The following is a 57,671-nucleotide window of genomic DNA, read 5'->3' as shown; positions in this document are numbered from 1 at the left end:
GATGGAGGAACCGGTTATTGATCTCGACACCATCAGTGCGCAATCACTGCGACTGGTGCGGTCGCTGTTAACACTGGTGGCACTAGTATCACTGATCCTGCTGTGGTCTGAATTACACTCTGCTTTCGCTTTTTTAGAGAATATACCTCTATGGGATGCCTCCTCTGGTCCTGGCGCGGAGAGTATTCAACCGGTCACCCTAGGCGCGGTGCTGATCGCTATTCTGGTACTGGTGATCACGCTGCAACTGGTACGCAATATGCCGGCACTGCTGGAACTGGCTATTTTGCAACATCTTAGCCTGACCCCTGGCACCGGCTATGCAATCATAACCCTAACCAAATACCTGCTAATGATTATCGGTGGCATGACCGGTTTTTCGATGCTCGGTATCGATTGGGCAAAACTGCAATGGCTGGTTGCTGCATTGGGTGTCGGGCTGGGCTTCGGCTTACAGGAAATTTTCGCTAACTTTATTTCCGGCCTGATCATTCTGTTTGAAAAACCGATCCGTATCGGCGATACCGTGACGATCCGCGAATTAACGGGGACGATTTCCAAAATTAATACCCGAGCCACCACCATTACAGACTGGGATCGTAAAGAGATTATCGTGCCGAATAAGGCCTTTATTACCGAACAGTTTGTTAACTGGTCGCTGTCTGATGCAGTAACGCGTGTGGTATTAACCATTCCAGCACCAGCACAGACCAGTAGTGAACTGGTTACCCACGTGTTGAAACATGCCGCTGACTGTTGCAGTTATGTCCTGAAAACGCCGCCACCGGAGGCCTTTCTGGTCGATTTACAGCAAGGGATCCAGCTATTTGAACTGCGTATTTACGCTGCGGAAATGGGACATCGGATGCCACTACGTCATGAACTTCATCAGCTGATCTTGCAGGGCTTTCAACAGAATAATATTGAGATGCCCTTCCCACCTTTCCAGGTGCGAATGGAAAAAGTCAGCAATACCCTGCCAGCAGCACAGGGCACCCCTGCAGCGAAAGTGTATAAATCTGGCGGCTTATAACCGCCGATAGCGCCCTGTCTGACAGGGCGGCAATCCTCAGCAACGATCGACTGGAAAGGCAATGACCTCGCTGAGAGCGTCGGCATTTAACGCCAACATCACCAGACGATCTACGCCCAGAGCTACCCCTGAGCAGTCGGGTAAACCATGTTCCAAAGCTGCCAACAGCAGATGATCGATAGGTTGTTCCGCTAAGCCTTTTTCGAGACGACGACGGTTATCCTGTTCAAAACGCTGACGCTGTTCACGGGCATCAGTCAATTCACGAAAGCCATTTGCCAGTTCAATGCCTTTGTAATATACCTCAAACCGCTCCGCGACCCGATGGTCTTCGGTACTGATTTCAGCCAGCGACGCCTGCGATGCCGGAAAGTGATAAACAAATGTCGGGCGATCTTGGCCGATTTTAGGCTCAACACCGAGCATAAACAGCAGTTGCAGCAGCGTATCACGGTCATCTTCTGCAGCGGCAAGATCACCCACGCCCAGCGTGGTTGCCACTGCCACCAGTGCCTCTTTATCCGCAGATAAGGGATCGATATTCAGACAACGGAGAAATGCCTGCTGATAGGAGATTGATTCCGACGCATCGCATTCAAGGATCTGCTGCAGCAGATCATCCACTTCATTGATCAGCCGGTACATATCATAATGGGGACGGTACCACTCCAGCATTGTAAATTCTGGGTTATGGTGGCGGCCGGCTTCCTCGTTACGGAAGCTGCGGTTCATCTGATAAATCGGCCCACTCCCCGCTGCCAGCAAACGTTTCATATGATATTCAGGGCTAGTCATCAGCCAAAGATCCAGTCCTTGAGACGCCCCCGGCCCGACAAATCGCGTTTTAAACGGTACCAGATGAATATCAGTGACCGTCGCCTGACTCATCGCCGGAGTGTCAACTTCCAGAACACCACGATCAGTAAAGAAGCGCCGAATTTCAGCGATGATCGCCGCACGCTTTAACAGATTGGCAACAGGCGCAGCAGGCTGCCATTGTGGACTTTCGTTCATTGTGTTGAGACTCCTGGGCTGACAAAAGTGAAGCAGTCTACATGCAACGCAGGCCGCGTACAATCATGGCAGGCTTAAGGCCGCGAGCGGAACGAGCAACGTCGCCATCAGGCGGTAAGGGCTACTGCAGCAAGAGTCTGTCATCCTGCAGGAAACAGGATAGAGAGGCGGAGAGACGGACCAGTGCTCGTCTCCCCAAGTCGATAAGCCATTACTCTGCCGTACGCTGAATCGCTTTCCCCCCAGCTTCAACATCCTGCCCCACTCCACGAGTGGTATTACAGGCAGTCAGGGCTGAGGAGATGATCACAACGGAAATAATGGCTAATACACTTTTAATCAGCATAAAAATGTCCTCATCAATGAAGAGAAACGTGAGTAGTACTGATTAAGCGTAGACGGTATTTTAAGCGCTAACGATAGCAAGAAGTGAGCGAAATCACAGTTCAGCAGTTTAGCTGGCAACCCGTGAAATAGCATTACCGAGATGAGAAACATCTTCCCCAAAGCCACGGAAAGTATTGCATCCGCTTAGGGTAAAGGTGATCAGGCACAACAGTGTCAGGGGGATCAGACGTTTTTTCATAATGATCATCGAGGTAAAAGACAGGCGTGCCCCAAGGGCACGCCTTACAGACTTATTTTACGCGTGAAACGTATTCGCCTGAACGGGTATCAACGCGGATCACTTCACCGATCTGTACGAAAAGCGGTACTTTAACCACTGCGCCGGTGCTCAGGGTCGCAGGTTTACCACCGGTACCGGCAGTATCACCTTTCAGACCTGGGTCAGTTTCGGTGATTTCTGCTTCGATAAAGTTTGGTGGAGTGATCAGAATCGGGTTACCGTTCCACAGCGTCACGATACACTCGGCCTGATCTTGCAGCCATTTGGCGTTCTCACCGACTGCTTTTTCATCCGCAGCCAGCTGTTCGAAGGTGTTGTTGTTCATGAAGTGCCAGAACTCACCGTCGTTGTACAGGTAGGTCAGAGTCACATCAACAACGTCAGCACCTTCAGCAGAATCCGTTGACTTAAAAGTCTTCTCAATCAGTTTACCGGTCAGCAGACGACGCATTTTTACGCGTGCAAATGCCTGTCCTTTACCTGGTTTAACAAACTCACTGGCTTCGATGGCATACGGCTCGCCATCAATGATAATTTTAAGACCGTTACGAAAATCGTTGCTAGAATATGTTGCCATGAAGGCCCTCGACAAATATGGATACTGGACAAAGCCAAAAAAATGGCAAACATTGTAACCCTAAATACCCCTTCCAGAGAAGATTGGTTGTATCAACTTAGTGATGTTGTTACCGAACCCAATGAATTACTGACACTTTTAGATCTGGAACATCTACCGGAACTGCAGGCCGGAGCCCCCGCACGTCGCTTATTTGCCTTACGGGTGCCACGTGCCTTTATCGCTCGGATGAAGAAAGGGGATCCCCGCGACCCGCTTTTATTACAGGTGCTAACCCAGCAGCAGGAATTGACTGTCACGCCAGGTTACAGCACTGACCCCTTAGACGAACAACAGAGTGCTGTCCCTGGGCTGCTGCATAAATACCGTAACCGGGCCTTGTTACTGGTAAAAGGTGGCTGTGCCGTTAACTGCCGCTACTGTTTCCGCCGCCACTTTCCTTATCAGGATAACCAAGGGAATAAACGTAACTGGCAGGTGGCGCTGGACTATATTCGTCGGCATCCGGAGCTGGATGAGATCATTTTCTCCGGCGGCGATCCGCTGATGGCAAAAGATCATGAAATTGACTATTTGGTCAGTGAACTAGAGACCATCCCGCATCTGCGCCGCTTGAGGATCCATAGCCGCTTACCGGTAGTGATCCCTGACAGGATAACCCCTGCTCTCTGTGAACGTTTGGGTTCCACGCGGCTGCAGGTGATCATGGTTACCCATATCAACCATGCTAGCGAGGTGGATAATACGCTGAGTGCGGCGATGGGTCGTCTGAAGCGTGCTGGGATTACCCTGTTAAATCAGGCCGTATTACTCAAGGGGATTAACGACAATGCCGCGGCTCAGGCTGAGTTAAGCCATGCCCTGTTTGAGGCTGGGATCCTGCCTTACTACCTGCATGTATTGGATAAAGTCCAAGGGGCGGCCCACTTTTATGTCTCTGATGACCAGGCTCGGAAGATCATGCGCGAGTTGCTGAGCCTCACCTCCGGTTATTTGGTGCCGAGACTGGCCCGTGAAATCGGCGGGGAGCCCAGTAAAACGCCGCTTGATTTACAGCTCAGACAAGACTGAAAAGTAAGGATTTCTGATCTTCCTCAGGCTTTTTTGTTGGTATTCACGCTACTCTACCTTTCTGTTTTTCTGCCGGTACGTTCACAGACGACTGCTGCCGGCAGAAGTATGCAGTTTATCTCTCGATACACTGCCTAATTTGCCTAAGACAAAGGATGATGTATGAAAAAAGTGTTTACTGCGCTGGGTCTGACGTTGTGTGTCAGCGGGATGGCAAGCAGTGCGCTGGCAGCAGAAAGTTGTGCCGATAAACGCCACGCGATCGAAAAAGAAATCAGCTACGCAAAGCAACACAATAATACGGGTAAGCTGGTCGGTCTGGAAAAAGCATTGCGTGAAGTGAACCGCTATTGTACGCCAGAAAGTATCCGCGAGGATGCTCGTAAGAAAGTAGTAAAGTCAGAGAAAAAGTTGGCGGAAAAGCGTGATGATATTAGCAAAACCAAAGCTGAACTGAACAAAGCAATGGCCCGTGGTAAGCAGGATAAAATCAGTAAATATCAGGAAAAAATTGCTGATAAGAAACGTGAAGAACAAAAAATCATCCGCCAGTTAGCTCAGGAAAAAAGTGAGTTATCGGGCCGCTAACGGCCATAACAAAACAGGCAGAGCAATCCTCTGCCTGTCGGGAGGTCGTGGTTTCTAACAGCCAATTATGGGCAGTGGTAAACCTGACCAGACATCTTAGTGGCAACAGGGACAAAGTTCGAGATCACGGACAGTCCCGGTGTACTGGCACCATAAATGACGTTTCCGCCCATTGCAGCCGCCTTGTTACGCAGGTCATTTGCCGCACCGCGCATAGAGCTACCACCTTCCAGGCTTTGTCCGGACAGCCAGTTGCTCTGCTCACCGGTAAGGTTAGCGATAAACCGGCACTGAGAAGAAGGTTGCTCATCAACAAAACGGACATTCTGGCCACCAGAGGTTAACTGGTTACCGCCGGAACTGCATCCGGTCAGCATTGCCGCAGCGAAAAATGCTGCCGCAGAGAGTTTTAAGCGCATTGGTTTTCCTCATTATTTTAATCCGGCCAGTAGGCGACACACTGGCAACTATCCCACAGGACAGAGGTGAAAATATCATCTTCTCCGCCACTTTACACCAGTGTGTACGCTAAAATACAACACCGCAGATGCTATACAGCTTCACAAGAAGAGGTTTCTTCCTTGTGTCGAGAAATGACATCTTGTGAAGAGGACAAGTTGGCTAAAGATAAAGCAGTGAGAATGTTGCCTTAACACATCACTGAAATCAGCTAAAGGCCATTCGCTGCGCTTCGGATATTCCCGCTAATAGCGGTAGATCTAAAATAATGCATTAACCTGCTGTCTTATTACTTCGTATCAGGAGGACTTTACTACACATTTTTTATTGAGGCTCAACGCTGCATAATATTACTTTGACAACATCGCTGACTTATCCGGTATTTGCGGGTATTGGCTAGCCCCGTGACTGACGACTCTCCGGCGTGTCCTCTGCAGACATAACGCGAAATTAGTTTACATACTTCACACCACCAGAATAACTCACCGGTGGCAGACTTCAGCTTAGGCAGAACAGGTGTAAATTTCAGGATCCGGCAGCCTCTGAAACAGTGGCATCAAAACCTTCATTGACACCATGAAGTTCCAAGTTGCTACTGCGCCGAATTTGCGCTAATGCCGATATCACCGCCTGAGAGTATGATTTTTCTTGCCGGTCAAAGCTGATAAAGACCTGGTTTCCTTTGGATACCACAGTGCAATCTTCCGCCCCAGCACCGAACAGCGCCTCGGCAATATCACAGATTACATCACCATTAATATCCTGCGGGCTATGTGCCACCACAGTGAAGTCATATTCTTTCATAGTTGTTCCCTCTCCTTTTTAGACGCGTTACCGTCACGTCACGGGCCACCCATCGATAGCTGATCACTAGCAGAAAAGACTGTTCATTCCTCTTTGGATCTTTTTCGCATGATTGGCGGGATTTTTGGGGGTTCCAAACACCGGAATAAGACATATTTCTCGTTGATGGCAACCGACTGTTTTCAACGTACAGGCTAGATACCCAACAGTATGATTATTCCCTTTTTCGACCCACTTCCAGCCACGTTTAAGTGCCATGGCTAGGGCATAGCAGACCTCTTTTTTCGAATGTAAAACACCCATAATTCCTCCCTGAGACTGATATCCTCACACTACTGATGGTGGTTTCCCGGAACGCGTTAAGACCCCACTAGTCATTACCACTCATTTGACGCGATTCTGCAGGTAAATAATGCCTGTTCTCGTCGCAAGTCCTACTGAGTCATGATACTGGCTAAAACTGTACGTGATGGCTTTAACAATAATGTGAAGAGAACGTTAACCCCCTTTGGCAGCTTAGGGTAGGGTTATTTGCTTACAAAAAGCAGAATATCGGCCTATATCCCATTTCTATCAAAGCGTTTGTTTCATCAGACATAAAAAAAGACCCAGCTTCACAGAAACTGGGTCTTTCTTACTGTTGAGGGACTTTAGGCATGACTGCCTAGAGGCCGGTGGCACTGAACAATAACGTCAGTGCCGGGGAGCATTACATCATGCCGCCCATACCGCCCATACCGCCCATTCCACCAGCACCGCCTAAGTCAGGCTTATCCTCTTTTGGCAGATCAGTCACCATACATTCGGTGGTGATCATCAGGCCAGCAACAGAGGCTGCGTACTGCAGGGCAGAACGAGTCACTTTGGTCGGATCCAGGATACCGAAGTCAATCATGTTACCGTATTCTTCAGTCGCGGCGTTGTAACCGAAGTTACCTTCACCGTGTTTGACTTTATCCGCAACCACTGATGGCTCTTCACCGGCGTTAGACACGATCTGACGCAGTGGAGCTTCCATCGCGCGCAGCGCAACACGGATACCGACAGTTTGGTCTTCATTCTGACCGGTCAGTCCAGCGATCTGTGCCGCAACACGTACCAGGGCAACACCACCACCGGCAACCACACCTTCTTCAACCGCTGCACGGGTCGCGTGCAGAGCATCTTCGACGCGTGCTTTCTTCTCTTTCATTTCAACTTCAGTGGCTGCGCCAACTTTCAGTACGGCTACGCCGCCTGCCAGTTTAGCAACACGCTCCTGCAGTTTTTCTTTATCGTAGTCAGAGGTCGCATCTTCGATCTGCTGACGGATCTGAGTAACACGGCCGTTGATCGCTGTTTCTTCACCCACACCATCGATGATAGTGGTCGTGTCTTTGCTGATCACAACACGTTTCGCCTGACCCATATCTTCCAGGACCGCTTTTTCCAGTTCCATACCGATCTCTTCAGAGATAACAGTACCACCGGTCAGGATTGCGATATCCTGCAGCATAGCTTTACGACGGTCACCGAAGCCAGGGGCTTTCACTGCAGCCACTTTGACGATACCACGCATGGTGTTCACGACCAGAGTCGCTAGGGCTTCGCCTTCGACATCTTCAGCAATGATCAGCAGTGGTTTACCGGCTTTCGCAACGGCTTCCAGCACTGGCAGCAGCTCACGGATGTTAGAGATTTTCTTATCGGCTAACAGGATGAACGGGCTTTCCAGCTCAACAGAACCGGTTTCCGGCTTGTTGATGAAGTAAGGAGACAGGTAACCACGGTCGAACTGCATACCTTCAACCACGTCCAGTTCGTCCTGCAGACCGGTACCTTCTTCAACAGTGATAACGCCTTCTTTACCCACTTTTTCCATCGCTTGCGCGATCAGGGTACCGACGCTTTCATCGGAGTTTGCAGAGATAGTACCAACCTGAGCCACAGCTTTGGAATCAGAGCAAGGAACAGACAGTGCTTTCAGTTTCTCAACCGCAGCCACAACAGCTTTATCGATACCACGCTTCAGGTCCATTGGGTTCATGCCTGCCGCAACAGCTTTCAGACCTTCGTTGACGATAGACTGTGCCAGTACGGTGGCAGTAGTTGTACCGTCACCGGCAGCATCGTTTGCCTTGGAAGCAACTTCTTTGACCATCTGCGCACCCATGTTTTCGAACTTGTCTTCCAGCTCGATTTCACGGGCAACAGAAACACCATCTTTAGTGATAGTCGGTGCACCAAAAGATTTATCCAGAACCACGTTACGGCCTTTCGGGCCCAGGGTAACTTTTACTGCATCTGCCAGTACGTTAACACCGCGCAACATTTTTACGCGCGCGTCATTACCAAATTTTACGTCTTTAGCTGCCATTTGAAATTTCCCTTAAATTAATTCAGTCAGTGAAATGGGGTGTCAGATTACTCAGTAACCACTGCCAGGATGTCGTTCTCTGAAATGATCAGCACTTCCTGGTTATCAATTTTCTCTGCTTTGGCACCGTAGCCTTCGTTGAAAATGACAACATCACCTACTTTCACATCTAATGGTTTAACTTCACCGCTTTCAAGGATGCGGCCATTGCCTACAGCCAGCACTTCACCACGGGTAGATTTTCCCGCAGCAGAGCCGGTCAGAACGATGCCGCCAGCAGATTTAGCTTCTACTTCTTTACGCTTGACGATAACGCGATCGTGCAATGGACGAATAGTCATTTGATAGCTCTCCTTCGAAATGCTTAGACACTGGTTGTTTAGGGTTGAATGCCGACGCGATGGCATCGGCTTCGTGCAATCAGAGATAGGGCCTGTAGGAAGCACTTTCAAGTGTTTAAAAAAATTTTTTTTTATTCCGCGAACCGTTTCTCTTAAATACAAGCTTTACAGCATAAATTGCTGTTTTCTGTGCCTAAAGTTACATATGTGACCGAACGACTGCCCACATTCAGCATCTTGTTTAAAGATACAAAACACGATAATCAGTGGTGGCGTGGTTCGTCATCATGATGTTCAATAACCTTCTGTTCACGGCGCTCAAATTCGCCTTCAACGGTCACTCCAGAGCCGTGTCCAGTACTACCGCCCATGGTACGGATAGTCAGATAAGGCATCAGTTTCAATGTAAGGTGCTTCTGCACCGGAGGGAGTAGCAATAACAGACCGATAAAGTCGGTGAAAAAACCAGGCAAGATCAGTAAAAAGCCGGCGATAAACAGTGAAACACTTTTGGTCATTTCCGCGGCTGGATTTTCCTGACGGGCCAGTTTTTCTTGAAGCAGACGGAAGTTTTTTATCCCTTGGTTTTTAACCAGAGAGATACCTATTACTGAAGTAAAAATTACCAGTAGCAACGTCATAAAGACACCAACCACGTGGGCAACCTGAACAAACAATGAAATCTCGATCCAGGCCAGTAAAAAAAGAGTGAGGAACGGTAACCAGCGCACGGCGGTCTCCTGTCGGTACTGTCGCCCCGCTGTATGCCGGGCAACGAAAATAAGAGTCACCTCATAAGAGGTATATTGAAAGATGGGTATAACAAAAAGTGATTTCAACCGCGCCATAAAAATTCGTTATAAATGACGGCAATATTTTCAGCGATACGTCTATCGCTGACCGTTGCGGTTATAATAGTGCCGCAGCGTCATTTATGTAAAAAATAAGTGATCTATGTTACGTATTTTTTACATAAGCAGAGTATAATCGCGAAGTGTTGTTGATATACAGAGTAAATATCGGCCACTGACGCAGACTGCACTATGTTCAGTACTTTCAACACACATCATCCTGATAAGACAGTCACTAAAGAAGGTTATCATGGTTAACAACATACGTATCGAAGAAGACCTGCTTGGCATGCGCGAAGTTCCTGCGGATGCGTATTATGGGATTCATACGTTACGGGCAATTGAAAATTTTTACATCAGCAACAGCAAAATCAGTGATATTCCTGAGTTTGTCCGCGGCATGGTGATGGTAAAAAAAGCAGCCGCTATGGCTAACCGGGAGTTGCAGACCATCCCTGCGACTCTGGCTGATACCATCATCCGTGCCTGCGATGAGGTACTGAACAACGGTACCTGTATGGATCAATTCCCGGTCGATGTGTACCAAGGCGGGGCGGGGACCTCCGTGAATATGAATACCAACGAAGTACTGGCCAATATTGGTTTGGAGTTAATGGGACATAATAAAGGCGATTATCAGTACCTAAACCCCAATGACCACGTCAATATGTGCCAGTCGACTAACGATGCTTATCCAACAGGATTCCGCATTGCCGTCTATAACTCGCTGCTGAAACTGGTAGAGGCTATTCATGCGTTAGCAGAAGGTTTTCAACGTAAGGCTGCCGAGTTCAAAAATATTCTGAAGATGGGCCGTACCCAGCTGCAAGATGCCGTGCCGATGACCCTCGGCCAGGAATTCAATGCGTTCAGTGTGCTATTAAAAGAAGAGACTCGTAGTATTCTGCGCACCGCGGAACTGCTGCTGGAAGTTAACCTCGGAGCCACCGCCATCGGTACCCGTCTAAATACGCCGGAAGGCTATCAGCAACTGGCCGTCAGCTATCTGGCCGAAGTCACTCACCTGCCGGTCGTCCCCGCAGAAGACTTGATTGAAGCCACTTCGGATTGTGGTGCATACGTCATGGTGCATTCTTCATTGAAGCGTCTGGCCGTTAAACTGTCGAAAATCTGTAATGATCTTCGTCTGCTTTCCTCTGGCCCCCGGGCAGGCTTGAATGAAATCAACCTGCCGCAGCTTCAGGCCGGGTCATCGATTATGCCAGCCAAAGTAAATCCAGTGGTTCCGGAAGTGGTGAACCAGGTCTGCTTTAAGGTCATCGGTAACGATACAACCGTGACCATGGCGGCAGAAGCTGGGCAGTTGCAACTGAACGTAATGGAGCCGGTGATCGGTCAGGCACTGTTTGAGTCAGTCTCTATTCTCAGCAATGCCTGCTTTAATCTGCTGGAGAAGTGCGTGACCGGCATCACGGCTAACCAGCAGATTTGTGAATCCTATGTGTTTAACTCTATCGGTATCGTCACCTACCTCAATCCTTATATCGGCCATCATAACGGTGATATTGTCGGGAAAATTTGTGCCGAAACCGGTAAGAGTGTACGCGAAGTGGTACTGGAGCGTGCTCTGCTCACAGAAGCACAGCTTGACGATATTTTCTCTGTCGCCAATCTGATGCATCCGGCCTATAAGGCCAAACGCTTTATCGAAGACAAAGAGTAAGATTCCAGGGGCCGAAGACGGCCCCTGATGCTATCTCGGATTGCCGTATCGTTCTGTTACCGACGAAATAGTTTGCCGCTTAAAATAAGTGCTATGATGAGCCGCCTTGTCGCAGATCACTGTAGTGCTCTGCCAGCTGAGGTATTGTCATCAGCCCCATCAGCACTGTGAATATCGGACTGACCGGTCTCGGTGGTGATGAGACTGCCGTACCAGGAAGGTACAGCGCCTGACCCTTAGGCTGACAGGGAACAGTGATGGCTCATACCCCACATGCTTCACTGTCACAGTTTACTGGGTATGCCGGTGAAGATATCTGAGTGACCGGTGACACCCGTTTAATACGGAGATAATCAAGACTAATCATGGCTGCTCGTATCATTCGTTTACTGTTTTTGGCAGTGACTTTATTCAGCCTGCAAGCTCAGGCTTCTCTGTTCAGTAATCTGAATTCAACCCCGAAATTTGTGACGGCCGATCAAGCTTTTGGCTTTGATTTTAACCAGAACGGCAGTTCACTGGTCCTAAAATGGACAATCAAACCCGGTTATTACCTCTACCGCCAAAAAATTGCCGTAACACCTGACAATGTCGCTCTCGGGCCGATAACCATGCCCGTAGGCAAAGATCATCAGGATGAATTCTTTGGGAAAAGTCAGATCTACACCACTGATATCCAAATTCCGGTGACGCTTAAAAATGCCGGTCCTAATGCCAGTGTAAAAGTCAGTTATCAGGGCTGTGCTGCCGCGGGATTCTGTTACCCCCCGGAAACCCGGGTGGTTCCGGTATCCGCATTCAGTACAACCTCGCAACCCACAGTTTCCCCAGAACCAGACAGCCAACCGACCACGACCTCAGGCACCTCATTGCCTTTCTCTCCGCTCTGGGCCCTGCTTATTGGTATAGGCATTGCTTTTACACCCTGTGTATTGCCTATGTATCCATTGATCTCCGCCATTATTCTTGGTGGCCGGCGTGACATTCGGCCGACTCGGATCCTGCTACTTTCTGTACTCTATGTTCAGGGAATGGCGGTGACTTATACATTAATGGGGATGGTTGTCGCGGCGGCCGGATTGCGCTTTCAGGCAGCACTGCAAAGTCCTGCGGTACTGCTGACCTTATCAGCTCTATTCATCCTACTGGCCCTGTCGATGTTTGGCGCCTTTACCCTGCAATTACCTTCCTCGTTACAGACCCGACTCACCCTGTGGAGTAATCGCCAGCAAGGGGGATCACTGGTGGGAGTCTTCCTGATGGGGGCATTAGCCGGGCTTATCTGCTCGCCCTGCACCACCGCACCCTTAAGCGCTATCTTGCTGTATATCGCCCAGAGCGGCAATATGTTAGCCGGTGGCGGAACCCTTTATCTGTATGCACTAGGTATGGGGATCCCGTTAATCATTGTAACCCTGTTCGGCAATCGTCTACTGCCGAAAACTGGCCCTTGGATGCAGTATGTTAAGGAAGGGTTTGGCTTTGTCATTCTCGCGCTGCCGGTATTCTTGATTGATCGTGTAGCAGGTGATCTGTGGGGCATGCGCCTCTGGAGTTTGTTAGCCGTCGCCTTCTGTGGCTGGGCACTTAGCCTGAGCCTGAAAAGTGACAGAGGCTGGGTAAGAATGCTGCAAATCCTCTGGCTGCTACTGGCACTGATCGCTGCCCGTCCGCTGCAAGAATGGGTTTTTCCTCCAGCGCCTGGCAGCCAAATAGCCGCACAGGATCAGGTATTATCATTTCGCGATATCCACAACATAGAGCAGTTGAATCAACAACTGAGCCAGTCACAAAATAAGATCACTATGGTTGATCTCTATGCTGACTGGTGTGTTGCCTGTAAAGAATTTGCCAAATATACGTTTACCGACCCGCAAGTCAGCCAAACCCTGAGCCACTATCAGTTATTGCGGGCTAACGTAACGGCCAATAGCGAGCAGGACAATGCCTTGCTGAAACACCTGAACGTCCTTGGACTGCCGACTCTGCTGTTCTTTGATGCCCAAGGCCATGAGATCCCAGGTTCCCGGGTCACCGGCTATATGGATGGCCCACAATTCGAAGCGCATCTGCAAACCCTGAAGCCTTAATATGACGTCAACACCGGCATCAGCCGGTGTTTTTTCCTCCTCCCTCCCCTTCAACATCTGCTTCTTCTAAAAGGCAACCCGTGCAAAAAACAGCCGAAACCTAACCGTTCGTATACAAAGCAAGCAGTCAGCGGTGTTTTGCAGATATATCGATGAAAAACAGTTGACGACTCTGAGCCATTACGGTTTAATGCGCCCCGTTAGCCCGAATAGCTCAGTCGGTAGAGCAGGGGATTGAAAATCCCCGTGTCCCTGGTTCGATTCCGGGTTCGGGCACCAAGTTTAAAGAAACCCGCCTCTGGCGGGTTTTTTGCTTTTTGAGTCAGCGAACCCTCCATCGAACGCCGTTCGATGACTCGTCTCATCAATGAGACTCGCCCTGCGGGCTGGCGCTTACGCGCCATTCACCGGTGCCAAGCACCGTTGTCCGGGTTCGGGCACCAAGTTTAAAGAAACCCGCCTCTGGCGGGTTTTTTGCTTTCTGAGTCAGCGAACCCTCCATCGAACTCCGTTCGATGAACTCGTCTCATCAATGAGACTCGCCCTACGGCTCTCCCCTTCACCGAGTCCTTATTCTCCCTGTGATTCACGACTCAGGGGTCTCTGTCACTGAGTGATCTCCCAACGTAGTCACCGGCTATTGATTACTGCCGCTAACCAAACCGCAAACAGATGACGCCATGCCTTTGACAGCTTACCGCTCCTTTACCAGACTTATTACATCGAGTTCATTATCACTGTGGCTGGTTTAGCGCAGATCACTCAGGAGAAAATATGCTGACGTATAAGACACTGGATAGCCGCACGGCACAGCAACTGGTGGAAGCCGGAGAAAAAAAAGCGCGGGAGATTGATTCCCCCTCAAACCTCGCGGTCTGTGATCAGGCAGGATTTCTGATTACCCATTTGCGGATGGACGGTGCGCAGTTACCCAGTATCAATCACTCTATCCACAAAGCGTGGACCAGTGCGCAATTCGGCAAAGCGACGGATGACTTGACTGCGGACAGTGAACCTGGGGGAGAGCTGTACGGGCTTAATAATACCCTAGATAACCAGGTCATTGTCTTTGCTGGCGGCATTCCTTTGACGTTGGAAGGAAAAATCGTTGGGGCGGTGGGTGCCAGTGGCGGTACGGCCGACCAAGATAAAACGGTAGCACAAGCGATGGCCGCCGCCTTTAAAGGATAAATGAGCCGCGGGCCATACCCAGAGTGCTGAAGAACAGCATTCTGGGTCGCTCCCCTACCCCGCGATATCCGCTAATAGGTACTCCTGGCCCCACCCCGGAACATCTTCTTTTTTTCATCGACGATGCGCCAGCGAACGTACTATCGTATCTCCGGCTTTCTGCACCAGCAAAACTAAGAGCAGCAGCATAATCACGGTACCCGCCATAATATTATGATCGAAACGTTGGTAACCGTAACGGATAGCGAGATCCCCAAGTCCTCCACCGCCGACTACACCAGCCATCGTCGAAAAGCCAATCAGCATGACCACGCTCAGCGTGACACCTGCCACAAGAGAAGGTAGCGATTCTGGAAGCAGTACACGACTGATCAAATGCCAGAGATTGCCCCCCATCGATTCCACTGCTTCAATACGGCCATGATCCACCTCAGCCAGTGCACTTTCGACAATACGCGCAAAGAAGGGAAAAGCGCCTAACGTAATAGGGACAATCGCCGCCGTGGTGCCCAACGTCGTACCGACAATAAAACGTGTCACAGGGATCAACGCAATCAGTAAAATGACAAAGGGTAAAGCCCGCCCAATATTTACCACCCAGTTCAAGACTAAGGAGATAATAGGATTCGGCAGCAAGCCCCCCTTGCGAGTCAGAAACAGTAAAATGCCTACCGGTAATCCCAGGGCAACCGTAAAGATTCCAGACAGTAACACCATATAGAGCGTCTCCAGCGTACCGCTGAGCATAAGATCCTGAAACTGCTGCCAGTTTACGCTACGCATCTCGCGGCCTCCCCCGTCAAATAACGGGCACGGAACTCCCTGTCTGTCGCCCCATCTTCTAACAATAACCGGCGTAGGGCTCCGTCGTGACGCGCCATAATTTGTGGCAGTGTGCCACTTTCGATTAACTGCCCATTCTCAAGTAAAGCAGCCCCCTGGCAGATGCGTTTTACCACCATCATTTCATGTGTGATCAGTACAATGGTGATCCCAAGTTGCTTCTGGATCCTCGCCAGCAAATCGAGGATCGAGCAGGTAGTGTCTTGATCAAGGGCACTGGTTGCCTCATCACACAGCAGATAGCGTGGGTTGGCCGCCAGTGCGCGAGCAATTCCTACTCGCTGCTTTTGCCCACCAGAAAGTTGTCTAGGCCACGCATCCGCAAAGTTCTCCAGTCCGACCAGTGCTAGCAATTCGTTGACTCGCGGCTGCCGCTCCGCTTTAGCGATACCCGCAATTTCCAAAGCAAGATCGATGTTCTTTGCCACTGTACGCGAATGCAGCAGATTAAAATGTTGAAAGATCATCCCTATCTGCTGTCTCTGGCGGCGTAATCCGCCGCGATTGAGTTGCGCAATATCCTCACCGTCAATCAACACCCTACCGGATGTCGGCTGCTCCAACCGGTTTAGACAACGCAATAAAGTACTTTTTCCCGCTCCGCTCCGCCCGAGAATACCGAAGATAGTGCCAGACTCAATCGACAGAGAAACTTCCCGTAGAGCCGGCTCCTCTCGTCCGGGATAATGTTTGCTGACTTTTTCTAGACTAATCATGCTGTGCATCCGCAACCGGAATGACCGAGCCTTTATACTGAGTGCGGATAAACTCAGCGACCTGTGGGGAAGTCAGGTCTTTCGCTAACTCTTGAATGCGAGGGTCATTTTTAAGCTCCGGACGGGTGACCAGTAGGTTGGCATACGGGTTATTTTTGGCCGATTCCAAGCCCAGAGCATCTTTTGCCGGTGTCAGGCCTGCTTCAAGGGCATAGTTACCATTGATGATGGCGGCATCCACATCATCCAGTGAGCGAGGAATTTGCGGTGAATCAACGGGGATAATTTTGATTTTTTTCGGGTTATCAATAATATCGGCCTGAGTCACCAGGGTAGAGGTGGTATCACCGGTCGCTTTCAGTCGGATAAGACCTTTATCCTGTAGCAGCCACAGAGAGCGGCTCAGGTTAGTAGCATTATCCGGTACCGCAATACTGGCGCCGACAGGTAAATCTGCCAATGATTTAACTTTATGAGAATAAATACCCAGTGGCTCAATATGCACCGCTGCCACCGACACAAAAGTTTTACCGAGCTCTTTCTCCTGTTCTTTCAAATAAGGCAGATGTTGAAAGTAATTGGCGTCCACTTCTCCAGAAGCCAGTAATTCATTAGGGTTAATACCACCACCGCTCATTTCAATAACTTTAAGATCTAATTTCGGATCGATTTTTTTCACATAAGCCAGAATTTCCGAATGTGGGACCGGATCTGCGGCAACACGTAACGGGGCGGCGTACACACTCTGTGCAACAAATAATGAGAGTCCAGCAAGAATAAAATGTGCGGGCTTGATCATGTCACTGCTCCTTATAGAGGTAAATAAGATTATTTATTGCGGTATTGTGAATAAAAACGATTGGCGACTTCCGGATGAGAACGTATACGTCCTTTTAAATAATTCCATCCGACCTCTCGTAATAACGGATTTAGCGGGTCACTGACGGGTCCACGGGCAGCCGCCGCCAGTTCACTAGGCAATTGATATATCGGTACAACCCTGTCCAGTTGTGCCCCGAGGAAAAATGCGACAGATAAACGCTGCTGCGTGGCTCGGGGTGAGATAACGCGATGGACTGTCGCCCGTAGATAGCCGTTGGTGGCCAGTTCCAGCAATTCACCGATGTTCACCACAAATGTCTCTGCCAGTGGTTGTACATCGACCCAGTTATTTGGGGTCACTTCCACTTGTAATCCACCCTGTTCATCCTGGAGAAGAAGGGTCAGAAAACCGGAATCTTTGTGTGCCCCTACACCTTGCCGGGATTCGTGTTGTGTCCTGCCCGGGTAACGAATCAGTTTGATATGTTCATTCGGTGCGTCACCGTACAGCTCATCAAAAGCATCGCGCGGCAGAGAAAGCGCCACCGCAAAAGCCCGCAGTAATTCCAACGCGACTCGCGTCATTTCCACCTGCCAGCGAGTCACAATAGTTTTCAGTTCGGGTAGCATGGCGGGCCATTGATTCGGCCCCTGCATCTTCCGCCAGAGAGGCGCACTAGGATCATTGTTGACCGGCCGATCGGCACCAATATCGAACTGCTCCCGAAAATCCGGCTGGCTGCGGGTAATCTCGACACCGGCACGGTTATAACCTCGAAAATGCGGTGAATTGGCCATTCTGACCGTCAGCTTATCGGCTTCCGGCAGGGCAAAAAAACGACGGGAAATTTGCTGCACTTCGGCACATAACTGTGAAGCAACACCATGACCTGTCAGATAAAAAAAACCGACCTCACGGGCAGCTGTTCTCAGTTGCGCTAATAATTCATTCCGTTGATCTTCATTACCCTTTAATTGTGAAAAATCAATAATCGGTAATGGCGTTTTAATAAATTCCGTCATGATGAACACCTGTCATATCACTCTAGAATTATCATGCCACTGCTGTTTTTCAGAGACTACCAACTAAATTATCTGACGATATACAAAAAAAAGAATAAATAAACTGTCGCAGAGGATGAGTTATTAAGGGTTATTTTTCCATGACCTTACGTCAGAATTAATGGCAATAGAGTACCGATGAAGAGTAATTATGGACGCGGGCGAATAGGACGACTGAGAACGCTGATTGTTACCGCGCGTCCTGCACATAGAGCCGAGGGAGGAACCCGAGCCAAGCGGAGAAACGGTTATCCGTCTCAACTTGACCCGAGGAAACGACTTTGCGAGGAACACTGAATGACCTCGCTGCCTTAACACTTGTTCAGTGACCTAGGCTCGCCATCATAAGCAAAGCTCCGTCACTGAACGATACCTCTAATCGTGACGAGTTTCCTGAGCCGCACTCTGACTAGAGTTCTCTGTCCGATTCGCCCAATAGATAAATAGCAAAGCAATACCCAAACAAACGATAGCGCCTAGCCGGTTCAAGGAGAACGGAATAGTGTGGTTGTCCAACCAGCCAAAGTTATCAATCATAATACTCATCACTAACTGACCAAAAATCACGGCCACGGTCGCAAGTCCGGTACCTATACGGCGTACCGCCAGCACCATGATCACAATGTAAGGGACGCCAAACATCGCTCCCGCCAACTGCCATTTTGGTACCGTTAATAAGGTCTGCGCATGACCATGGTCGAAGAAGAAAATCAATAATGCAGTGATCAATGCGCCCACCGAGAAGGTGAGAAACGCACACTTAAATACCCCGACCTTGCTGCCCAACTGACCATTGACCGCTGCTTGAATACTCAACATTGCGCCACCGATCACCGCCAGAATAATCATCATTATTGTCATCATCGGATTATCCCCTTGCCATAAAGAACAGCGCAGCGACGATAAAGCACAGCGCAATAATACGTTTACTGTTAGTTTTCCGGCGAACGTTGCCGAACATTCCGAAATGGTCGATCACCAGACTCTGGAAAATCTGTCCCGCCAAAATACCGATCATCGTGATGGCGATCCCTATTACTGGGGTCGCGACAGTCAGAATGATCACATAGCCCGCCCCCAATAAGCCGCCAATTAACTGTCCGCGAGGCTGCTGCAATAGAGAGGGACTATTTCGAGGACTAAAAAAGAGCATCAATAAGAAGGTCAGTGCTGAGCCCACCCCAAAGATACTCAGAGTCGCCCACAGATCGCCGACCTTGCTTCCCAGCGGTCCAAGTAATCCTGCCTCTGTCGACAGCCCCATCCCTCCAAGAATGACCAGTAGTAGGAATAAAAGTGGCATAACACATCTCTTTTGATTTTATGGAGGTACAGGATAACGTATGGCTATGATGAGAAAAATGCCATAATAAGATAAACACCTGTGCAGGAAGTGCATCAATGACTCATCTCAGCGATATTAGTCTGCGTTCTCTTAAATTATTCATCGATGTGTGTGAAGCATTGAATTTTTCGGTGGTCGCCCGCCACGAGGGGATCTCACCTTCCCAAGTCTCACGGATGATCCATCAGTTGGAAGATAGCGTGGGCCAACAGCTATTTTACCGCAACACCCGTGCCATTATCCCCACCGAAAATGGCCGCCAGTTTGCGATAGCGGTAAGACAAACCTTACAACAATTGGAAGAAGCCCGCCGCAGCATGGAAGAAGGCACCCGCGAGCCGTCCGGCCTAGTGAGGATTAATGCGCCGGTTTTTTTTGGTCAGCGCCATATCGCCCCACAGATAGCGGCATTGTCGGCTCGCTATCCTCAGTTAGATATCGAACTGACTCAGACCGATGATTACATCGACCCACATAAAGAAGCGACCGATGTTATTTTTCGTATCGGCACGCTCACCGATTCTTCTTATCATGCTCGCATTTTCGGCACACAGCATTATTATCTGGCGGCCTCGCCAGATTACCTTAAACAGCATGGTTCACCGCAGACGCCAGAACAACTCGCTGAACATGATTGTCTGGTTTACCGTGGTTCTTCTGGCCCCAACCGATGGCTGTTTCGCCAGCCACAACAGGAATGGGTCCACTATCCGCTATCCCCTCGACTGACCTCAAATAATGCTGAGACACTGCTGATCGCAGCATTACAGGGCATGGGTATCGTACTGTTTCCCGACTGGTTGCTGGGAGATAAACTTCAGTCCGGTGAGTTGGTTGGGATCATGCCCGCCTACACAGCCTCAATCACCACCGAGCCATTACACATTGCGGCACTCTATCCGGACTCTCGCCATCCACCGTTAAAGGTCAGGGCCGTTATTGATTATTTTATGACAGCTTTCGGTGAGCCACTCTATTGGCAAAAGGACCACCGATCCTAACCACGCCAAAACTATGGCCATCTTCTATTGAGAGATTAAATACCGGTGGTCGGTTTAGTTTCAGTCGGTGATAATATCTGAATAAATAGAGTTTTTTAATAATCACGACCCTATTAACTGTATTCATCTCAGTAACTTAATTTTAAACCTTTATAATAAATCCAGCCGCAACATAAAGTTTAAAGTTATTTATACGATTATTCCTAAGGAATAATCATTAATTTATCCTACAGTTATATCTGTAAGACAAATTAAATCAGCGATTATGAGGTAAATATGAGTAACGCAGAAACTCAAAAAACAACGACTGAGTTTTTAACCGATGTGACTTCACAGCTGAAAGAAATGCGCCACTACGCGCAGACCAATACCGAGACGCTTTCAGCCCAGTGGCTGGCCTTTGATGCCGGTGAGCATAAAAATAAAGACTACGCCGAACGGATTAATAATTTGCTGACATTACAGGGAAAACTGCTGGATGAACTTGAATCAGTGATCCAAGATATTGATATTGAAGTCAATCACATCGAACAGGAAAGTTAGTCCTTGTCCCCTGAAACCCACTTGGGTTTCAGGGGTTGCTCGCGCTATCCAGTTAAAGATCGTTGCTAACCTTCACCTTATCCGCACCAGGCAGGGTATAGACATTCTCTTGATACCACTTCTCAGAAAGCTTCGCCAATGTACCATCTTTCTTCAACGAAACTAGAATGTTATCTACTTTACTGATCAGCGTTGCATCTTCGCCTTTTTTATACAATACGACCGTCGGGAACAGTCCTATAGTCGCTGACGCTTTAATATTGAGCGGCACTTTCTTAATCAAAGAAAGATACCCCCCAATCGGATAGATCGCCGCGTCATATTCCCCGGACTCTACCGAGCGGAACATATCTAGTGCGGTTTCTTCGCCTGATGGTGTCAGCGTGATCGGCGTTGACGGATGCGTTTCATTATACTGTTCGATAACCGTATAGCGGGCATCATTGACATTAATCGGGTTTAGTTTTTTGTGTTTTTTCGCAATATCATCTAGAGAATTTATACTGTTATCGCCCTTCCTGACAATCAGCCGTAAGTCACTGATCCCGGTAGGCTGATGAGAATAATCAAAGCTTTTCGCACGGTCTTTATTCAAGTAAAAATGGTTGGCAGAGAGATCATAAGCTCCGGTTTTCAGTCCGGTAAGAATCGCATCCTGAGAGACGCTGCTGAAGGTAAATTTATACTCCGGCAGTTTCTTCTGGATAATTCTAAGCAGATCACCATCATAACCTGAGATATGTCCATTTTCATCTGTGAATGAAAAAGGATAATTATTATTATCCAATGCAACATTCACGTTCTTTGGTACAGAGCTAGCCTGAGAAAATGCTGATAACGTGAGCCCGGATAAAATAATGGTACCGGCCAGTATTTTTTTGAATGACATAATTTTTCCCTTAATATTTTACGAAGGTCTTTTTAATCAAAGTATCTACGGTTCTAGAAAAAATAATACCCATCACTGTAAATAAAACATACACAATCAGGTAGGAGCCAACATAATTAAAAGTCTGGGCTGAAATGATATTCGATTTAGTGATGACATCCATAACGCCGAGAGTGGAGGCCAATGCTGAGTCTTTAATTAAATCCATAATAACATTACAAAAGGCAGGGCTGTTATTCGCCATCATCTGCGGGAAAATGATCCGTCTGAAACTACTGAGTCGTGGCAGGTTAACGGTTTTTGCAGCTTCCAGCTGTCCGTGATCGACCGACAGCCACGCGGAACGGAAAAACTCAGAAAAATACCCGCTATAGACAAAAACTAGCGATGCAATCGCTGCAATCGTCGCAGGTAATTTCAGTTGCCAGGCAGAAATCCCATGTATATTAATGCTTCCCAGCACTGCTACCAAAATATAAGGGAGCGTATAAAACATCATATACATCAATACAATAACTGGAACCGATCGCGTCAAAGAAAGAAATAAAAACAGTATTTTTTGCACCAGCTTATGGGTCACATTCAAGCTGATGACACATACTGTACCGCCGGCTATAAGTGCAAGACATAGCGAGATGAAAATAATAGTGAGCGTTTCACCCAGGCCGCTCAGGATAAAAGGTGTCGATGAAAAGAGAAATGACTTATCCATACTGCTTACCTGCAATGACCTGATATTTTTTTTCTAGAATGTGCAGCACAGCGCTGATCAGCATACTCAGAAGCCAATAAATTAATAAAGTGCTAAGGAAAGCCTGAATTTGCAGCATTCCGTAACTGACATTCGAGATACGCTTTGCCAAGCCAAACACATCATTAATACCTACCAAATTCACAACTGATGTCATTTTAACTATGGTTATCAGTAAATTACCGAAATTTCCTATCGAGATCACACAGGCCTGAGGCAGAATAATTCTGAGAAAACCGGTCAATGGAGGAATATTACAGGCGGTGATAGCTTCCCTCTGCCCACTTTCAACAGACTGAATACCGGAACGAATAATTTCCGCGAAATAGGCTGCGGCAATAGTGCCGATAGCCGCAACGGCATACCAGCTATCGTTGACCGTCGAGATATCAATCCCCCAGTGTTGTAGTACAGACTTCCCGCCAAAGTAAAACAGCAAGATCATTATCGGGATTGGTGATGCCCTCATGACCTCCGTATACAACCGATAAAGTGGTTTACCGACGTACGGGCAGGTTCTAAGCGATAACAGAAGTAGGGCAAGCCCAACACCGCTAAGTACGGAAAACAGAATAATTTCTAGGGTGGTTCCCAGACCAAACACGAGTTTAAGAAAAACCTCTGCGAATGATTTCATATCAGTAATGCTTTATTTTATTCACAAAATGGCGGGTTCTTTCATGTCGAGCATCATGAAAAATAATCTGTGGCGTATCCGCTTCAATGATCTTTCCTGCTTCCATAAAAACTACTCTGTCAGAGATTTTTTCCGCAAAAGAAAATTCGTGAGTTGAAATAATCATCGTCTGACCAGCAGCAGCAATCTTCCTGATCAATTGCAAAACACCACCAATATTTTCTGGGTCCAGCGCTGAGGTTGGCTCATCCAGTAATAAGACTTCCGGTTGTAATGCCAGTGCTCGAGCAATACCAATTCGTTGTTTTTGCCCCCCAGATAAATTTATCGGATAATGCTGAGCTTTATCGGCCAAGCCAACATCATTCAGATATTTTTCCGCGATCTCCGTCGCCTGATTAGCAGGTATTTTTTTACCGTAAATAATCCCTTCACTAATGTTCTGCAATGCAGTCAGATTATTGAACAGATTATAACTCTGAAAAACCATCCCGGTTTTTCTGCGGATATTGATTTCCTGTTTTTTACTGTAACGCTCAAAGTTGATAGTAGAACCAGAAATCGTCAGTTCTCCGCTGTCCGCCGGAGAAAGCAGATTAAGGGCCCTCAAAAACGTGGTCTTCCCCGAACCACTCGGACCAATGAGGGTGATAATATCTCCCTTCTTGGCCTCAAGTGATACTCTGTCCAGGATCACAGCGTCGCCAATCCGGCGGGTCAACGCCTGTGCGGAAAATAGGATGTCTTGTCCCATTATCCTTTCCAACCCAGATCTTTCACAACATGCTGCATCAGTAGCTCAAGTGAGCGATTACTTACTTTATAATCTGGTTCAATCGTGTGTGACTGGAAGGCAATATGCGTGGCGCGCTCTAGCACGCTGTCTTCTGCCAGCAATACTTTTACTTGCTCAGGAGTCCCATAGTACGCGTCTTTTAAGGTAGTAAATTCATTTAATGCATAGTAATTTTGCGATGCTGGATCGGCATATTTCTGTTCAAACTGCCGGATAAAGTCATTAAGCCACTGCTGACCTTCACTATTTTCATCTACCACCAACACGGTGCGAGAAACCATTATCCGTGGCTCTGCACCTACCGGTAATGCCGCTAGATAGTGATCAATAATCCGGTGCTGCATCTCAGTAAGTGATTGCTCACTTCCTTTAACTCTTGGTTGGGTGCGGGATAACATCAGACCATATCCGGCCGCTCCGGCTAAGGCTGCTCCCTGGGTTGAGAAGGTTGCCAGCCAGGTTTTTTGGCTCAGTTTATCCGGCACCGGATATAATTGCTGTTTATTGTCCAAAATTTCTTGGAAACGGGTGAAGTGCTCAGTAAAGATGTCGCGGCGGTTTTCCGCATGCAGTCCAAAGCCTGCAAAGGTCGCATCAGTCGCACCACTACCGAGTCCTAATTCAAGACGCTGGTTATGCATCAGATTAAGTACAGTCGCATCCTCAATAACCCGCAGCGGATTCTCAAATGAAAGCGTAATAACCGCAGTGCCTAACGTAATATTTTGGGTAGCCTGTCCAGCTGCGGCAAGGAAGACAAATGGAGAAGGTAGACCGCCTTCATCGCGGTCAAAATGATGCTGAGCAATCCATGCATTATCGTAACCCAATTTCTCTGCCAGGATAATCTGTTCCAGTGCGATACGATAACGCTCTTCTGCCGTAGTATTATCTAGGAGTCGAGTCAAAAAACCTAATTTCTTTTTATTGCTTATTGAAGCCATCAGAATACCGTGAGCTATTTTTAAAATAATTAACACTGTTATTTTATTAAAAAATAACAGTGTTAATTAAAAAAGGCAATCTTATGGAAAAGCAATAATTTATCTATAGATAGTTTAATTATTTATTAGAAAATATATTCCATTACTGTCAGCCCACTAACGAAAGACATTTATGATTCATCCCATAAACATTAATGAACCCCTGATAATTGCCCTTTGTATTAATGTTGAAAGGATAATGGCCTCAGCGATTATTTTTCTCATTAACGGTGATTTCACCAGTTTCAGCCCGACAGCAGCGTTTAGGCGCATCCCAATCGCTCCCCTTCACCCAAATCATCCAATAAGTAAAAACTATTATCGTGCCCTTCACATACTATACCCCCATATAGTATATTGAGTGCTGATATCTTACTGTGAGTCGTGATCATGCCCTCTACCCCTGAAGCCAAAAAGAAAACCCTGACCCGTGTCAGACGTATTCGGGGCCAGATTGATGCCTTAGAACGGGCTCTGGATGAAGGTTCTGAATGCCGGGCAATACTGCAACAGATTGCAGCGGTCCGCGGTGCCGTCAACGGGCTGATGGCCGAAGTACTGGAAAGCCATATCCGTGAAACCTTCGAAGAGAGTGAAGCCGATAGCCGGCAGCTTAATACTTCGGTTAACGATACCATCGAGTTGGTTCGCGCTTATCTTAAATAGCCGTTCCCGTCATTTATTACAGGAAAACAGATTATGAAATCTCGTGCAGCCGTTGCCTTTGGTCCGGGCAAACCTCTTGAAATTGTTGAAATTGATGTCGCACCACCTAAGAAAGGTGAAGTGCTGATTAAGATCACCCACAGCGGTGTCTGTCATACCGATGCCTTTACCCTTTCTGGCGATGACCCGGAAGGTCTGTTCCCGGTGGTACTCGGCCATGAAGGAGCTGGAGTGGTTGTCGAACTGGGGGAAGGTGTCACCAGCGTTGAGGTCGGCGACCATGTGATCCCGCTATACACCGCTGAATGCCGCGAGTGTGACTTCTGTAAATCCGGTAAAACTAACCTCTGTGTAGCGGTTCGTGAAACTCAAGGTAAAGGGGTTATGCCAGATGGCACCTCCCGCTTCTCCTACAATGGTGAGCCACTCTATCACTACATGGGTTGCTCAACCTTCAGCGAATATACCGTCGTTTCTGAGGTTTCGCTGGCAAAAATTAATCCTCAGTCTAATCCGGAGCACGTCTGCCTGCTAGGCTGTGGTGTCACCACCGGTATCGGTGCCGTGCATAACACCGCTAAAGTTCAGGAAGGGGATTCTGTAGCCGTCTTCGGGCTGGGCGGAATTGGTCTGGCAGTGGTTCAGGGGGCACGTCAGGCAAAAGCTGGCCGTATTTTTGCCATCGATACCAATCCAGAAAAATTTAAGCTCGCCGAACAGTTTGGTGCGACTGATTTCATCAATCCCAACGACTATGACAAGCCTATTCAGCAGGTGCTGATTGAGATGACTAAATGGGGTGTTGATCACACCTTTGAATGTATTGGTAACGTCAATGTGATGCGCGCCGCCTTGGAAAGTGCCCACCGTGGCTGGGGTCAGTCCGTGATCATCGGGGTCGCGGGTGCCGGACAGGAAATCTCTACCCGTCCGTTCCAACTGGTCACTGGGCGTGTGTGGAAAGGCTCAGCTTTCGGTGGTGTTAAAGGCCGTACCCAGTTACCGGGAATGGTTGAAGACTCAATGAAAGGCAAAATCGATCTGGCGCCATTTGTTACCCACACTATGGGCTTGGGCGATATCAACAAGGCCTTCGATCTGATGCACGAAGGTAAATCTATCCGTACCGTTATCCATTTCTAAGAGTAACGCCCTCCGTTCACGGAGGGCGTTTTCCTCTATCCCTCTCTCACACCACTCTAACGACTAGACTGCACAAAAAGCGTACAGGAAGAGCACCAAGCTTATTGTGCTGGACTGAACAGTACCGCTATCTTCTGCAACTTTCGTTGCACACCCCTGAATCACCTCGACCTATTATGGTGCATTACTGCGGTTATATGATAAAAAAAACCAAAATTATAAAAATCTGCACCGGATGTTTCAGAAAAGACATTGTGGAAATTTTCTTAACTAACCGTAAGTTAACAGACGTTCATCCCTAGCTGTTTTATGACTATCTGGAAATGGCCTGAAACTTGCTAAGAAATAAAACTTTTGTTTCTTGCGGAGCTAATCTGATGAGTGACCAGCGCGATACTGGCCTGATGTACGGTCTTAATGAAAAAATACCGACTGTTCCTGCTTTATTTACTGCTATTCAACATATGTTGGCCAGTATTGTCGGCGTCATCACCCCTCCGCTGATCATTGGCAGTACTCTCGGCCTAAATCAATATCTCCCTTACTTGATCAGTATGTCGCTATTTGCCTCTGGCCTCGGCACCTTCTTACAGGCAGGGCGTTTTTTCTCTATCGGTGCTGGAATGATCTGCCTGCAAGGCACCAGCTTTGCCTTTCTCGGAGTGATTATCTCTGGAGGTCTGCTACTCAAAGGCCAAGGCGCGGCCCCGGAGCAGATGTTGGCGATGATCTTTGGCTGCAACCTAGTGGCATCGGTGATCCCGCTATTGGTAAGCCGCTTTATCCATCTCTTTTCACGGCTGCTGACCCCGCTGGTCACTGGCACGGTGATCGTCCTGATCGGTATTAGCCTGATCAAAGTCAGTATCACTGATTGGGCGGGTGGCTTTGGTGCGGCGGATTTCGGCTCGCCCAAAAATCTGGGAATTGGTGCCCTGACTCTGATGGTGATCGTATTGATGAACTGCAGTCGCTCCCCGTGGTTACGGCTCTCCGGCATTGTGACCGGTATCATTGCAGGTAGTGTGGTGGCTTGGCTAACCGGCAGTTTTCATCCGCAATTCAGTTTCAACGGCTCTTGGCTGGCTGTGCCGATGCCTTTCCGTTTTGGTATTGGCTTTAATATGAGTGTTTTTATCCCGATTGCGCTGGTGGCCCTGATTTCGATTATCGAAACTGTCGGCGACCTGACCGCTAACTGTATGCTGTCTAAGCAGCCGGTTGAAGGTCCCGAGTTTGAACAACGTATTAGAGGCGGCATTCTTGGCGATGGCGTCAGCTGTCTGTTAGCCGCCGTGTTCTCCTCATTCCCAAATACCACCTTTGCTCAAAATAACGGTGTTATCCAAATGACTCAGGTCGCTAGCCGTTATGCCGGCTTCTGGATAGGAGGGTTATTTGTGCTGCTGGGCTTGTTGCCGGGCTTCAGCCATGCGATCGAACAACTGCCTAATCCAGTGCTGGGTGGGGCTACCTTAGTCATGTTTGGAAATGTCGTCGCCGCCGGGATCCGTATTATGACCCGTGAACCGATCGATAGCCGCGGTATGTTGATTATTGCTATTGCCTTCGGTGTTGGGCTGGGGATTGAAGCGCAGCCAGATGTGATCAAACAACTGCCCGCTTTTGCCCGTACCCTGCTGCAAAGCGCTATCACTAGTGGCGGTATACTGGCCATCCTACTGAACCTTATCCTGCCACGTTCCAGAGGTAAGAAAGCCATTCCGGTGACGGCCGCTAGCCCTGAAACCGCCGCACTGTCAGGAGAGAAGCATGTCTGAGCACCCCGTTTCTGTGACTCGACTGTGGATCAAACACCCGCTGGCCTGTTTTACCGCCACACAGGCAGATGCCCGCGGCGGCCTAGTGATAGAGGGAGGTCAAATCGCTGAAGTACTGGCAGCCGGCCAGCAGCCGTCCAGTCCCTGTGATCAGATCTTTGATGCCCGGGAACATGTGTTGCTACCGGGACTGATTAATACCCACCATCACTTTTATCAGACCCTGACCCGCGCCTGGGGACCCGTGGTCAGTGAACCACTCTTTCCCTGGCTGCAACAGCTTTATCCAGTCTGGGCACGTCTGACACCGGAAGCATTAGCACTGGCCACCGAAGTGGCGATGGCAGAGCTGTTGCTGTCCGGATGTACCACCACCAGCGATCATCACTACCTGTTTCCCCAAGGAATGGAGGAGGCAATCGATATTGAAGTCGCTGTCGTGAATCGTCTCGGCATGCGTGCCATGCTAACCCGTGGCTCGATGAGCCTCGGGCAGGCATCCGGCGGTCTGCCGCCGGAACAAACCGTGCAAGATGCAGAGACTATCCTGCAGGACAGCGAACGGTTAATCGCCCGTTACCATCAGCGCGGTGACGGTGCTCGCATCCAAATTGCGCTAGCCCCCTGCTCACCGTTCTCAGTGACCACCGAAATCATGCGTGCCAGTGCCGCGCTGGCAGAAGAACAGGACGTCAGATTACACACGCATCTAGCGGAAACCTTGGATGAAGAAACCTTCTGCCAGCAACGCTTCGGCCTAAGAACCGTTGACTATCTCGAGTCCGTCGGTTGGCTCAGCGACCGCACTTGGCTGGCCCACGGTATCCATTTCAATGAGGATGAAATCGCCCGTCTTGGTACAGCGGGAGCGGCTATCTGTCACTGTCCAGTGTCGAATATGCGGCTGGCATCCGGGATCTGTCGAACCCGCGAACTGGAGCAAGCTGGAGCAGTAATCAGCCTTGGTGTGGATGGTTCGGCCTCCAATGATGCCTCCAATATGATGTATGAAGCCCGTCAGACCCTTTACCTACAACGTTTACGTTACGGTGCCAACGAGATCACGCCGCAGCGGGTACTCGGTTGGGCAACCCTGGGCGGTGCGCGGGCTCTGGGACGGGAAGATATCGGCCAAATAGCAGTAGGCAAACAAGCAGATCTTGCCCTCTACCGGCTGGATGAACTGCGTTTCAGCGGCAGTCACGACCCACTGGCCGCCCTACTGCTCTGCGGGGCTGAGCGTGCTGACCGAGTCATGATTGGCGGTGAATGGCGGGTCACAGACGGCGACATTGCGGGACTGGATACCGAAGCATTAATGGCTCGCCACCGGCAGGCAGCCAAGAAGCTGGTAGCTTTATAAAAATCCTCGGCAGGTTGCAGAATGCAATCGCCAGATAATAAAAAATGGTTTTACTTTTTAAGGTGAATAACTTATGCACAAGACTTTTCAGCCGTCGCGTTCTCATGGTTGGCAGGGCCTGATGGGCGCGGGTTTACTGGCTGCTTCTCTGGCACCGGCACTGGCTCATGCCACCGACAATACCGCAACGGCCAATGATTTCAGCGAAATCTTCACCAAAGGTAAGGTCAGTGGCAGTGTCCGCTCTCTGTACTACTCCACCCACAATGCTTACTTCGTCGATCACTATAATCAGGATACCGTCAGCTACGGTGGCTTTCTGAAATATGAAACCGCTCCGTTTGACGGCTTTAACCTCGGGGTCAGTGGCCTATTTGTACGCGGTATTGATCACGGAAATCCAGACCAGACAGTATCTGAACTGGCTGATAACCAGACCAATATCGGTGAGGCTTGGCTGCAATGGCAGGGAGATAATTTTCGTATTACTGCCGGAAACCAGCAGTTAGATCTGCCTTTCCTTGGTAATTATGATTGGCGTATCACCCCAATGCTCTACCAAGCGGTAGATATGCAGTACGGTCAGGGAGAGGATTTCCTGCGTGCCACCAAAGTATTCCGTTACAAGCCATGGGGCAGCGATACCCAAGGCCGCTACACCATGTATGATACCCAAGAATCAACGTCCGGCATGTGGTCAGTGGGTGCTGGACACCATCTCGATGCGGGTACAGCACACCTCAAAGGGGTTGTTTGGTACCAGAGCTACAGTGATTACAGCAATATTTTCTACACCGAAGGCCATTCCCGTTGGGATAACTTCCCGATGGCTCCGGACCTTGGCCTACAATATATCCGTGGCACGGGTAATGGCAAAAACCTGGCCGGTCCGGTTAACAGCAACAGCATTGGCTGGCAGGTTTCTCTGAGCCTGCTGCCACAGTTAAGCTGGAGCCTCGGCTATGATTATCTGTCCAACAATGCCAATGGCTACCAGTATCCTCTGGTCACCCCTTATGCGCATAATGCGTCCTCGGGCCCGTACTTTGCACAGCCATTCTTCACCAGTACTCAGGATCTGGGTAATGGCAACGCCTGGGCGACTAGTCTGAATTATATTTATAATCCGCATCTGACGGTCGGTACCCGCTACAGCTGGATGGATTTGACCGTTCCGGGGGCGAGCGGCAGCCTGCGTCAGTCTGAATACTTGGTCTACGGGATTTGGAATTTTGACGGTGTGCTGAAAGGACTGAGTCTGAATGACTTCTTCGGTGTACAGACCTCACCGATGTATGCGAAGAATTTCTGGCAGAACCGCGTCACTTTACAATACGATTTTTAATTATCCTGTGGCGGATACACAGTATCCGCCCTTCTTCTACTGAAGAGTCCAACCTACCCCACAAAATCATCACGCCATCATCACAATAATTCAAAAAAAGATTACACTGCCAGCGGGTGATCGCACAGGTCCGCCCCTGATTGACTATCATATGCTTAGGCCTCTTGTGAGCAAGAACAGTAATGTATCTGCCGAGGGCGAATACACTCTTTTCAGGAACAGACAATGACCCTATTAAAAAAACTGCCGGTAATGCTGGGCCTGCTGGCCGTCACGTCACTGGTCAGTAGTCAAGCACTGGCACACGCGCACCTCAGCACCAGTGAGCCAGCTCCACATAGCGTGCTCAGCCAAGCGCCACGGTCGATAACACTGACCTTTACCGAACAGCCGGAACCGGCTTTCAGTGGTATCGACTTACGGCATGCTGACGGTAGCCCAGTACAAACCGGTAAGCTAAGCACCGCGCCGTCCACAAATACGACCCTCACTCTGCCGCTGACTACCCCGCTGGCAAAAGGCGAGTATCAGGTTAATTGGCATGTGCTTTCAGTAGACGGACATAAAACCAAAGGCAGCTACAGTTTTACGCTGCGCTAATGATAAGGATGGCGTCTCCGCCAAAGAGGCGCCAGTTTTGAGAAAACAACAGAATGCGTTCAGTAGGTTTTACTACTTTTTACGCTTAAAGTTCACTTCAAATGCGTAGGCAATTTTCTGGAAGTTACGCTGATTAATCAGAGAAAGGTTGGTAAAACGCAGAGACATACGCTGCGTATAACCTGGATATTCCGGCAGCTCAGCATCCAAGTCATTCAGTGCCATCACTTCGATATTCGCTTTAAATTCGCCGTATTCACCAAGGGATAACAGCGCTTTTTTATAGACAGCACCGACTTTGACCTTTTCAGATAAAAGCTTGGGCGTATACACACCAACGCCGCCGACGGAAAAGTCGTAAATAATAAAAGGTTGTGGTGCACTCAGCCCAGCGACAGGCAGAGTCAGTGTAAAGTTTTTCCACAGTGGCAGCGGTACCCGCAAATTAATCCGACGCTGATAGTAATTAAACTGATTACCAATATCCCCTACCCATGACAAACCTGCTGCAGTGTCCTGCTCACGCAGACCACTCAGCGTAAAAATGACTTTCGCTTCCTGACCTTCGGCACTCAATACTAATTCTTCCGGCGGGCCGAGCTGTTCAGTGATAGGTCGGAGATGGATACGGCTTGATTCAACCCGCAGCAGTTCAAAGTCAGGTCCAGCCTCAGAGCTCAGTGTGAGTTGCTGCTTTTCTTTAAGCAGGGTCCGCAGAATAGCCACCAGTTCGAAACGATCGTTTTTTATTGTTTGGGGATCAGTGTCCAACCCTGTCATATAAAATAACCCTTCTGACTAAGCGAATGCATGGTGCGTAAATTGAGTTGAGCTCATTAGGAAGGATTCAACATCGTTCCTTGGCCCGGCTCTGGCGCTGTTCCCCTCCAGCGGAACATGCATTTTACCATAGTGAACTTAACGGCCCTACAACGGCACGGATAAATTATCAATTTATCTTATTAATTTTCCATCTTGTTTCTAACTATGCTCCCCGTCCCCTTGTCACTTTCCGCCAGACTATCACTCATATCAGCATATTAAATGTTCCGCCCCCCAACAGCGACCCTTATCCGGCCTAAATAACATTAAGGGAACTACAGGAAACTACCTTATGGGATATGAGGCTATAAGACTCACCGTGGAGTATCAGGAGACGCGGATACAACAACGCGAGATCCTTCTTCATTATCCGCGACCTGTTACTGCTGCAGAAGAAGCATCAACAGTTGCCGAGAGATGGCGCGAAGGGCAAACGGCACAGCAAGCATAAAGATGCTGGTGTTGCCTACACGAAATTATAGCATTAAATAACTAAACCTTTTTCTGATAACCGATGGTGGTACCTATCAGTTATAACATTTTAATTTATAAAAACTTTTGACGTTTATTGCTGTTCATAAAAAGCTGTCTAGTCGTTTTTTTTAAGCCTACAAATGTGTATATATAAACTGTTTTTTTATTCTTAAAAAATACTACGATTAGTCATTTATTCCTCCACTATCCGCCTTATCAGCAGTAAAAATGAATTTTTAATCATATCCGGGTGTTGTCAGGGTAATCGAAAAATGGCATGTTGACGCCCCCGGAAACGCCGCTATTGGCGTGATAAAACCCGGGGTTTATATTCTAATTGTTAAAGCAAGGGGAAAGCGTTGGACGCTTCAGTCAAACTATCTAAACAAAAAAACAGCGGCTCCGCAGCTCTGTGTTTTATCCAGATCTTTTCTACACTCGGTTTTGCTGTACTGTATTCCACCTTGGTGCTGTATGCGACCAAAAAGTTAGGATTCAGTGATTCCTCCGCGAATGCCATCATGGGCCTATTCGGTGCCTTTAACTATGGTCTGCACCTGTTTGGCGGCTATCTCGGTGGCCGTTATCTGAGTAACCGTAACCTGTTTGTACTGGGGATGGTGTTACAGGTAATCGGCTGTTTCCTGATTGCCAGCGCCGGTGTGACCGGACTTTACTGGGGACTGGCCCTGTTCCTAACCGGTAGCGGACTGAATGTTACCTGCCTGAATATGATGCTGACTCAACTTTTCACTCCAGAAGATGAGCGCCGCGAGAGCGCATTCCTGTGGAACTATGCTGGGATGAACTTGGGCTTTTTCATCGGTTTTACCGTTGCAGGCTACTTCCAGCTCGATGAAAACTACAAAGCGCTGTTTATGTTCGCTACCCTCGGCAATATCATCGCGATCCTTGCGACACTGCTCTTCTGGAAACAACTGAAAGATCGCGACACTCCGCTGACTTTGGTCAGCCCTGCGGTCTTCCGTAAACGCTTTATTACCGGTGTGGTGATCCTGCTGGTACTGTTGCCGATCATCCGTGTCATGCTGAACTATGCCGCGGTCAGCAGCTACTTTGTGATTGCTATCGGTATCGCCGTTTTTATTCTGCTGTGCATCATAACCCTGAAGCACCGTATTACTGGCGAACGTTCTCGTATGGGCGCCTATCTAATCCTGATGCTGGGTTCGCTGGTGTTCTGGTCACTGTACCAGCTGGCCCCAATGGGTCTGACACTGTTTGCAGAGCACAATATTGATCTCAATGTTTATGGTTGGCAGGTTGCACCGCAGTGGATCCAAGACATCAATACCATTGTCATCGTCATTGGCGGTCCACTGATGGCAATGTTCTTTAACCGTCTGCGTGGTAAAGGTTTCCGTATTGATATTCCCTTGCAGTTTGCCGCGGCGCTGGTGTTTATCGGTCTGGGTATGTTAGTTCTGCCGCTGGGCATCTCACTGGCTGGCAGTAACGGACTGATGACCTTCAAATGGATTGTGATTAGCTACATTCTGCAGAGTATTGGCGAACTACTGATTTCCCCAATCGGCTACGCGATGATCGGTAAACTGGCACCAAGAGAACACCAGGGGCTGATGATGGGCAGTTGGATGATGGTGACCGGTGTTGCCTCGGTACTGGCGGATTACTTTTCCGGCATGATGCCTGACAACAGTAACACCACAGCAGTACTTACCAACCCGGGTTACAGTCATATCTTCAACCTGCTGGGTTGGGGCTCGGTGATCACGGCCGTGATCCTGGCGGTACTGATCCCGTTGTTACGCCGTCTGATTGCCACACCGTCAGCGGCAGCCTAATCCTTGGTAAACGACCCGGCCACGATGGCCGGGTTTTTTGATTACAATCCCTTGCGTCGCCAACGTTCATTTACCACCGCCGACAGCAACATCACCACCGCCGTAGCAATAAATACCGCTGGGATCCCCGCTCTGCCAGCGACCACGCCACCAAATAATGGCCCGCATACCTGGCCGACATATTGTGCCGAGGTCGAATACCCCAGTAACTTGCCACTATTACCGTTGTCAGCATGATGACGGATAATTGCCGTAATACAGGGCAACATTCCCCCCAACGCTAGTCCCATCAGAAAGCGTAAGCCAATCAGTTGCCAGATCGCCGTCACAAATGCCTGAGGGATCAGCAAAATACCGCACACGACCAAGCCGCTACTCAGTACCCGCCAGTGGCCAATACGATCCGCTAATGCGCCAATGCGCGGTGCCGCCAAAATACTGCCTAACGCTGTCGCTGCCATAATGATCCCAGCATACAGGGTGGCCTGCTGTAATGAGCCGGTAAAACGGGAAGCATAAAGCGTAATCACCGGTTCGACTGACATGCTGGCAAACACCAATAACATCCCCGACAACCACATGATTTTCACCGGTTGTGGGATCACGGTGACCGGCGGTGGCGCTTTGCCGGTTTTTTTCGGTTTACGCTCTTCACGTAATAAAAACAGGGTGCCAAGGAAAGCCACAAAGATAAGCGCACCGGTGAAAAAAAAGGTTTCCCGGATGCCAATAAGCCCCGGTAGGAAGCCCCCGACTAACGGCCCGGCAATATTCCCAGCCATGATCCCCGAAGAGAGTATCCCCACCGCCCAACCGGTTTTCTGTTTAGGCGTTTGTGCAGCCACCATTACCATCGATCCAGAAGCGTAACCGCCCAAGAGTCCCGCCAGCAAGCGTAATGCCACCAGCTGCCAAGGGGCCGTCGCCATCCCCATCAGTGACATGGCTATCGCCATCCCGAGGCTGGCTCGGATCAGCATTAACTTACGTCCGTATTTGTCCGCCATACGTCCCCAGATCGGCGCGGTCAGTGCGGCAGAGAAGAAGGTCGCGCCGTAGGCCAACGCAGACCATAAGGCAATGCTATCGGTGCCGTGCACCCCCATAGAGCTCAGATACAGGGGGAGAAACGGTAACAATAGACTCATTGCAATCAGAGTCGTAAACGAGCCTAACGTGCAGACCCAGAGATTACGCCGCCAGTGAATATCGCCTTCTACTGTACTCGCTGTACTGTCTGTCATTTCCGCCGCCCATAAATAAAAAGAGCCACTAGACTAGCCTGACAGTCACAGCAGAAGAAGAGCAGCTGAGATATTTACCTGCTGTAGCGGATTGTTGCAGCATTGTAATAATCAGCGGGGACGTAGCGCCTCTGTCAGCACATCGCATAATCGGCTAACTGGGGATAACGGGCTCTGCGAATTGCGCAGTAACATATAGCTCTGATATTCCGGTAATTGCCACTCCGCCAGCACCGGCCGCAGGATCCCCTGCATCAGTGACTGCTCAACCATATAGGTGGGTAGACAAGCAATCCCAGCTCCAGTACCGGCTGCCGTCAACAGTGCCATGCTGTTATTGGCACGAAAACGGCTAAATGGAGTGATCTGGACCCGTTTTTTTTCCTGACGGAAGGTCAATGCCGGTTGATGGGCAGGACCATGGAAAGTCAGCAGTGGGTGACGACTCAGGTCGTTAGGATGGCTGACCGGCGGATGGGTGGCCAGATAAGCTTCTGACGCATAAAGTCCGAAATGAATGTCCGATAACGGTCGAACGTTATTTTCTTCGGGCATCTGCGGGCGGACGACAATCGCCATATCGATATCTTCGTTGACCATGTCTGGCGTCCGATCACTGAGATCTAAGTCGACATGCACATGAATATTGTGCTTCATAAAGGGTTGTAGCAATGGGACGATCACCTGACAGCCATAGGTTACCGGCGCCACGATCCTCACCTGTCCTTCCGGCTGAACATGCATCTGGCGGATAAAATCATCCGCTGACATCAGCTGCTGCGAAATCGCCTGACAATAGTGATAATAACGCAGTCCGCATTCTGTTACCGTTACCCGTCGGGTAGTACGGTGCAGCAACTTCATTGCCAGCCGAGTTTCCAAGGCGGCAATTTCGCGACTGACGGTCGCGGTGGAAATGCCCAATAACCGAGCAGCCTGACTAAAGCTGCTTTGCTCGACAATTCGTGCAAAGATCAACATCGCCAGTAAATTTTCACCCTGCTGCATGCTGCTTCCTCTCTATTTGTCCCTAACTGGTCACCGATGTAACTGTTCTCTCTCGCTCTGCCTTAGGACTGTGATTAATTTTTTATTGAACAAGTTGCCCAGGTTAATCATATAAAAAACTTATGTTTAATCGATTAAAAATACCCCTGCTGCGCAGGATTTTTCAGTGACGGATACTGAGATCTCCTGCTCAGTTTATCTACCGTCGCCAACCCAAATTTTCCACTGAATGGATAAACCGTATTACCTTTTACTCAAAGAGTTCCTCAGCGTCGCTTTTAAAATGTGACAAAGATCACAATATTGATGATATGGACTGCAACTGTTTTTAACAACTGTGAGGATTATCGTTTTAGTGACGTATCATATCCGGCATGATCCTTGCGTACAGAAAAGTAAAGTTACGCTCTATCTGTATGGTTTGGTTCACTTTATCGGTACCTTCTCCCAGGTATAATCTTTTAGCGTTCAGCGGGCGATAAATATAAAATGAAATATAAAATAATGATGGCAGCAACACTTCTGGTAGGCTCTGTAACCGGAAGCGCGTATGCAGCAGACACTTCCCCACAGTATGTTTCTGACTGGTGGCATCAGAGCGTTAACGTTGTCGGTAGTTACCACACCCGGTTTGGGCCAAAACTGAATAACGATTTATATCTGGAATATGAAGCCTTCGCCCATAAAGACTGGTTCGATTTTTATGGCTACGTCGATGTCCCTAAATTCTTTGGCGCCGGTAACGGTAATGACACCGGTATCTGGGATAAAGGCACAGGCTCGCCGTTATTTATGGAAATTGAACCGCGCTTTTCCATTGATAAACTGACCGGTACTGACCTGTCCATCGGTCCGATTAAACAATGGTATTTTGCCAACAACTATATTTATGACATGGGGCCAAATAACGCGAACCGTCAAAATACCTGGTATATGGGTCTGGGAACCGATATTGACACCGGCACCAAACTGAATTTATCCCTGAACGTCTATGCGAAATATCAATGGCAGAACTACGGTGCCGCTAACGAGAATAGCTGGGATGGTTACCGCTTTAAGGTGAAATATATGTTACCGCTGACCACCCTGTGGGGCGGTAACCTGGCCTATATCGGCTTCACTAACTTTGACTGGGATTCTGATCTCGGCGAGAAATCCGGCCCAGTTCGTACCGGTAACTCGATTACCTCCAGTCATATTTTATCCCTGTCCTATGCACACTGGCACTACTCGCTGGTTGCTCGTTACTTCCATAACGGCGGACAATGGGCCGATGGCAGCCAACTTAACTTTGGTAATGGTGATTTCACGACTCGCAATACCGGTTGGGGGTATTACGCCGTGGTCGGTTACAGCTTCTAATTTTAGTTTTACCGCGCTGTTTATTCAGCGCGGTATTATTATCCTACGCGGTTATTAGCTGCGTCACCTCTCAGCAATAAAAAGATCCTACCCATAAACCTGAGTTAATCTCGTTTTTTTCTCTAGCTTCGTCTATTCTGCTTTTTCGTTCCCTGTTTATCCGGATAATTAAATCACTAAAACGATAAACAGTATTATCTAGACAGCATCACTGAGGTTAGTTCGTTATGTCAGTTTCAGGCCCCCCTACAGAATATTCCGCTAATTCACGCGCAGTGAAGACCACAATCGCTGGCCGCATTGATGCATTACCTTCTAGTAAAAGCTTGTGGAGTTTTATTTCGCTATTAGCCCTTGGTGGTTTCTTTGAACTCTACGATCTCTTTGAAACGGGATATATCAGTTCAGGTTTACTGAAAGAAAAGATATTTCATCTTGGCAATGAGGGTACCTTAGGGTTTTCTGATCAAGCGGCGTTTGCCTCCGCCACCTTCCTCGGGCTGTTTATCGGTGCCAGCTTGCTGGCAAAATATGCAGACCGTTTTGGCCGCCGTCTGACATTTATGTGTGCATTGGCGTGGTACGGGGTGTTTTCCCTGATCATGGCTTTTCAGAATACCGCTGAAGGGGTCATTCTCTGCCGCCTACTGGTCGGTGTTGGGCTCGGGGTCGAACTGGTGACCATCGATACTTATCTGTCTGAATGGATGCCATCCCACTTGCGTAGCCGTGCTTTTGCCTTCTCCTTTTTTATCCAGTTTCTATCGGTACCTGCCGTGGCGTTGATATCCTGGTGGCTGATCCCGCAGACGCTGCTGTCACTGGAAGGCTGGCGCTGGGTGATCATTGCCGGAGCGATCTGCTCACTGATTATCTGGACTATCCGCCGTAAACTACCGGAATCCGCCCGTTGGCTGGAGCAGCAAGGACGTCTTCAGGAAGCCCATCAGGTACTGAGTGCCATGGAAATCCGCTGCGGTATCACCCCGCCGACCTTGCAGGAAGTGACTCAGCAAACCGCAATACCCCGTCAGGGTAAATTCCGTGATATCTGGGCACCGGCATGGCGTAAACGCACCTTGATGCTGATGGTGATGAACTTCTTCCAATCGATCGGCTTCTTTGGTTTCGGCAACTGGCTACCAGCACTGCTGTCTGGTAAAGGCACGACCCTGACGCACAGTCTGCTGTATGCCTTTTTCATCACCCTGGCCTATCCGCTCGGCTCACTGATCTGCAGTCGCTACGCAGATAGGATCGAAAATAAGTGGCAGATCGTTCTGTCCTCGCTGATGACCGTCATTTTCGGCACTCTGTTTGCGCTCGTTACTCAACCATTGCTGTTGATCCTCTGCGGTTTCCTGGTCACTTACTCTAATGCCTGGCTAACGTTCAGTTATCACGCTTATCAGACGGAAATCTTCCCAACCTATATCCGTGCTCGTGCCGTCGGCTTCTGTTACTCCTTAAGCCGCCTGTCAACGGTATTCAGTAGTGTGATTATCGGCTGGATCCTAGCCTATGCTGGCAGTCAGGGGGTGATCGCCTTTATCGTGCTGAGTATGCTGATGGTGATGTTATCTGTGGGGATTTTCGGGCCAAAAACCCGTGGATTGGATCTAGAAAACATCTGATTTTGTTAAAAAATAACGGGTGGCCTCCCTGCCACCCGTTACCGACATCCTGTCTACAGCAACCGCTTACTGCTGTGGCTGCTGTTTCAGTCCTTTGATGGTATCACTTCCTGTTTTACCTTTTACCTCTGCAGATTTACGGATATCGGCAACCTGGCTAGCGGTCACAGTACCAGCAGCATTATTGCCCCAGCTGCTGCGCACAAAGTTAGCAATATCGGCCACTTTCTGGTCATTCAGACGCCAACCGAATGCGGGCATCGTGATAGCCGATGGCGCACCTTGCACCCCTGGTAACGTATCTCCAGTCAGAATGATATGGATCAGTGATGTCGGATCTTTATCCAGCACCACAGGATTTCCTTTCAGCGCTGGGAAGAAACGGGTATAGCCGTTACCGTCGGTTTTATGGCAGGCAGCACAGCTGTCAACATAAGCCCCAGCACCGGTCATGTGATCATCCCCTTTCCACAACGCCTGTGCCACCGAGTCATCTCCCTTGAATGGTGTCTGGTTCGGCTGGTTCGGGCTCAAGGTTTTCAGGTAGGCGGCAATCGCATGAATATCACTGTCGCTCATATATTGCAGACTATCCTGAACCACCTGGGTCATACCACCGAAAGCGGCTGTGTGGTCATTACGGCCATAACGTAGGAACTGTTCCAGATCCTGAGTACTCCAGCGTCCTAATCCATCCTGATTATCACCACGCAGATCAACCGCATTCCAGCCATCGATAGGTGAGCTACCGCCGGACAGGTAGGCCGTGCCGTCGCTGTTATTTAGGACGTTTTCCTGCATGGTCATCGCACGCGGAGTATGGCAGGCACCACAGTGTCCCAGCCCCTCAACCAGATACTGACCCCGGGCAACCACTGGGTCTTCACCCGCAGCTGCGACGACCGGTTTAACCTCCGGCGCAAATAGATGACGCCAGATAGCCAGTGGCCAGCGCATCGATAGCGGCCACGGGATATCGGTGGCACGATCTTTCTGAGCAACTGGCTGCACACCCTGCATAAAGTAGGCATAGAGCGCATGCATATCCGCATCACTGACCGAAGCGTAAGACGGATAAGGCATCGCCGGATACAAGGTTTCACCGTTTTTCGCGATCCCCTGACGGACAGCCTTCTGGAAGTCGTCATAACTGTAATTGCCGATACCGTCTTGCTTATCCGGCGTAATATTAGAAGAATAGATGGTACCGATTGGCGTGGTCATTGCCAGTCCGCCGGCAAAAGGTTTCCCCCCTGGGCTGGTATGACAGGCCACACAGTCCCCGGCGCGGGCCAGATATTCACCCTGCTTCACCAAATCCTGACCACTGGTGTCATCGGCAAAGGCTGAGAAGGCAACCGAGCTCAGCACCAATGCTAATAATCTCATTTTCATCGTCTGCGCCTCTTATGCCTGAACCAGTGGACCTGGGTTCTTCAGATACACCTCACGGATCGCTTTTGCTGACCAATAAGTCAACGCGGCGACCATTCCGGTAGGGTTATAGCCCAGCCCCTGTGGGAATGCTGACGCTCCGGGAACAAACACGTTTGGTACATCCCAGCTCTGCAGATAACGGTTAATGGCACTGGTTTTCGGATCCGCCCCCATGATCGCGCCGCCGTTCATGTGTGTGGTCTGGTACACCGTGGTATCAAAATGAGTACCGGGTGTTTTCGGACCGCCCATAATCACCTTAGGATTCATCGCCTTAGCAATGTTGTTCATTTTAGAGAACATAAACTGCGACATTTTGATGTCGTTTTCTTGCCAGTCGAAGGTCATACGCAGCAACGGTTGACCGTAGGCATCTTTGTAGTTCGGGTCCAGATCCAGATAGTTAACACGGTAAGACTGGTGAGCACCATGAGTATCCATGGAAACATGGTGGGTATAAGTGTCCGCCACTGCCGCTTTCCACTGGCTGCCCCAGGCTGGCGTCCCCGGAGGCGTCGGCAGACCGGAAACCGGTTTGGTTCCCGCCTGGTTTACCCACAGCGGAGATCCCCCGACGAAGCCATGAGGCGCGTGATCAAAGTTATCGGCGTTGAAATCATCGACACCTACTCCAGCACCGCCTGCTCCGATAAACGGGTTGGTGGTGGTATTCTTGTCAAACAGGGCTTTCAGGGTACCGATATTCTGGTAGGCAAAGTTACGGCCAACCACACCTTCATTGGTGATTGGGTTATAGGGCTTACCGATCCCAGAGAGTAGCATCAGATGCACATTGTGGAACTGGAAGGCAGACAGGATCACCAGATCCGCTGGCTGCACTTGTTCACGACCGCTCGCATCCAGATAGGTCACGCCAGTGGCATGCTTTTTATCATCAGTCAGATTAACACGTAGCACGTAAGAGTCATTACGTAGTTCAAATTTCGGTTCCTGACGCAGCGCCGGCAGGATATTCACATTTGGCGAAGCTTTGGAGTACATGTAGCAAGCATAGCCACTGCAGTAACCACAGAAGTTACACGGCCCCATCTGAGCGCCATAGGTATTGGTATAAGGACCAGAAGTGTTGGCTGAAGGCATATCATACGGGTGATAGCCTACTGACTCTGCCGCTGCGGCAAATAATTGTGCGGAATAAGTGCGCTGCTGGGCTTTCAGCGGGAAGTTATCTGAGCGATCCGCCGCAAACGGGTTACCGCCCTTGCCCTTACCCACCAGTTGACCTTTCACTGTCCAAGCGGTCCCGGAGGTACCGAAGACTTTTTCCGCTTTGTCGAAGAAGGGTTCCAGTTCATCGTAGCTGACGTCAAAATCCTGGATAGTCATCCCGTCAGGGATAAAGTTTTTGCCGTAACGCTCTTCATAGTGACTACGCAGACGTAATTCTGCTGGGTCGACACGGAAATGACACCCTGACCAGTGTAGACCCGCGCCTCCGGTACCGGTTCCAGGGAGAAACGCATTCAACTGACGATAAGGAACGGCGGTCTCTGAATAGGTATGACGGACTGTCACGGTACTCTTAGACAGATCCTGGAACAACTTTTTACGGACGTTGTAGGTCAGTTCATCGATAGATTGCGGATACGCCCCGTCAGGGTAAGTATCACGCTCTGGCCCTCGTTCCAGTGCGACCACATTCAAACCGGCCTCGGTCAGTTCTTTTGCCATAATGGCTCCGGCCCAGCCGAAGCCGACGATGACCGCATCTACTTTTTTTTGTTCGTTGGCCATAATTATGCTCTTTCTCCGCGAATGGATACCGGTGGCAACGGATAATGCTCACCGCGGGTCACCCAGTCCATAAAGTCCGCACGGGCACCTGGGAAGTTGATCAGTTTCCAGCCCACCAGCCCTTGATTACCACCATGGATCGGGTCACTGAAAAAACCTTCGCGAGTATTCTGTAACAGGTAAGAGAAGAACAGTGAACTCGGCAACTGGCTGAATTTTGCATCGCCGCTTTCGAAGGCTTTCAGCAAGCTAACCTGCTGCTCGGCACTCAGGTCGGCAAACACCTTCTGATGCTGCTGCTGGCTGTAAGTGTTAGCATCGGCGATCCCCAGCCGGTAAATCTGGCGTGGCACCAGCGGTAACTGATAGCCCAGGGTTTTCGGTGCATCGGGCGTAAAAGGCCCTTGCATATACCAAGTGGCACCGGTGGCATACGGAGTATTCATCTGACGATCGATATACTCTGGCACACCCGCTTCCAACGCCCCCGGCCCGCGGTCATCCGCCGGGATAAGATGGCCAACTGCCGCTTTGATAAAGGCGTATTCTTCGGCGGTGAACCAGGTCGGATCGTAGGCCCGGGGATGTTGTGGCCCATTGGTGGTATTATCTTCGGCCTGCGCGGCCGGGCTTAAGGCGAGTGAGCCAATAGCAGTACTGCCTACCGCCATTGCTGGAGCGAGTGTGATCGTTCTTAAAAGAAAATCCCTGCGCGACTGGCTATTCTTATGTTCTGACATGACATTGCCTCAGTACCACATATAATGCAGCATGAAATGTTAAACTTTAAACAAGTGTTTTTATGTTAACAGTAACCCTTACAAAACATTGTTACCGGTAACAATTAAACATAGTGTACACCTGAAACTCAGGGGCATCAGTAGATAAAAACATTCAATTACGATTTTTTTTAACATCATTCCCCGAATAGCGCTATGTAAACGGTTACATAGGGGGCCGACTGTCATCGTCAGAAACAAGAGACTACAGACAGTTAACAGACTTTCGCGCTATAACAGGACAAGACGGATAATGGAGTAGTTATGTTTAAATGTTTTTTCCCGAGACCTGGCCTCTTTTTCTCCAGTGCTGCGGTTTGGAGCCTAGTCGCCATCCTGTGCTGGTTTTTCTTCGGTGAGTCGGCGTTGTCACACCTCCCTTCATTGGCACAGGCAGCAGCAAGCCCTTTACCGAACACAGTGTTTCGCTTTATTCACCTCAGCCAGCTGTGGTTCTACCTCTATTTCTGGGTTGCCACCGCCCTTTTTGCCTTCGCTTGGCGGTTGGTCGACAACCACCCTTGGCAGCTATGGTCAGTATGGGGATCAGCGCTGATCATCTTCACGACGTGGTTTGGTGTCCAAGTAGGGGTCGCCATTAATGCTTGGTATGGCCCTTTCGGAGATTTGATCCAGAAAGCCCTGACCAAAGCAGGTTCGGTACCCATTACCGTTTTCTATCGCGAGATGATTGCCTTTCTGGGGATTGCGCTGCTGGCCGTGGTGATCAGTGTGATGAACTCATTTTTTATTAGCCACTGGGTGTTCCGCTGGCGTACGGCGATGAACAATTACTATATGACAAACTGGCAGCGTCTGCGTCAGGTTGAAGGGGCAGCACAGCGTGTGCAGGAAGATACCATGCGTTTCGCCAGCACCATTGAAAGCTGGGGTGTCAACTTTATCCAAGCCATTATGACGCTGATTGCTTTCCTGCCAGTACTGGTGGCGCTGTCTACCCACGTTAAAGATATTCCGTTCCTCGGTAATATTCCTTATGCATTGGTAATCATCGCCTTGCTGTGGTCACTGTTCGGCACCGCCTTATTGGCCCTGGTGGGGATCAAACTACCTGGACTGGAGTTCCGTAATCAGCGAGTGGAAGCCGCTTACCGTAAAGAACTGGTATACGGTGAAGACAATGCTGACCGCGCGACACCGCCAACGGTGCATGAACTGTTTAGCCGAGTGCGCTATAACTATTTCCGGTTATATTTCCATTATCTGTATTTCAATATCGTCCGTATCCTTTATCTGCAGGTCGATAATGTGTTCGGATTGTTTGTGCTGTTCCCGTCGATCGTTGCCGGAACCATTACCCTCGGGATCATGAACCAGGTCTCCAACGTGTTTGACCAAGTACGTTCTTCCTTCCAGTATTTGATCACCTCGTGGTCAACGCTGGTGGAACTGATGTCGATTTACAAACGTTTGCGCAGTTTTGAACAGATCCTGCAGGATAAGCCCCACACTGAGATGATGCACGACGCCGCAGAATAAAGGCAGCTCTGCCAGCCTGTCCTGAGGAGACGTCGGCAGACCGGTGAAATTTGACGGTCAGGTAATCTTTGCCTCCGTTAATATAACCCTCACAGAGCGGTCTGGGGGCTTTCCTACAGACCGCCTTACACACTGGCTTTACACGGAATACTGACATGTTAAAAACCGGACTTACTGTCGTCGCTGGCGGGCTGCTAAGCGCCCTCATCTCGACGAATAGCTTTGCCGAGAGTAGCACCATTAAGCAGTTACCTGTGACAGCCATTCATCCGACACAACCGGCAGTGGGCTATGGGGAAATACTGTATAAGGTCGCCCGCTATCAGGCTAACCCACACTCTTTATTTGACAGTTTCTGTGAGAATAACGGTGCCGGTAAAGTGCGGCACTTTGATGCACATTCACAGATTGCCACCCCCGCTAGTTTCAGCTGCCAAGCCGCTGATGGGACCTATCCTCAGGCAGTGAAAAGTGCGGTAATTGCTCCAGACCATCAGGTTTATCTGACTGACGGCCATCACACTATCAGTGAGTTCCGCCGTATTGCCGGCGACCATGACTTCCGTTTCAGTGTGCGTATTACCAATGATCTCAGTCAGCTGCCAAATATGGCCGCTTTCTGGCAGTGGATGGTGCAGCATAACCAGACATGGTTGAACGATCCGGCGGGTAACAGCGTACAGCCGGCCAATCTGCCGCAGCAGGTCAGCATGCAAACAATGCAGGACGATACTTACCGTTCAGTACTGTATTTCCTACGCTCGGTGGCCTATAAAAAGCCGAAGAATGCGCCACCCTTCCTTGAATTTTACCTTGGGGACTGGTTACGTCATCACCAGCCAGCCACCGCGGCGGATCTAAAAACCGAACAGGGCTATGCCGCGTATCTGGCTCGTGCCGCATCGGCATTAACGGCTGCGGATGGCAGTCAACACAGTACCTCATCGCCGACCTCACCGACGTTAGATCAACTGGGTAAAATGGCCAAAGTGAATCAACGAAAACTGGCTAAATTGAGTGTCAAAGGCGGAAAATTGGCAGTGATGTTCAGCGAAATGCCGTCATCATCTTGATGCGGATATCAGGGGGCCACTGCCCCCTGATATTCCTTACAGGCTAATACGCATCACCTGATCATCCGCAGTAGCAGGTTTATCTCGGGAGGAAGGTTGTTTCACGGTCACATAAAGGGTGTTACCGTCCGCAGACAGAGCCAGGCTGTTAGGCAGTCCCGGTGCGGTGACGGTTTGCTCAACCTTATAGCTGTTAGCGTCAATAATACTCACCGTCCCAGCTTGACGGTGGGTCACGTATAGCTGCTGGCGCTGAGGATTAAATAATACGGCCAAGGATGCCGGCACCGCAATCCGTGTCACCAGTTTGTCATTACGAGTATCGACCACCAGCACGCCCGCCTGCTTATAATTACTGATAAACAGCTTTTGCCCCGCTTGATCAAGGGTAATATTCAATAATGCGTTATCACCGGCAACGCCCAAGTTAACACGCTTTATAATTTTATCCGTACTAGTGTCTATCACCACCAGTTCCCCGTCACCGTTAGACAGGTACAAACGATGATTTTTACTATCCAGAGCCAAGCCTGTTGCAATCTTACCGGTGCCCTTAATGGTATTTAATAATTTCAGAGTATGGGCATCCAGCACCCACAGTACGCTGTCAGCCCCAACACCCGGGACGTATAAACGCCCATTGCTGCCGTCAGCAATAAGCTCACGGACCTGCAGCGGTTTAACAGTTTCACTGCGCTGACGGTCATCCAATACTTGGTACGCAAGCTGACGGCCACTGGCGGTATCTATAGCGGTTACAGCACCTTCTCGGCTATTTCCCAAGTACAGCAATCTGCCATCTGGCGACAGGGCGACACCGAACGGCTTATGTGCGTTATCCAAGGTACCTTTCACTGCCAGGGTTTGCGGATCGAGATGATAGACTACACCACCCAGCTGATCTCTGGCTCCAGAACCGGCGACCCACAGTGCATTATCTCGGGCACTGTAAGCAAGTTCGTAAAGTCCCTTACCCACCGGCTGAGCGCTAACCTTGGCTTGCTCAGCAAAACTACCTGCCGAAAAGAACGCTACACTTAACAGCAGGGAACCTAATAACGTCTGACGATTTACCATAAGCTGACTCTCTCCAGTGAGACACCGCATCGCGGCGCAAAAGTTAAATGATACTCTTTGTGATAAAGATTATCATTTACACTAAAAATAGGAAGTTTTTTATCTTGTCAGACAGGGGAGAATGAGTAGAAAGTGAGTGATTACCGACCTTTCCTGACAGGGATAGTCAGGGAAGGCCGATATAGACCGTCAGCGACTCAACGCTGCCGCCAGCGCAGGACGGATAAAGCCGTGATGCTGTTTCAACAATTCAGCCGCCTGACCAGCATCCAACTCGGCTAGCAGCATCACAATAGCGGTCTTACAGTGGCGGTTACAAGCTGCCAGCGCTTGCTGCGCCCGTTGCGGGCTGCAGTCCGTCGCCTGCATCACAATATTCTGCTGGCGTAGGATCAACTTGGCATTGGTGGCTTCCACATCTACCATCAGGTTACCGAACACCTTACCGCTGCGGATCATTGCGCCGGTAGACAGCATATTTAATACCAGTTTCTGCGCCGTCCCTGCTTTCATCCGCGACGAACCAGTGACCACTTCCGCCCCCACTACCGGTGTCAGGGCGATATCGGCCTGGGCCACCATTTCACTATCCGGATTACAGCTTAGCGCCACGGTCGTCGCACCACATTGCCGCGCAAATGCCAATGCGCCCAGTACATAAGGCGTTCTGCCACTGGCCGCAATTCCCACCACTACATCCTTGTCACTAAAACCGATAGCCTGCAGATCGTCGGCCCCCTGCTGACGGTTATCCTCAGCATTTTCGACTGCCTGCAAGATGGCTCGGTGGCCGCCGGCAATCAACCCGATCACTTGTTGTGGGTCGGTACCAAAGGTTGGCGGGCACTCACTGGCATCCAAGATCCCCAAACGTCCAGAGGTACCCGCCCCGCAATAAATCAGTCGGCCACCTTCAGCAAAGGCCGCCACAATCTTATCTACCGCTAGCGTAATTTGCGGCAGGATAGCTTGGACTGCCGGTGCCACTTTCTGGTCTTCACGGTTAATGACCGCCAGCATCTCGCCGGTGGTGAGCTGATCGATGGCATCACTGGCTGGATTACGCCCTTCAGTGAGTAAAGTATTGAGATTCAGAGTCATAACGAGATCCGCTGCTAAGTCAGTACAGACTTCATCATAAAGCAGTGAACGGCGGGGAGAAAGCAGCTTCGGGGGAGAGTAAAAGCAACCCGCTCTCCGTAGGGAGAGCGGGATAAAACAACAGTCGTTAGTTATCGGCTAACAGATGAGCTTTCATTTTCTGCTCATAGTCACGGGCTTTCGCTTTATCGAACTGCCCTTCCCAGCAGGAAATCACTAATACTGCCAAGGCATTACCCACCACATTCAACGCAGTACGAGCCATATCCATAATACGGTCAACACCGGCAATAAATGCCAAACCTTCCAGCGGGATACCGACGCTACCTAAGGTGGCCAGTAACACCACAAAAGAGACCCCAGGGACACCGGCAATGCCTTTTGAGGTCACCATTAACGTCAATACCAGCACAATCTCTTCGCTCAGTGACAAGTTGATCCCGTAGAGCTGCGCAATAAAGATAGCCGCGATACTCTGGTACAGTGTCGAACCGTCGAGGTTAAATGAGTAGCCGGTCGGTACTACGAAACTAGTGATTGATTTCGGCGCACCATAGGCTTCCATCTTCTCCATAATACGCGGCAGTACCGTTTCTGAACTAGAGGTCGAGTAAGCCAAGATCAGCTCATCTTTCAGGATGCGCATCAGGGTAACAATGCGCAGGCCACAGAAGCGCGCCACAATCCCCAGTACCACAAAGGCAAACAGCAGAATAGCCACGTAAACCAGCCCGACCAGCTTAGCAAGCGGTAACAGCGAGGCAAAACCGAAGTTCGCCAAGGTGACAGTGATCAGGGCGAATACACCGATTGGTGCATAACGCATGATCATGTGGGTCACTTTAAACATGGTTTCTGAGACTGAGCGGAACACCGTTACCAGTGGATCACGTTGTTCCGCTGGCAGTGCAGACAGACCCATGCCGAACAGTACCGAGAAGAAGATGATTGCCAGCATATCGCCGTTCACCAGCGAGGCAAAAATATTCTGCGGGATCACCGATAGAATGGTGGTGATCAGGCTGTGCGGACCGTTTTGAACCTGGGCCGTGGTCGCTTCATATTTAGAAATATCCACGGTACTCAAGGTCGACATATCGATACCAGTACCAGGATGGAATACGTTCGCCAGGGTAATACCCAGTACAATTGCGACCGTGGTGATCACCTCGAAGTAGACGATGGTTTTTACGCCAATACGCCCTAGCTTTTTCGCATCGCCGACCCCTGCGATGCCGACAATCATGGAAGACACCACAATCGGCACCACAATCATCTTAATCAGATGAATAAAGATATCCCCGGCAGGCTTTAAGATATTAACAATCAACCAGTCGCGGTTTTCCGGCTGATTATGTAATACGGCACCCGCGATAACCCCGAGGATCAAGGCGATCACTATTTGCCAGGCAAGGCTGATTTTGAAGCCTTTTTTCATTTTACGTTCCTTTGATCAGACTCCGGCCAGTGTAGGGGGAACGCCCGCACACTCTCAGACAAATACCGGATAAATGAGTGACTTATCAGCGTAACAACTGGTTACATCCTGACTAAGGGGGAGATAATTACCATTTTCGGGCCACTGAATGCAACCTTATTCCGAAATCAATAAAAAGAAGCGTTAACCTATTGGATCTTAGGGGTTCAGAGAAAAATAGCATAAGTAGTTGTTATGACTATGATTAGCCGAGCCGCACTCTGAGCCTTCCGTCATAAACCACCGGCACAATAAACATCATAAATCTTGAAGATTTGCAGTGCGATTCAGAAGAATAATCAATAGCTGTTACTTTCAGAGGCCATTTGCCACTGAGCCAGCCAAGGAACGATCCCATATTGTTTTTAGCGTAACGTGATCGCAAACGCACATCTCCCTGGCTCTTTGTGTCACTTTTAGAAACATAATAAAAACATAATTTCAACAATGCATACGGAGCCCTGCCATGAGTCACCGTTACAAACACCCGGTTCTTCCTGAAATAGCTGCCCGCGCGCTGATTAATCCTCAGCAATATGCAGACATGTACCAGCAGTCGGTAGAAGACCCGGAAAGTTTCTGGGGTGAACAGGGAAAAATTATCGATTGGATCACGCCCTATCAGCAGGTAAAGAATACCTCCTTTGCCCCCGGAGATATCCGTATCCGCTGGTTCGAGGACGGCCAGCTTAACTTAGCCGCAAACTGTATTGACCGTCATCTCGATATTCGCGGTGATGAGGCTGCCATCATCTGGGAAGGGGATGATAGTCAGGAAAGCCGGACCCTCACCTATTGCCAGCTACATCAGCAAGTTTGCCAAGCCGCCAATATGCTCACCGGTCTTGGCGTCAACAAAGGGGATGTGGTCGCTATCTATATGCCGATGGTCCCAGAAGCGGCTATTGCGATGCTGGCCTGCGCCCGTATCGGTGCTGTCCATACCGTTATTTTTGGCGGTTTTTCCCCCGATGCGGTCGCCGGACGTATTATCGACTGTGCGGCGAAAATAGTGATTACTGCCGATGAAGGGCTGCGTGCCGGACGCCCTATCCCACTGAAAAAGAACGTCGACCAGGCACTGAAAAACAGTACTGTCACCAGCGTCGAACAGGTAATTGTGTTCCGCCGGACCGGCAACCTACCAAGCTGGGAGCAGGGCCGTGATCAGTGGTGGCACGAGCTGATGTCCAATTCCTCAACAACACATACACCGGTGGCCATGAATGCCGAAGATCCGCTATTTATTCTCTATACCTCTGGCTCTACCGGCAAACCGAAAGGCGTGTTACACACTACTGGCGGTTACTTGGTCTACGCAGCTACGACTTTTAAATATGTGTTTGATTATCATGCTGATGATATTTACTGGTGTACGGCCGATGTTGGTTGGATCACTGGTCACAGCTATTTGGTATACGGGCCTCTGGCCTGCGGGGCGACGACCCTGATTTTTGAAGGTGTGCCGAACTGGCCGACCTCTGCACGAATGTCGCAGGTGGTGGATAAACATCAGGTCTCCATCCTCTATACTGCCCCGACCGCCATCCGTGCCTTGATGGCCGAAGGTAACAGTGCCATTAAAGGAACCGATCGCAGTAGCCTGCGTATTCTCGGTTCGGTGGGCGAACCCATTAACCCAGAAGCCTGGGAGTGGTATTACCAGAAAATCGGTAATAGCCGTTGCCCAGTCGTAGATACTTGGTGGCAGACCGAAACCGGCGGCCTAATGATTACACCATTGCCTGGCGTGACAGAGCTCAAGCCCGGTTCCGCCTCTCGTCCGTTCTTCGGCGTTCAGCCCACCCTACTGGATAACGACGGTATCGAGCAATTAGGTGCCTGCGAAGGTAACCTAGTGATCGCCGATTCCTGGCCAGGACAGGCGCGTACGCTATACGGCGACCACCAGCGCTTCGAACAGACCTATTTTTCCACCTTTAAGCATTACTATTTCAGTGGTGATGGCGCTCGTCGCGACGAAGACGGTGACTACTGGATCACCGGGCGAGTCGATGATGTGCTGAATGTGTCTGGCCACCGGTTGGGCACTGCGGAGATCGAATCCGCCCTGGTTGCGCATCCGAAAATTGCTGAAGCGGCAGTTGTCGGTATCCCGCACAGTATTAAAGGTCAGGCGATTTATGCCTATGTCACCCTTAATCACGGGGTAGAACCTTCTGCTGAGCTGTATGCGGAAGTCCGTCAGTGGGTCAGAAAAGAGATCGGTCCGATTGCTACACCGGATGTCTTGCACTGGGCCGAAATGTTACCGAAAACCCGCTCTGGGAAAATTATGCGCCGCATCCTGCGTAAAATTGCGGCTGGAGAAACCAGTGGTCTGGGCGATACCTCAACCCTGGCGGATCCAGGCGTGGTCGATAAACTGCTAGAAGAAAAACAGCAATATCACAGCGCCTAATAAGCAAAACCCCGAGACAGCCAACCTGCCCCGGGGTTTTGTCTGCAGACTATCAGCCTTAGAAGCTGACTGATGCACTCAGATACGGACCATCGACTAGGACATTATCTTTATTATTACCGGTGTTGTTTAACCCAACATACTGGTAACCGGCACGCAGTGTCAGCAAGGAAATCGGGGTAAAGCTGATCCCCCCAGCCGCTTCCTGATAACGTTCCAGATGCTCAGAGAACGATTTCGGAGCATAGTAATATTCACCATACAGTCCCCACATGCTGTTCACCGCATAGCTGACCCCAGTACCCACGGCTACCGTAAACCCGTCTTTACCGTCTTCTGGATGAGTAAACAGCGCTTTCGCTGCCGGAGAAATATTCAGCGGACCGACAGACAGGTTATAGCCGAGCGTTGCACCACTGACGCTGCCATCATTGTTGCTGCGTAACCAGTTACCTTTCACAAACAACCCCGGTGACGCACTGCCCACACCAACGCTCAGATTGGTACTGTGCTGCCCGACATCGACACTGCCTTCAACAGCCTGCGCCATGCCGCTGGTTACCAAGCCTGCCAGTCCAACGGCAAGAAGGATTTTTTTCATTTTAGGACTCCCTGTGAGTTGAAATAATCACTTACACAGGTATTTGACCAGTATGAAAAAGGGCAGGCAACCGATTTATACCCTCGGAATGAAAACTTTCGTCATGTAATGTAAATAGCACTATTTGCTGATGGTCCACATCACATGACCAATAATCGGTGCCATTAAGACTGTCACCACTCCGGCCAGCATCATCACCAAGCTGGAGACAACCCCTTCTTGAGCACCAATCTGATAAGCACGAGCGGTACCGGCCCCGTGGGAAGCTGCACCCAGGCCTGCCCCTTTTGCCATGCCGTGTTTGATCGCGATCCGCAGAAACAGAACGTCTCCCACCGCCATACCAAACACTCCAGTCAATACGACAAACAGTGCGACTAAATCCGGCTGACCACCGACCTGTTTTGCTGCCGCCAAGGCGAAAGGTGTGGTAATAGAACGAACAGCCAGACTGCGTTGAATTTCTACCGGCAGTGTGAATAGACGCGCCAGCCACACCGAACTGCAGACGGCCACCAACGTAGCGGTGATCACTCCAGCACTCAATGACATCCAATGACGTTTGATAATGGCAATGTTTTCATAGACGGGTACCGCAAATGCCAGTGTCGCAGGGCCAAGCAGCCAGATTAGCCAGTGGCTTTGCGCAATATAATCCTTCCATGTGATATGGGTCACTAACAGCATCAGTACCAACACCATTGGCGTCATCACCAGTGGCATCAGGACCAAAGTTCTCCAGCGACGGTACAGGCGCTTATTCAGATAGTAGACCAATAACGTTATCGCAAAACATAACAGGCTGATCACTAAATCATGCATGAGGCACCTGCTTACGCGCTGCGCGGGCGAGTTCATACTGATAAACACGCTGTACCACCAATGAGGTCGCGGTCAGAACCAGCACAGTGCTGATCGCAATCACTAAGCAAATCCGTATACCGTCAGTACGCAGTAACGGTCCGTAGTTAATGACTGCCACTACCGCTGGAACGAAAAACAGCAACATTTCCGCCAGTAACCAGTTTGAACCCGCTTTTACCCATTTGAGCGGTAAAACACGGCTAACGATAAGAAATAACAGAAGTACCATACCAACAATATTCGCAGGCAGCGGAATATGCAGCCAGACCACCAGTTGCTGTGAGAATAAAAACAGGCCAATATAAAGCAGGACTTGTACAGGCAGCTGCAACAAATGGGGTAGTTTTGTCAGCCTCTGTGAACGAAGGGCCGCAAGCATGGTGAACTCCTTATAAGTGATTTATACAAAGAGTATACAGCCTGTTCACCAGGTGAATAAAATGAACTAAAATTATCTTAACCATGCCATTTAGGAATAGTTATGGATGTAAAGGCGATACGCTATTTTACTGAAGTCGTCCGCCAGCAAAGCTTCACCCGCGCTGCAGAAAAACTGTATGTTACTCAACCGACTATCAGTAAAATGTTACGCCAGCTGGAAGAGGAACTGGGGTGTACTCTGCTATTACGTGAAGGTCGCCGTCTCTACCTGACCGACAGTGGTAAAGCCGTCTATCAGCGTGGGCTGACCATCCTCCAGGAATTCCGACAACTCGAAGCCGAAATAGAAGATATTAATCAGTTAAAAACCGGTGAATTACGCCTCGGTATTCCACCGATGGTGGGTATGCAGATTGTCGGCTCTATCTCCGCTTTCCATAAACGCTATCCGGGTGTGGAACTTAAAATCTCTGAATTTGGCGGACTGGCGGCGCAACAAGCGGTATTACAAGGCAGTCTTGATATCGCCATGACCGCCCTCCCCACCGAAAATGAACTTCCTCTGCGGGTACTGCCGCTGATGGAGCATCGCTTGTGCGTGCTGGTCCCGCGTAACGAAGAGTGGTTAACGCGAAAACAGCTGACCCTTGAGGAAGTCGCCCGTTATCCCTTGCTGGTATTTAACGAAGAGTTTTCATTGAACCGTCAGCTGAGTAAATCCTTTCAGCGTCAAGGGCTGACCCCGACGGTAGCTATTCAAAGCGGACAATGGGACTTTCTGGCCACCATGGTGCAGGCCGGTATGGGAGTGGCGATCCTGCCAGAACCGATTTGCCAGCGTCTGGACCCCGCATCATTGCTATGGCTCCCGCTAGAGTCGGAACTGACCTGGACATTGGGTCTGGTATGGCGGGAGGGGAACTATATCTCCAGCAGTACCCGTGCATGGATCCAGTGTTGTCGAGATTTCTGGCCGGACAGCGGTCGCTTCTAAATCGCACACCGGCCGCACTGATGGCGGCCGGTGTGTAGGCTTAATCTTCTTTTTCGATCAGCAGTGCTTCCAATAAATCCAGATCTCGCAACAACTTCTGCATCGATTCATTACTGATTTGCTGAGTAGCGCGCATATGGTAGACCTCTGCCCGCTCAGAGCGCAGAGCCGTTAAGCGGAAACGACGCTCCAAATTTTCAGCGAACATCGCCCGTTCGATATCGTCTTTACCATCCACCCGACGGCGTAAGTTCCCCGTCACCCTGGAACTGACCTCTTTAAGGATATCGGGGTCGATATTCTCTTCGCTGTCACGGCCCAATCGCTCTTCCATCTTATAGACGCTGTCGATAGCCGTTTTCGCCATGATGGCCCGTGCCGTCCTCAGTTCGCGGGCATTTTCACTTTTATCCATACCCGGAATACCGCGTAGCAGCAGCGGCAGAATGACCACTCCGGCCAGCAACGAAAACATAATCACCCCTGTTGCTAGGAATACCAGCTCATAACGTGCCGGGAAGGCATCTCCGTTGACCATATACAGCGGGATCGATAACACCCCCGCCAGGGTCACTGCTCCGCGAACCCCAGCAAAAGTGGCAATCAGTAGCTCGCGCAGCGAGTAGTTACTGAATTCCATCGGTTTTTTCTTCAGGAAACGCAGGCTCATACGCTGCATAACATACAGCCAGCAGAATCTGACGACCAGCAATGCCAAATAGACCAGAGCAACATCGGCAAAAAGTAGCCAAATACTGACATTCTGATCCGCATTGGCCTGAGCTATCGACGTTTCCAAGATACTTGGCAGTTGCAGGCCTAGCATCAGGAACACCATGCCGTTAAACACAAACTCCAGCATCTGCCAGACACTGTTAGCTCGCAGACGCATTGCCAAAGGTGCTTGGCGAATGATGCCAGAACGAGTAATGGTCATCCCTGCCGCTACTGCGGCCAAGATCCCCGAGAAGCCAAAGTGTTCTGCAATGATGTAAGAGGCAAAAGGTAATAACAGCAGTAGCACGGTCTGGGTTGCCGGGTCATCACCGCTCCAGCGGCTCATTAGGCGTAGGGATTTACCGTACAGCCAACAGATAATTACCCCGGCCAGCAAGCCCCCTACCGCCACTTTTAGAAACTCAAGGGTGGCACCGGACCAGGTAAACACCATGGTCCCCATTGCCACGGCAATGGCGAATTTCAGGGAAACCAGACCGGAGGCATCATTCATTAATGCCTCACCCTGAACAATCGACATGATCTTCTTCGGAATACGCCCTTCGCCGACAATCCCTGACAGCGCCACCGCATCGGTAGGCGAGAGGACAGCAGCCAGTGCAAAAGCTGGGATAAGCGGGATCCCTGGTACTGTCCAATAAATCAGGTAACCGATCCCCAGTACCGTGATCAAGACCAGTACCAGCGCTAGACCGATAATTTCACGGCCATGATGCAAAAATTCACTGGTCGGGGTTTTCCAGCCATCGGCAAACAGCAATGGCGGAATAAACAGCACCAGGAACAAGTCTGGATCAAAATCGACATGTAAACCGATGGTAGGCCAGGCAAGAATGGCCCCAGCAATAATCTGCATCAGCGGCAGCGGGATATGAAACGGGAGTAACCGGCTGATCACACCGGACAAAGAGACCACCAGGGTCATGATCAGTATGGTAAAGAAGATTTCCATGCTTTCCTTTTAGCCTCTTCTGCAGCATGACATTAACTGAAGACGTCAAAGACGAACTCACAGTGTAAAGCAAAACCTTGTCCAGCGTGCACCCTGACGTGCGGAATCCCTTCCGCATCTCACTCAGTCACTGCTTATTACCATAGAAAGGGAGTTACAGCGCCCAGCCTCCGGCAT

55 protein-coding genes and 1 tRNA gene (2 of these 56 cut by a window edge) are annotated in these 57,671 nt (G+C 49.7%); 22 read left to right on the top strand and 34 right to left on the bottom strand.

Features of this window, described 5'->3' with window-relative positions; all coding sequences use genetic code 11:
- On the top strand, positions 1-1,033 hold the 3' portion of the coding sequence (gene mscM / locus DW47_RS0111315; protein ID WP_029686532.1) for a miniconductance mechanosensitive channel MscM. It extends 2,303 nt beyond the left edge of the window; 1,033 of the gene's 3,336 nt are visible here — the last part of the coding sequence; its start codon lies beyond the left edge, outside the window; it ends in the stop codon at positions 1,031-1,033.
- 36 nt (positions 1,034-1,069) lie between these two features.
- On the opposite strand, the gene epmA is transcribed toward mscM, so the two are convergent.
- The 4 genes from epmA to efp form a co-directional block, all read right to left on the bottom strand.
- Positions 1,070-2,047: an elongation factor P--(R)-beta-lysine ligase gene (gene epmA, locus DW47_RS0111310; protein ID WP_029686531.1), complete on the bottom strand. Its 978-nt coding sequence runs from the start codon at positions 2,045-2,047 to the stop codon at positions 1,070-1,072.
- Between the two features lie 211 nt (positions 2,048-2,258).
- The gene (locus tag DW47_RS0111305) at positions 2,259-2,393 is read right to left on the bottom strand and encodes an entericidin A/B family lipoprotein (RefSeq protein WP_029686530.1); all 135 of its coding nucleotides are present in this window, start codon (positions 2,391-2,393) and stop codon (positions 2,259-2,261) included.
- Between the two features lie 108 nt (positions 2,394-2,501).
- Positions 2,502-2,633: an entericidin A/B family lipoprotein gene (locus tag DW47_RS17010; RefSeq protein ID WP_071846643.1), complete on the bottom strand. Its 132-nt coding sequence runs from the start codon at positions 2,631-2,633 to the stop codon at positions 2,502-2,504.
- A 52-nt stretch (positions 2,634-2,685) separates the two neighbouring features.
- Positions 2,686-3,252, bottom strand: a complete 567-nt coding sequence (gene efp, locus DW47_RS0111295) for an elongation factor P (RefSeq protein WP_029686529.1) — start codon at positions 3,250-3,252, stop codon at positions 2,686-2,688.
- Positions 3,253-3,294: 42 nt separating this feature from the next.
- Between efp and epmB the strand changes: the two genes are divergently transcribed.
- On the top strand, positions 3,295-4,323 hold the full coding sequence (gene epmB, locus DW47_RS0111290) for an EF-P beta-lysylation protein EpmB (protein WP_029686528.1): 1,029 nt from the start codon (positions 3,295-3,297) through the stop codon (positions 4,321-4,323).
- 162 nt (positions 4,324-4,485) lie between these two features.
- Positions 4,486-4,911: a DUF1090 domain-containing protein gene (locus tag DW47_RS0111285; RefSeq protein ID WP_029686527.1), complete on the top strand. Its 426-nt coding sequence runs from the start codon at positions 4,486-4,488 to the stop codon at positions 4,909-4,911.
- 65 nt (positions 4,912-4,976) lie between these two features.
- Here DW47_RS0111285 and DW47_RS0111280 read toward each other — a convergent pair whose 3' ends face one another.
- The 5 genes from DW47_RS0111280 to DW47_RS0111255 all read right to left on the bottom strand — a co-directional run bounded on the left by DW47_RS0111280 (position 4,977) and on the right by DW47_RS0111255 (position 9,602).
- Complete coding sequence (locus DW47_RS0111280; RefSeq protein WP_029686526.1) at positions 4,977-5,330, bottom strand: DUF4156 domain-containing protein; 354 nt, start codon at positions 5,328-5,330, stop codon at positions 4,977-4,979.
- Between the two features lie 565 nt (positions 5,331-5,895).
- On the bottom strand, positions 5,896-6,174 hold the full coding sequence (locus DW47_RS0111275) for a hypothetical protein (protein ID WP_029686525.1): 279 nt from the start codon (positions 6,172-6,174) through the stop codon (positions 5,896-5,898).
- A 709-nt stretch (positions 6,175-6,883) separates the two neighbouring features.
- Complete coding sequence (gene groL, locus DW47_RS0111265; protein WP_029686523.1) at positions 6,884-8,530, bottom strand: chaperonin GroEL; 1,647 nt, start codon at positions 8,528-8,530, stop codon at positions 6,884-6,886.
- Between the two features lie 47 nt (positions 8,531-8,577).
- A complete protein-coding gene (locus DW47_RS0111260; RefSeq protein ID WP_029686522.1) occupies positions 8,578-8,871 on the bottom strand; it encodes a co-chaperone GroES in 294 nt (97 codons plus the stop codon).
- 263 nt (positions 8,872-9,134) lie between these two features.
- On the bottom strand, positions 9,135-9,602 hold the full coding sequence (locus tag DW47_RS0111255) for an FxsA family protein (RefSeq protein WP_029686521.1): 468 nt from the start codon (positions 9,600-9,602) through the stop codon (positions 9,135-9,137).
- A 370-nt stretch (positions 9,603-9,972) separates the two neighbouring features.
- Here DW47_RS0111255 and aspA point away from each other — a divergent pair, with 370 nt between their 5' ends.
- The 4 genes from aspA to DW47_RS0111230 all read left to right on the top strand — a co-directional run bounded on the left by aspA (position 9,973) and on the right by DW47_RS0111230 (position 14,687).
- A complete protein-coding gene (aspA, locus tag DW47_RS0111250; protein ID WP_029686520.1) occupies positions 9,973-11,406 on the top strand; it encodes an aspartate ammonia-lyase in 1,434 nt (477 codons plus the stop codon).
- A gap of 365 nt (positions 11,407-11,771) precedes the next feature.
- Complete coding sequence (locus tag DW47_RS0111245) at positions 11,772-13,496, top strand: protein-disulfide reductase DsbD (protein WP_029686519.1); 1,725 nt, start codon at positions 11,772-11,774, stop codon at positions 13,494-13,496.
- Between the two features lie 203 nt (positions 13,497-13,699).
- A tRNA-Phe gene (locus tag DW47_RS0111240) sits at positions 13,700-13,775 on the top strand.
- Positions 13,776-14,270: 495 nt separating this feature from the next.
- The gene (locus tag DW47_RS0111230; protein ID WP_029686518.1) at positions 14,271-14,687 is read left to right on the top strand and encodes a GlcG/HbpS family heme-binding protein; all 417 of its coding nucleotides are present in this window, start codon (positions 14,271-14,273) and stop codon (positions 14,685-14,687) included.
- Positions 14,688-14,801: 114 nt separating this feature from the next.
- Here the strand turns inward: DW47_RS0111230 and DW47_RS0111225 are convergent, their stop codons facing one another.
- The 6 genes from DW47_RS0111225 to DW47_RS0111200 form a co-directional block, all read right to left on the bottom strand.
- Positions 14,802-15,470 carry a methionine ABC transporter permease gene (locus DW47_RS0111225; RefSeq protein WP_029686517.1) on the bottom strand — a complete coding sequence of 223 codons (669 nt, stop codon included), beginning with the start codon at positions 15,468-15,470 and terminating at the stop codon, positions 14,802-14,804.
- Complete coding sequence (locus DW47_RS0111220) at positions 15,458-16,246, bottom strand: methionine ABC transporter ATP-binding protein (RefSeq protein ID WP_051150915.1); 789 nt, start codon at positions 16,244-16,246, stop codon at positions 15,458-15,460. Before DW47_RS0111220 ends, DW47_RS0111225 begins: the two co-directional genes overlap by 13 nt.
- Positions 16,239-17,045 carry a MetQ/NlpA family ABC transporter substrate-binding protein gene (locus DW47_RS0111215; protein WP_029686515.1) on the bottom strand — a complete coding sequence of 269 codons (807 nt, stop codon included), beginning with the start codon at positions 17,043-17,045 and terminating at the stop codon, positions 16,239-16,241. The genes DW47_RS0111220 and DW47_RS0111215 overlap by 8 nt, the downstream gene beginning before the upstream one ends.
- Positions 17,046-17,074: 29 nt before the next feature.
- Positions 17,075-18,091: an isopenicillin N synthase family dioxygenase gene (locus tag DW47_RS0111210; RefSeq protein WP_029686514.1), complete on the bottom strand. Its 1,017-nt coding sequence runs from the start codon at positions 18,089-18,091 to the stop codon at positions 17,075-17,077.
- Between the two features lie 414 nt (positions 18,092-18,505).
- A complete protein-coding gene (locus DW47_RS0111205) occupies positions 18,506-18,991 on the bottom strand; it encodes a DMT family transporter (protein WP_029686513.1) in 486 nt (161 codons plus the stop codon).
- A 7-nt stretch (positions 18,992-18,998) separates the two neighbouring features.
- On the bottom strand, positions 18,999-19,433 hold the full coding sequence (locus tag DW47_RS0111200) for a DMT family transporter (RefSeq protein WP_029686512.1): 435 nt from the start codon (positions 19,431-19,433) through the stop codon (positions 18,999-19,001).
- 98 nt (positions 19,434-19,531) lie between these two features.
- Between DW47_RS0111200 and DW47_RS0111195 the strand changes: the two genes are divergently transcribed.
- Together DW47_RS0111195 and DW47_RS0111190 are read left to right on the top strand one after the other, a co-directional pair.
- Positions 19,532-20,476, top strand: a complete 945-nt coding sequence (locus DW47_RS0111195; RefSeq protein WP_029686511.1) for a LysR family transcriptional regulator — start codon at positions 19,532-19,534, stop codon at positions 20,474-20,476.
- A gap of 276 nt (positions 20,477-20,752) precedes the next feature.
- Positions 20,753-21,019, top strand: coding sequence for a hypothetical protein (locus DW47_RS0111190; protein ID WP_029686510.1), 267 nt, complete (start codon positions 20,753-20,755; stop codon positions 21,017-21,019).
- Between the two features lie 52 nt (positions 21,020-21,071).
- Here DW47_RS0111190 and DW47_RS0111185 read toward each other — a convergent pair whose 3' ends face one another.
- Genes DW47_RS0111185 through DW47_RS0111165 form a run of 5 tightly spaced genes read right to left on the bottom strand, consistent with a single transcriptional unit; the run spans position 21,072 to position 25,072 of the window.
- Positions 21,072-21,908, bottom strand: a complete 837-nt coding sequence (locus tag DW47_RS0111185) for a transporter substrate-binding domain-containing protein (RefSeq protein WP_029686509.1) — start codon at positions 21,906-21,908, stop codon at positions 21,072-21,074.
- A 10-nt stretch (positions 21,909-21,918) separates the two neighbouring features.
- A complete protein-coding gene (locus DW47_RS0111180) occupies positions 21,919-22,620 on the bottom strand; it encodes an amino acid ABC transporter permease (protein WP_029686508.1) in 702 nt (233 codons plus the stop codon).
- A complete protein-coding gene (locus DW47_RS0111175; protein WP_029686507.1) occupies positions 22,613-23,296 on the bottom strand; it encodes an ABC transporter permease subunit in 684 nt (227 codons plus the stop codon). The genes DW47_RS0111180 and DW47_RS0111175 overlap by 8 nt, the downstream gene beginning before the upstream one ends.
- Before the next feature lies 1 nt (position 23,297).
- Positions 23,298-24,050, bottom strand: a complete 753-nt coding sequence (locus DW47_RS0111170) for an amino acid ABC transporter ATP-binding protein (protein WP_051150913.1) — start codon at positions 24,048-24,050, stop codon at positions 23,298-23,300.
- Positions 24,050-25,072, bottom strand: coding sequence for an LLM class flavin-dependent oxidoreductase (locus tag DW47_RS0111165; RefSeq protein WP_241430734.1), 1,023 nt, complete (start codon positions 25,070-25,072; stop codon positions 24,050-24,052). The genes DW47_RS0111170 and DW47_RS0111165 overlap by 1 nt, the downstream gene beginning before the upstream one ends.
- Positions 25,073-25,465: 393 nt before the next feature.
- On the opposite strand from DW47_RS0111165, the gene frmR reads away from it, so the two are divergent.
- The 6 genes from frmR (at position 25,466) to copC (ending at position 31,973) form a co-directional block, all read left to right on the top strand.
- A complete protein-coding gene (gene frmR / locus DW47_RS0111155) occupies positions 25,466-25,741 on the top strand; it encodes a formaldehyde-responsive transcriptional repressor FrmR (RefSeq protein ID WP_029686504.1) in 276 nt (91 codons plus the stop codon).
- 33 nt (positions 25,742-25,774) lie between these two features.
- On the top strand, positions 25,775-26,884 hold the full coding sequence (locus DW47_RS0111150; RefSeq protein WP_029686503.1) for an S-(hydroxymethyl)glutathione dehydrogenase/class III alcohol dehydrogenase: 1,110 nt from the start codon (positions 25,775-25,777) through the stop codon (positions 26,882-26,884).
- 377 nt (positions 26,885-27,261) lie between these two features.
- Positions 27,262-28,665, top strand: a complete 1,404-nt coding sequence (locus DW47_RS0111145) for a nucleobase:cation symporter-2 family protein (RefSeq protein ID WP_051150912.1) — start codon at positions 27,262-27,264, stop codon at positions 28,663-28,665.
- Positions 28,658-30,028: an 8-oxoguanine deaminase gene (locus DW47_RS0111140; RefSeq protein ID WP_029686501.1), complete on the top strand. Its 1,371-nt coding sequence runs from the start codon at positions 28,658-28,660 to the stop codon at positions 30,026-30,028. The genes DW47_RS0111145 and DW47_RS0111140 overlap by 8 nt, the downstream gene beginning before the upstream one ends.
- Before the next feature lie 73 nt (positions 30,029-30,101).
- On the top strand, positions 30,102-31,373 hold the full coding sequence (locus tag DW47_RS0111135; RefSeq protein WP_241430732.1) for a TonB-dependent receptor: 1,272 nt from the start codon (positions 30,102-30,104) through the stop codon (positions 31,371-31,373).
- Positions 31,374-31,598: 225 nt separating this feature from the next.
- A complete protein-coding gene (copC, locus tag DW47_RS0111130) occupies positions 31,599-31,973 on the top strand; it encodes a copper homeostasis periplasmic binding protein CopC (protein ID WP_051150911.1) in 375 nt (124 codons plus the stop codon).
- Between the two features lie 72 nt (positions 31,974-32,045).
- Here copC and DW47_RS0111125 read toward each other — a convergent pair whose 3' ends face one another.
- Positions 32,046-32,753, bottom strand: coding sequence for a PilZ domain-containing protein (locus DW47_RS0111125; protein ID WP_029686498.1), 708 nt, complete (start codon positions 32,751-32,753; stop codon positions 32,046-32,048).
- 875 nt (positions 32,754-33,628) lie between these two features.
- Between DW47_RS0111125 and DW47_RS0111115 the strand changes: the two genes are divergently transcribed.
- The gene (locus tag DW47_RS0111115) at positions 33,629-35,095 is read left to right on the top strand and encodes a peptide MFS transporter (RefSeq protein ID WP_029686497.1); all 1,467 of its coding nucleotides are present in this window, start codon (positions 33,629-33,631) and stop codon (positions 35,093-35,095) included.
- A gap of 41 nt (positions 35,096-35,136) precedes the next feature.
- Here DW47_RS0111115 and DW47_RS0111110 read toward each other — a convergent pair whose 3' ends face one another.
- The gene (locus tag DW47_RS0111110; protein WP_051150910.1) at positions 35,137-36,339 is read right to left on the bottom strand and encodes an MFS transporter; all 1,203 of its coding nucleotides are present in this window, start codon (positions 36,337-36,339) and stop codon (positions 35,137-35,139) included.
- A gap of 111 nt (positions 36,340-36,450) precedes the next feature.
- The gene (locus DW47_RS0111105; protein ID WP_029686495.1) at positions 36,451-37,347 is read right to left on the bottom strand and encodes a LysR family transcriptional regulator; all 897 of its coding nucleotides are present in this window, start codon (positions 37,345-37,347) and stop codon (positions 36,451-36,453) included.
- Positions 37,348-37,836: 489 nt separating this feature from the next.
- Here DW47_RS0111105 and DW47_RS0111100 point away from each other — a divergent pair, with 489 nt between their 5' ends.
- Together DW47_RS0111100 and DW47_RS0111095 are read left to right on the top strand one after the other, a co-directional pair.
- Positions 37,837-38,709 carry a nucleoside-specific channel-forming protein Tsx gene (locus tag DW47_RS0111100; protein WP_029686494.1) on the top strand — a complete coding sequence of 291 codons (873 nt, stop codon included), beginning with the start codon at positions 37,837-37,839 and terminating at the stop codon, positions 38,707-38,709.
- Between the two features lie 227 nt (positions 38,710-38,936).
- Positions 38,937-40,343 carry an MFS transporter gene (locus tag DW47_RS0111095; protein WP_029686493.1) on the top strand — a complete coding sequence of 469 codons (1,407 nt, stop codon included), beginning with the start codon at positions 38,937-38,939 and terminating at the stop codon, positions 40,341-40,343.
- A gap of 66 nt (positions 40,344-40,409) precedes the next feature.
- Here DW47_RS0111095 and DW47_RS0111090 read toward each other — a convergent pair whose 3' ends face one another.
- From DW47_RS0111090 to DW47_RS0111080, 3 genes are read right to left on the bottom strand one after another with little or no spacing between them, the layout of a single operon-like run.
- The gene (locus DW47_RS0111090; protein ID WP_029686492.1) at positions 40,410-41,738 is read right to left on the bottom strand and encodes a c-type cytochrome; all 1,329 of its coding nucleotides are present in this window, start codon (positions 41,736-41,738) and stop codon (positions 40,410-40,412) included.
- A 12-nt stretch (positions 41,739-41,750) separates the two neighbouring features.
- Complete coding sequence (locus DW47_RS0111085) at positions 41,751-43,535, bottom strand: GMC family oxidoreductase (RefSeq protein ID WP_029686491.1); 1,785 nt, start codon at positions 43,533-43,535, stop codon at positions 41,751-41,753.
- Positions 43,536-43,537: 2 nt separating this feature from the next.
- Positions 43,538-44,275, bottom strand: coding sequence for a gluconate 2-dehydrogenase subunit 3 family protein (locus DW47_RS0111080; protein ID WP_029686490.1), 738 nt, complete (start codon positions 44,273-44,275; stop codon positions 43,538-43,540).
- A gap of 303 nt (positions 44,276-44,578) precedes the next feature.
- On the opposite strand from DW47_RS0111080, the gene sbmA reads away from it, so the two are divergent.
- Together sbmA and DW47_RS0111070 are read left to right on the top strand one after the other, a co-directional pair.
- The gene (gene sbmA, locus DW47_RS0111075) at positions 44,579-45,814 is read left to right on the top strand and encodes a peptide antibiotic transporter SbmA (RefSeq protein WP_029686489.1); all 1,236 of its coding nucleotides are present in this window, start codon (positions 44,579-44,581) and stop codon (positions 45,812-45,814) included.
- Positions 45,815-45,969: 155 nt separating this feature from the next.
- Entirely contained in the window at positions 45,970-46,887 is a 918-nt protein-coding gene (locus DW47_RS0111070) for a ParB/Srx family N-terminal domain-containing protein (protein WP_029686488.1), read from the top strand.
- A gap of 36 nt (positions 46,888-46,923) precedes the next feature.
- Here the strand turns inward: DW47_RS0111070 and yncE are convergent, their stop codons facing one another.
- The 3 genes from yncE to gltP all read right to left on the bottom strand — a co-directional run bounded on the left by yncE (position 46,924) and on the right by gltP (position 50,503).
- Entirely contained in the window at positions 46,924-47,964 is a 1,041-nt protein-coding gene (gene yncE, locus DW47_RS0111065) for a 7-bladed beta-propeller protein YncE (protein WP_029686487.1), read from the bottom strand.
- A 189-nt stretch (positions 47,965-48,153) separates the two neighbouring features.
- Positions 48,154-49,065 (bottom strand): N-acetylmuramic acid 6-phosphate etherase, encoded by a 912-nt coding sequence (gene murQ / locus DW47_RS0111060; RefSeq protein WP_029686486.1) that lies wholly within the window; start codon positions 49,063-49,065, stop codon positions 48,154-48,156.
- A gap of 127 nt (positions 49,066-49,192) precedes the next feature.
- Positions 49,193-50,503, bottom strand: coding sequence for a glutamate/aspartate:proton symporter GltP (gltP, locus tag DW47_RS0111055; protein WP_029686485.1), 1,311 nt, complete (start codon positions 50,501-50,503; stop codon positions 49,193-49,195).
- Between the two features lie 505 nt (positions 50,504-51,008).
- Here gltP and acs point away from each other — a divergent pair.
- Positions 51,009-52,964: an acetate--CoA ligase gene (gene acs, locus DW47_RS0111050; protein ID WP_029686484.1), complete on the top strand. Its 1,956-nt coding sequence runs from the start codon at positions 51,009-51,011 to the stop codon at positions 52,962-52,964.
- A gap of 58 nt (positions 52,965-53,022) precedes the next feature.
- On the opposite strand, the gene DW47_RS0111045 is transcribed toward acs, so the two are convergent.
- From DW47_RS0111045 to DW47_RS0111035, 3 genes are all read right to left on the bottom strand, one after another.
- Positions 53,023-53,565: a YfaZ family outer membrane protein gene (locus DW47_RS0111045; RefSeq protein WP_029686483.1), complete on the bottom strand. Its 543-nt coding sequence runs from the start codon at positions 53,563-53,565 to the stop codon at positions 53,023-53,025.
- Between the two features lie 120 nt (positions 53,566-53,685).
- Positions 53,686-54,387, bottom strand: a complete 702-nt coding sequence (locus DW47_RS0111040; protein WP_029686482.1) for an LrgB family protein — start codon at positions 54,385-54,387, stop codon at positions 53,686-53,688.
- Positions 54,380-54,808, bottom strand: coding sequence for a CidA/LrgA family protein (locus tag DW47_RS0111035; RefSeq protein WP_029686481.1), 429 nt, complete (start codon positions 54,806-54,808; stop codon positions 54,380-54,382). The genes DW47_RS0111040 and DW47_RS0111035 overlap by 8 nt, the downstream gene beginning before the upstream one ends.
- 102 nt (positions 54,809-54,910) lie before the next feature.
- Here DW47_RS0111035 and DW47_RS0111030 point away from each other — a divergent pair, with 102 nt between their 5' ends.
- Positions 54,911-55,804 carry a LysR family transcriptional regulator gene (locus DW47_RS0111030; RefSeq protein ID WP_029686480.1) on the top strand — a complete coding sequence of 298 codons (894 nt, stop codon included), beginning with the start codon at positions 54,911-54,913 and terminating at the stop codon, positions 55,802-55,804.
- Between the two features lie 40 nt (positions 55,805-55,844).
- On the opposite strand, the gene DW47_RS0111025 is transcribed toward DW47_RS0111030, so the two are convergent.
- A complete protein-coding gene (locus DW47_RS0111025; protein ID WP_029686479.1) occupies positions 55,845-57,494 on the bottom strand; it encodes a Na+/H+ antiporter in 1,650 nt (549 codons plus the stop codon).
- A gap of 154 nt (positions 57,495-57,648) precedes the next feature.
- Positions 57,649-57,671, bottom strand: partial view of an NCS2 family permease gene (locus DW47_RS0111020; protein ID WP_029686478.1) — the end only. Its footprint extends 1,327 nt past the window's final position; only the last 23 of its 1,350 coding nucleotides appear in the window; the start codon falls outside the window, past its right edge — the gene reads right to left on this strand; its stop codon occupies positions 57,649-57,651.

It is taken from the genome of Tatumella saanichensis (assembly GCF_000439375.1).
In the GTDB taxonomy this organism is placed as follows: domain Bacteria; phylum Pseudomonadota; class Gammaproteobacteria; order Enterobacterales; family Enterobacteriaceae; genus Tatumella; species Tatumella saanichensis.
The sequence above is the reverse complement of the archived record's forward strand: the minus strand, read 5'-3'. Positions and strand labels throughout refer to the sequence as shown.

Coding starts and splice junctions, on each gene's coding strand:
- DW47_RS0111185 (WP_029686509.1), bottom strand. CDS start 21,908: ATGTCATTCAAAAAAATACTGGCCGGTACCATTATTTTATCCGGGCTC.
- epmA (WP_029686531.1), bottom strand. CDS start 2,047: ATGAACGAAAGTCCACAATGGCAGCCTGCTGCGCCTGTTGCCAATCTG.
- DW47_RS17010 (WP_071846643.1), bottom strand. CDS start 2,633: ATGAAAAAACGTCTGATCCCCCTGACACTGTTGTGCCTGATCACCTTT.
- aspA (WP_029686520.1), top strand. CDS start 9,973: ATGGTTAACAACATACGTATCGAAGAAGACCTGCTTGGCATGCGCGAA.
- yncE (WP_029686487.1), bottom strand. CDS start 47,964: ATGGTAAATCGTCAGACGTTATTAGGTTCCCTGCTGTTAAGTGTAGCG.
- DW47_RS0111150 (WP_029686503.1), top strand. CDS start 25,775: ATGAAATCTCGTGCAGCCGTTGCCTTTGGTCCGGGCAAACCTCTTGAA.
- DW47_RS0111245 (WP_029686519.1), top strand. CDS start 11,772: ATGGCTGCTCGTATCATTCGTTTACTGTTTTTGGCAGTGACTTTATTC.
- DW47_RS0111230 (WP_029686518.1), top strand. CDS start 14,271: ATGCTGACGTATAAGACACTGGATAGCCGCACGGCACAGCAACTGGTG.
- DW47_RS0111220 (WP_051150915.1), bottom strand. CDS start 16,246: ATGATTAGTCTAGAAAAAGTCAGCAAACATTATCCCGGACGAGAGGAG.
- DW47_RS0111170 (WP_051150913.1), bottom strand. CDS start 24,050: ATGGGACAAGACATCCTATTTTCCGCACAGGCGTTGACCCGCCGGATT.
- acs (WP_029686484.1), top strand. CDS start 51,009: ATGAGTCACCGTTACAAACACCCGGTTCTTCCTGAAATAGCTGCCCGC.
- DW47_RS0111215 (WP_029686515.1), bottom strand. CDS start 17,045: ATGATCAAGCCCGCACATTTTATTCTTGCTGGACTCTCATTATTTGTT.
- DW47_RS0111100 (WP_029686494.1), top strand. CDS start 37,837: ATGAAATATAAAATAATGATGGCAGCAACACTTCTGGTAGGCTCTGTA.
- DW47_RS0111280 (WP_029686526.1), bottom strand. CDS start 5,330: ATGCGCTTAAAACTCTCTGCGGCAGCATTTTTCGCTGCGGCAATGCTG.
- DW47_RS0111040 (WP_029686482.1), bottom strand. CDS start 54,387: ATGCATGATTTAGTGATCAGCCTGTTATGTTTTGCGATAACGTTATTG.
- gltP (WP_029686485.1), bottom strand. CDS start 50,503: ATGAAAAAAGGCTTCAAAATCAGCCTTGCCTGGCAAATAGTGATCGCC.
- DW47_RS0111145 (WP_051150912.1), top strand. CDS start 27,262: ATGAGTGACCAGCGCGATACTGGCCTGATGTACGGTCTTAATGAAAAA.
- DW47_RS0111275 (WP_029686525.1), bottom strand. CDS start 6,174: ATGAAAGAATATGACTTCACTGTGGTGGCACATAGCCCGCAGGATATT.
- DW47_RS0111175 (WP_029686507.1), bottom strand. CDS start 23,296: ATGAAATCATTCGCAGAGGTTTTTCTTAAACTCGTGTTTGGTCTGGGA.
- DW47_RS0111190 (WP_029686510.1), top strand. CDS start 20,753: ATGAGTAACGCAGAAACTCAAAAAACAACGACTGAGTTTTTAACCGAT.
- DW47_RS0111095 (WP_029686493.1), top strand. CDS start 38,937: ATGTCAGTTTCAGGCCCCCCTACAGAATATTCCGCTAATTCACGCGCA.
- sbmA (WP_029686489.1), top strand. CDS start 44,579: ATGTTTAAATGTTTTTTCCCGAGACCTGGCCTCTTTTTCTCCAGTGCT.
- epmB (WP_029686528.1), top strand. CDS start 3,295: ATGGCAAACATTGTAACCCTAAATACCCCTTCCAGAGAAGATTGGTTG.
- frmR (WP_029686504.1), top strand. CDS start 25,466: ATGCCCTCTACCCCTGAAGCCAAAAAGAAAACCCTGACCCGTGTCAGA.
- DW47_RS0111205 (WP_029686513.1), bottom strand. CDS start 18,991: ATGACAATAATGATGATTATTCTGGCGGTGATCGGTGGCGCAATGTTG.
- DW47_RS0111285 (WP_029686527.1), top strand. CDS start 4,486: ATGAAAAAAGTGTTTACTGCGCTGGGTCTGACGTTGTGTGTCAGCGGG.
- DW47_RS0111125 (WP_029686498.1), bottom strand. CDS start 32,753: ATGACAGGGTTGGACACTGATCCCCAAACAATAAAAAACGATCGTTTC.
- DW47_RS0111260 (WP_029686522.1), bottom strand. CDS start 8,871: ATGACTATTCGTCCATTGCACGATCGCGTTATCGTCAAGCGTAAAGAA.
- efp (WP_029686529.1), bottom strand. CDS start 3,252: ATGGCAACATATTCTAGCAACGATTTTCGTAACGGTCTTAAAATTATC.
- DW47_RS0111070 (WP_029686488.1), top strand. CDS start 45,970: ATGTTAAAAACCGGACTTACTGTCGTCGCTGGCGGGCTGCTAAGCGCC.
- DW47_RS0111045 (WP_029686483.1), bottom strand. CDS start 53,565: ATGAAAAAAATCCTTCTTGCCGTTGGACTGGCAGGCTTGGTAACCAGC.
- DW47_RS0111035 (WP_029686481.1), bottom strand. CDS start 54,808: ATGCTTGCGGCCCTTCGTTCACAGAGGCTGACAAAACTACCCCATTTG.
- DW47_RS0111030 (WP_029686480.1), top strand. CDS start 54,911: ATGGATGTAAAGGCGATACGCTATTTTACTGAAGTCGTCCGCCAGCAA.
- DW47_RS0111080 (WP_029686490.1), bottom strand. CDS start 44,275: ATGTCAGAACATAAGAATAGCCAGTCGCGCAGGGATTTTCTTTTAAGA.
- DW47_RS0111195 (WP_029686511.1), top strand. CDS start 19,532: ATGACTCATCTCAGCGATATTAGTCTGCGTTCTCTTAAATTATTCATC.
- DW47_RS0111305 (WP_029686530.1), bottom strand. CDS start 2,393: ATGCTGATTAAAAGTGTATTAGCCATTATTTCCGTTGTGATCATCTCC.
- DW47_RS0111085 (WP_029686491.1), bottom strand. CDS start 43,535: ATGGCCAACGAACAAAAAAAAGTAGATGCGGTCATCGTCGGCTTCGGC.
- DW47_RS0111025 (WP_029686479.1), bottom strand. CDS start 57,494: ATGGAAATCTTCTTTACCATACTGATCATGACCCTGGTGGTCTCTTTG.
- DW47_RS0111110 (WP_051150910.1), bottom strand. CDS start 36,339: ATGACAGACAGTACAGCGAGTACAGTAGAAGGCGATATTCACTGGCGG.
- DW47_RS0111090 (WP_029686492.1), bottom strand. CDS start 41,738: ATGAAAATGAGATTATTAGCATTGGTGCTGAGCTCGGTTGCCTTCTCA.
- DW47_RS0111200 (WP_029686512.1), bottom strand. CDS start 19,433: ATGCCACTTTTATTCCTACTACTGGTCATTCTTGGAGGGATGGGGCTG.
- DW47_RS0111180 (WP_029686508.1), bottom strand. CDS start 22,620: ATGGATAAGTCATTTCTCTTTTCATCGACACCTTTTATCCTGAGCGGC.
- copC (WP_051150911.1), top strand. CDS start 31,599: ATGACCCTATTAAAAAAACTGCCGGTAATGCTGGGCCTGCTGGCCGTC.
- DW47_RS0111140 (WP_029686501.1), top strand. CDS start 28,658: ATGTCTGAGCACCCCGTTTCTGTGACTCGACTGTGGATCAAACACCCG.
- DW47_RS0111210 (WP_029686514.1), bottom strand. CDS start 18,091: ATGACGGAATTTATTAAAACGCCATTACCGATTATTGATTTTTCACAA.
- DW47_RS0111225 (WP_029686517.1), bottom strand. CDS start 15,470: ATGCGTAGCGTAAACTGGCAGCAGTTTCAGGATCTTATGCTCAGCGGT.
- groL (WP_029686523.1), bottom strand. CDS start 8,530: ATGGCAGCTAAAGACGTAAAATTTGGTAATGACGCGCGCGTAAAAATG.
- DW47_RS0111105 (WP_029686495.1), bottom strand. CDS start 37,347: ATGCAGCAGGGTGAAAATTTACTGGCGATGTTGATCTTTGCACGAATT.
- murQ (WP_029686486.1), bottom strand. CDS start 49,065: ATGACTCTGAATCTCAATACTTTACTCACTGAAGGGCGTAATCCAGCC.
- DW47_RS0111135 (WP_241430732.1), top strand. CDS start 30,102: ATGCACAAGACTTTTCAGCCGTCGCGTTCTCATGGTTGGCAGGGCCTG.